Origin of the sequence: Methylobacter sp. (assembly GCF_023227905.1) — a bacterium.
Lineage (GTDB): Bacteria > Pseudomonadota > Gammaproteobacteria > Methylococcales > Methylomonadaceae > Methylobacter_A.
In genome coordinates, this window is record NZ_JALOCF010000032.1 from 1 (window position 1) to 51,081 (window position 51,081).

Consider the following 51,081-nt stretch of genomic DNA (forward strand, 5'->3'; position numbering starts at 1 on the left):
CTGGCCGATGCGGACGATCCGTTACAGGCGATACCGATCAATGCGTTATTGCCGCACAGGCTGGCCAGATTATGTGAATTATCAGGCGCCCGTCTGGTGCATATGAGCACGGATTGCGTGTTCGCCGGAGACAAGGGCGGTTATCGCGAATCCGATCCTTCGGATGCCAAAGATCTTTATGGCAAATCGAAATTTCTGGGTGAAGTGGCTTATCCCCATACCATCACCTTGCGCACGTCCATTATTGGCCACGAGTTGCAAAGCGCGCATGGCCTGGTCGACTGGTTCTTGGCGCAGCAAGGACGCTGTCACGGATTTACACACGCGCTATTTTCCGGATTGCCGACCGTGGCCTTGGCGCAAATCGTCCGCGACCGGGTCATCCCGCGGACTGAGCTATCCGGCGTGTATCATGTCGCCGCACAGCCTATTTCCAAGTACAATCTGTTGGAATTAATTGCCGAGGTGTATGGCAAGACGATTGAGATCATGTCCAGCGACCGGTTGGTGATCGACCGGTCGCTCAATGCCGAGCGATTCCGGGAGGCTACAGGCTACATCGCCCCTGGCTGGCCGGAATTAATCGAATTGATGCGTGCATATAAATAGGTTCAGACACACTTATGTTCAAAGACAAAATATTGATGATAACCGGCGGGACCGGGTCTTTCGGGAATACCGTTCTCAAGCGTTTCCTTTCGACCGATGTCAGTGAAATCCGCATTTTCAGCCGGGATGAAAAAAAACAGGAAGAAATGCGCATCGCCTTAAACGATCCGAAGCTGAAGTTCTACATCGGCGACGTCCGCGACTACGACAGTATCTCTCAGGCGATGAAGAATGTGGATTATGTGTTCCATGCCGCGGCGCTGAAGCAGGTTCCGTCATGCGAATTCTATCCGATGGAAGCCGTGCGCACCAACATCCTGGGCACCGAGAATGTGATGAATGCGGCGGCCGCCAATGGCGTGAAGCGCGTAGTGGTGCTCAGCACGGATAAAGCGGTGTATCCCATCAACGCGATGGGCATCTCCAAAGCGATGGCGGAGAAGCTGATGGTCGCCAAATCGCGCATGCAGCGCGAAGGCGAGACGGTATTCTGCGCGACGCGTTACGGCAATGTGATGGCCTCGAGAGGTTCGGTCATTCCGCTGTTCGTCTCGCAGCTTAAGGAAGGTAAGCCGTTGACGGTGACCGACCCGAACATGACGCGCTTTTTGATGTCGCTGGATGATTCCGTGGACCTGGTGCTCTATGCCTATGAGCATGGTCAGCCGGGGGATATCTTCGTGCAAAAGGCTCCGGCGTCGACCGTGGCGGATTTGGCGCGCGCCCTCATCGAGATATTCGGCAGTCAGGAACCGGCGCGGATCATTGGCACCCGCCACGGCGAAAAACTGTTCGAATCGCTGATCTCGCGCGAAGAGATGGCGCACGCGCAAGACATGGGGGGCTATTACCGCATCCCGGCGGATAACCGCGACCTCAATTACGCCAAGTATTTCAGCGATGGTGAAGAAGTCATTTCGCATTCCGAGGATTACACCTCCCACAACACCCAGCGACTGAATGTGGAGCAAGTCAAATCGATTTTGCTGAAACTGGACTTTATCAAGGAAGCGTTACATGCTTAAGGTGATGACCCTTGTCGGGACGCGTCCCGAACTCATTAAAATGAGCCGCGTGTTTGCCGAGCTCGATCGGCACATGCACCATATTCTGGTGCATACCGGGCAGAATTACGATTATGAATTGAACCAGATTTTTTTCGAGGATTTGGGCATTCGAAAACCCGATCATTTTCTGGAGGCCGCGGGCGAGAACGCCGCCCAGACCATTGCGCGGGTCATCGAGAAAGCCGATGCCGTGATGGCGCAGGAACAGCCGGATGCGGTGTTGTTGTATGGCGACACCAATTCGTGCCTGGCCGTTATTGCGGCAAAACGGCGCAAGATCCCGGTATTCCATATGGAAGCCGGTAATCGCTGCTTCGACCAGCGCGTGCCGGAGGAGCTAAACCGCAAGGTGCTGGATCATTTGTCAGACATCAATCTGGTGCTGACCGAGCATGCGCGCCGTTATCTGATTGCAGAGGGCATTAGGCCCGAGACGATCATCAAGACCGGATCGCATCTGCGTGAAGTGGTGGATTACTACCTGCCGAAGATTGTCGCATCCGATGTTGTTTCCCGACTGGCATTGCAGGAAAAAAAATTCTTCTTGGTCAGCGCGCACCGTGAGGAGAATGTCGATTCACCGGAAGCGCTGCGGGATTTAATGGCTACGCTCAATGCGCTCGCAAACCAGTACCGCTTCCCGGTTCTGGTTTCCACTCATCCGCGAACGCGTAAACGAATCGAAGAGCTTGGCATGACCTCGTTAGATGACCGCATCATTTTTGCGAAACCCTTCGGCTTCTTCGACTACATCAAATTACAGATGGCGGCGTTTTGTGTGCTTTCCGACAGTGGAACCCTTACAGAGGAAGCGTCTTTGCTTAACCTGCGCGCGATCACCCTGCGCAATGCGCATGAGCGGCCGGAGGGAATGGATGTGGGAACGCTGATCATGAGCGGCTTGAAAAAAGAACGTGTGTTGGACGCCGTGGCGATAGTGACGGCTCACTGCCCGGAAACGGCGCGCGCGGTGTTGCCGATTGCCGATTACGAGAATCCTCACGTCTCGACGCAGGTCGTCAGGGTGGTGGCAAGCTATGTGGATTATATAAACAGGGTGGTGTGGTCTAAGTCTCAGTAAATTCAACACCTAATCATTACTAATTAATAAATATTGCAAGCAATTAATTAGAGCAGATCGAAATGCCTAATAAATCGGAGATGAGTATGTCAAAACACTTGGTTGAAAAGCCAGATACCCTTAAACAAAATAAACTTAGAGAATGGATAAAAATAAAGTTTCTGAGCAATCATCTCCGTCTTTTTCCAATTAACGAAAAAACTTTAGATATCGGTTGTGGTTGGGGGTTTTCAAGAAAGATTAGTCCCGATTTTTATTTTGTTGATGCAGATGTGGATTGCATCGAATTTTTAAAATCATTGGGTGCAAAAGCATTTTTAGCTGATGTCTCAGCAGAATTGCCATTTGATGATGGTTTTTTTGATAACGCCTTCAACCATGATGTTCTAGAGCACCTTGATGAGGATGAATGTTTGTCGCTATTTAAAAAGGTTAACCGTGTTCTCAAAAAAGGAGGAACCTTTATGATTGTAGTTCCGAATTATAAGGGTTACTTGACGCCGGGAGTTGGACATAAGCGATTTGTGACAGAGAAAGAAATATTAGACGCGGCACTACCAACTGGTTTTAAGATGGTTAGGAAATGGCACACTCCTTTCCCCGCATGGATAGGTGATATGTTCTCAGACAACAAACTAGTTTGTATCTTAGAAAAATTATAACTCGTTGGGACAGAGGTCAAACAACCTGACGTTCATTGCTATCATGTAATTTATGGTTGCGCTGTTGCACAGAATCCATGCAACACCAATACGAGATATGATTTATTTGTAAGAGTTGGAGTGCTATTTGAAAATCATTATAATTCATGAAGTAAGTTATCTGGATAAACCGGTTTATGAATATCAGGACTTTGCTGAAAGGTTGGCGACGAGAGGGCATGAGGTCACCGTCATCGATTTTTGCGAATATCAGCAAAGCGAATTAGCCTGTCGCAAAGTGAGTCGTACCGGACAGGGTGAGGTGCAGTTGATCAGCCTTCCAAATAATGGGGTACCGATACTCAAGTATCTGATAGCCAGATTTCAATTTCCCCATCTACTCAAGCGTGTTATTCATGAACAAGGCGCTGATGCCGTATTGCTATATTCGGTATTTATTAATGGCACGGGAGCGGTTGCAATGTGCCGCGAACTTGGTATTCCCGTAGTTTATCGGGCGCTTGATGCGTATCACCGCCTGCGAAATAATCGTTTTCAATCCTGGTTGCTGCTTCAAAGTGAGAAGTATATATACCTGAATGTAAATACCCTCTCGGTTACTAATGAGCAAATGGGGCGGTATATCAGGGAGCTGGTACCGGAAGGTAAAATTGCACCTGTGCATGTAACCGACCATGGCGTCGATACGAATCACTTTCGCCGTATTGAATTTGATGCTGAGCTTGCAGCAGAATTAACAATCGATCCCAATGATTTTATTTGTTTGTTTCTAGGCACAACTTACAGTTTTAGCCGTTTGGATAGGCTTGTCCTTCATGTTAATAACTTACGTCAAGCCATACCGAATTTTAAATTACTAATACTGGGTTCTGGAGAACTTGATGAGTCGATACGTCTAGCCGCAGTTGATGCGGGCGTTAGTGATTATGTACTACAGCCCGGGATGATTTCATATAAAGAGTTGCCTTCGTATCTATCTCTCGCCAAAATCGCAATCTGCCCATTCGAAATTAACGATATCACGCGAGACATTATTCCGATCAAAATGCTACAGTATCTTGCTGCTGAGTTGCCTGTCATAGCTACGCCTTTGCCCGACTTGTACCGTAAAATTCCGCATGAGAAAAGCGGTGTGTTTTATTCTGCGACAGATGAGACGGAGAGTTTTGTTGAGATGTTAGTCCACATAGTAACGTCAATCGATGCTGCTGCTATTGGTGTGAGAGCTCGGCGTTATGTTTCAGACCACCATTCCATGGATCGTGTCATTGCCGAACTAGAAAATTTGCTGGAGGGCAAATGGAGTATTTGATGCTTGTGCTCGTTACCTGTATGACATTGGGTAGCCAGCTAGTGCTAAAAAAAGCGATCAATGTAATTGGTCCGTTGATGCAAAGCGACAAGATTGCATTTTTGATTGCTGCAATTACCTCGCCGTACGTGATTATGGCTATTGTGATGCAAGGCTTAGGTTTTATTTTTTGGATGTTTGTATTGAGCAGAATGAAGCTTGGCATCGCTTTTGGATTGTCTGGTTCGTTCTTTTATTTGTTGATGGCACTATCGAGTTGGTATTTATATGGCGAGCGGTTGTCTACACAGCAATGGGCTGGTTTACTGTTGATAAGTTCTGGAGTATTGCTTATGACATGGTCTAAATCGTGATTGTAGGTGTAAATAATTTAAAGTTTTCTATTTGTTTTGCTGCTATGGGTGCTGTGCTGGCATTTATTATGTTCTTTTGGCTTGCATTGAAATCCCCGGGACACTTGTATATTGAAATGTCGAACGACAATGGGGGCGAGGGGCAAGTTTACGTTGATTCCGGAAAAGGATATAGACCGGAAGGCGGCAAGACATTCGCGTTGATGCCGGATGGCAAAATTCATACTTATGGAATAGACATAAGATCTTCCATACCAAACGCCATACGAGTGGATCCGGGAGCAACCGCTGGAAATATTAAAATAGGCAAAGTAACGTTTGAAAACCCTTTATTTGTTCGACAGTTTTCTTGTGATGATATTCGCCTGCTCCATGCTCTTAGGCCTGTTCAGGCTGGCGTCGGCAATTGTGTGTTAACAGCAGATCAGGGAGATCCCTATTTTGATTTTGATGTTGTTGCAAGTAGGTCACTCAACCTTCGTCATATTAAATGGCAAGCAATTGCGGAGGCGTTCGCATATGCAGCGATTACTTTTTTACTGATAGTTGAGGTCAGTAGGAGGCCTAACTGTCAAGCTACAAGCAAGGAGAAATGGCTGACTAATACGCGCTGTATGCGTTTATACGCGATTTTAGCATTTGGATTTATCTCCTTCATTTTTCTGAATTTGCATGTTTCCTCAATTGATGAGTGGAAAAACTACGTATCAACTGATATACGTAGCGGAATTATATTTGGGTTCTCTCGACCAGTTCGTAGTGATGAGTGGCGGGAACAAACCCCTTTTTATGCCTCGCAGACCGCCCATGGATTTGCATTAAATAACCCAAGCCTTGGTGCGAAGAATGTTACTTTAGCTGCCACTGTTCCGGTAAAAGGGATATACGGATACACTCAACCCAGATTCTGGGGATTCTATTTAATGGAATTCGAAAGGGGGTTTTCATGGCTATACGCGTGGCGAGTATTTGGTTTGGTGCTGTCGGGATTTATCCTCTTCTCGATTTTGACCAAGGGTGACTTTTGGCTGTCGCTAACTGGATCGGTCTGGATATCGCTGTCACCATTTATGCAGTGGTGGTTCGGGACAAATCTTCCTGATATGGTGATAGGCTTTGCTGGTGGTGTTTCGTCTCTCTACCTGTTACTGCGTTCCGCATCATTGCGCACCCTAATTCTTGCTTCAGTAGCCCTGTTTTTCGCAGGCATCTCTTTTGTATCAGCTCTTTATCCGGCTTTTTTGCTCCCTCTCTTTTACTTGGCTCTTTTCCTCGTTGGTGGCCTGAGTTTTCGAGATAGGTTGGATCGTTCGTTTATTAATCAATGGCGGCAAAAAACTCCTTTTTTACTGCTGGCCATCGGCGGCATATTATGGATTTTGGCGGTATGGCATCATCAATCAAGCGGAATCATTGATTTGGTGCAAAACAGTGTATACCCAGGGAAAAGAATAGCTTTGGGTGGGGACATGTCCTTTTCTTCACTGCTCTCGGGATTGTTTAGCCCCTTTCTTCGTGTAGATCAATTTCCATTGGAATTAGGAAATGTTTGTAATGCATCTAACTTCCTTTTGTTGTTTCCTTTGGCTTGGATGGTCATGTTGAGACGCTATCAAAAAACGCGGCAATTTGATCCACTGGCTCTAGCAATCTCTTTCTATATTTTGCTCATGCTCGTGTGGATGTTTGTTGGATACCCAGAGTGGATAGCCAAAATCACTAAGATGAGCATGTCCCCTCCTCTTAGATCACTTTTGGGATTGGGATTGGCAAGTATCTTAGTTACAGTGATCGTTTTTGCAGAACACGTTTCTGAATCCAACCCATTAATCGGGAAAACGGAGAATACAGCTAGATTGCTAATGTTTTCGGTATCTTTGGTAGCCAGTATCTGCATCGCATTGTGGCTTCGAAGTTATTACCCAGAGTATGTGACATGGAGAATGTTGGTATTATTACTACCAGTGCTGGCGTTATGGTTCTGCAGCTATTTAATTGGCGCGAGAGAGTGGTTGGTTGTCATTACTATACCTTTGGTTTTGCCTGGCATTGCCGTAAATCCTTTGGCGCATGGCGTGTCTTCATTGAAAAATGCGGAATTGTCAAGCTTTCTAATGGAGGATCAGTTGCTTGGAGAAACAAGATGGCTGGTAATTCCTGATCTTCAATACCCACAGTACTTTAAAGCAAACGGCGCAATGGTTTGGAATGGTACAAGGTTTATTTCTGATCCCGGTGAGATGAGAATACTTGACCCAACTGACCGCTATCGTGATGTCTGGAATCGATACGCACACTTTGGAGTTTCACCATTGCCGCTAGGTTCTCCAGCAGAGTTTGAATTAATATATGCAGATTCAGTAATGTTAAAGGTTGATTTATGCTCGGAAGCAGTTAGCTCGCTTGGGATTAATCGATTTGCTTTCTTAACACAACCGGGATTAGACCAATTTCCATGTCTTGAACTACTTCGACATGGCCCAGTGGCTGGTACTTGGTTGTATAAGAAAAAAGATACAGTCGGAGGGGTGTAATGATTGGACAAGGCAACTTGCAAACAAGGACAGCAGTGATTATTCCCTGCTATAAAGTAAAGGAATCTGTCCTTCGTGTGATTGGTGAAATTGGTTCGGAAGTCGACGCTATTTTTGTAGTAGACGATTGTTGCCCTGAAGGGACAGGCGATTATGTCTCGGAGTTTTGTCTGGATCGACGAGTGGTTGTAATCAGGCATGTTATTAACCAAGGTGTTGGCGGCGCGGTTCTCTCGGGTTACCAGGCTGCTCTGGAGGCAGATTGTGATGTGATGGTCAAACTTGATGGTGATGGTCAAATGGATCCGTCTCTAATTCGTAAGTTTGTCACGCCGATTGCGAGAGGAGACGCTGACTACACCAAGGGAAATCGTTTCTTCGATTTGGAAACAATCAAGTCAATGCCAACCATTAGATTATTTGGCAATGCAGTTTTGTCATTTATTACCAAATTTTCTTCGGGCTATTACCATGTTTTTGATCCAACGAATGGCTATACCGCAATTTCGTCAACAGCGGCACGAATGTTGCCATTTTCCAAGATAAATCGGCGATACTTTTTCGAGTCTGATATGTTGTTCCGCCTAAACACGATCGGTGCCGTAGTTGTCGATGTTCCAATGGCTGCGATATACGGTGATGAAGTTTCAAATTTGCATATACGGAAAATATTGTTGCCCTTTTTGAAAGGACATATATTAAATTGTTCAAAGAGGGTGTTTTACAGCTATTTTTTGCGCGGGTTTTCAATTGCGAGCCTAGAGTTAGTGGTCGGCTCTGCACTACTTGCGTTTGGGGTTGGATATGGCATTTATGCTTGGCATTCTGCTGCAATGGAGGGAGCTTTTGCTAGCAGTGGCAATGTTATGCTCTCGGCTCTGCCAGTCATTTTGGGCGTGCAGCTCATGCTTTCTTTCTTGCATTATGACATTGAAAATGTACCTAAAATATCGCTTACTCGTTTATTCAGACTTGATTAATCTTTTGCGGATTTTATTGGACAGGGCCACGTTCGTGATTGGTTGGAATTTTCTGTGGCTGTATGGCAAGAATAGACTTACACCAAAGCTGGCCAGAATATCCGAGTCGCGGTAACCATCGTCAATTGGAACGGCGGTCAGTTCCTTGAGCGAAGCCACGCTTCATTGATGGTTCAGACGGTAAAGTGGCACAAGATCATTCTGGTTGATAACTCGAATTTGGACAGATCGCTTGAGATCGCTCGGATTAATACCGATATTTTCGTCGAACTGTGCTGGCTGGAAACGCTTTTTTGTTGCGATAGACTCTAATCCTGAATTCGATGTGTTCAGCGGCCTTTAAATTTCGTGTGAATAATGCTAAAAAATAATTATTGTGACAATGTATCGGCAGTGTTGGTCACTTACAATCCCAACATGGAAGCGCTTCATGCGGCAATCCGAGCCGTTTCCGAGCAAGTATCTGATGTTTTTATTGTAGATAATGCCTCGTCGAATTTCTCACTGGGCTGGATCGATCCGTTTAAAGGTCAGGCTAATGCAAAATTGCACTTGCTCCGGCAGGAAGAAAATTTAGGAATCGGCGCAGCTCATAACATTGGCATTCGGCATGCAATTGAGCAGGGTTCAAAATTTGTCTTGTTGCTTGATCAGGACAGTCAAGTAGGGCTGGATATGGTGGTTAGATTGCGCTCGGCTTATGCCTTGCTGGATGAGAAAGGTTTTCAGGTGGCTGCCTTGGGCCCTCAATACCGCGATGCAGATAACGGCATGTTGTCCCGGTTTGTAAAGGTTGGAATGTTTCGTTTTGTTCATTGTGGGTGCGAAGATAATGCATCCCCGATAGATGCGGATTTTCTAGTTTCTTCCGGATCGCTATTTCCTGTTGCAGCGTTGGAAGCAGTCGGGCTAATGGATGAAAGTTTGTTTATTGACCATGTCGATACCGAATGGTGCTTTCGTGCAAAATCCAAAGGGCTGAAAATATTCGGACTGTGCGGCGCGGTGATGACGCATGCACTTGGAGAGCAGCGAAAGGAGATTTGGTTTTTGCGTAAGCGAACTGTGCCTTTTCACAAGCCATTTCGGTATTACTATATGTTCCGCAACAGCGTATTGTTGTATCGTCGGAGGTATATGCCCTGGCGCTGGAAATTTGTCGATATTATACGATGCTTAAAAATGATGATCTTCTTTAGCTGGGCAGCTGAAAATCGTTTAACATGTTTAAAAATGATGTGCCTTGGTGTGATTGATGGTTTGAAGGGCATAAACGGTATACGTAATGGATTGTAAATCACATAAATATTTAAATTCAGTGGATTCATTGCCTGACAGATGAAAAGCCGGTAGCTGAAACCTGCAACCTAGTGAATATCATATGCTAAGAAAGCGCTGATTTAATCAGCACCATTCTAATAGTTACAACAAAACCTGGTAAAAAGAAATATGAGTGCCGTCATCTCAACAATTATCGTCAATTATAATGCGGGTGAGTTGTTGCGTGGTTGTGTCGATTCGATAATTAACTGTCCTCTGGAAAATGAAATTATCGTGGTTGATAATGCATCGACGGATGGCAGTTTGGATACTTTGCTGGGATTGTCTTCTGTACAAATAATCAATAATGCAGCAAATGTTGGGTTCGCTGCGGCTTGTAATACTGGGGCGCAGGTTGCTTCTGCACAGTACCTGTTGTTTCTTAATCCTGATTGCTCTTTCGATCCGGGAGCCTTGGCTGAATTGTTGGCTTCGATGAATGTGAATGATAGAGTTGGCATGGTGGGCGGGCTGCTTACTAATTCGGACGGAACAGAACAGGCAGGCGGACGCCGCACTGTACCCACTCCGTGGCGTTCTTTTGTAAGCGCATTTGGCTTGACACATTTTTCGGACCGCTGGCCGCGCTTGTTTTTTGATTTTCATTTGCATAAACAACCGCTCCCGGATCAAGCCATCGAAGTGGAAGCGATTTCTGGAGCCTGCATGATGGTCAGACGCGAGGCAATGCAGGATGTTGGGGAATGGGACGAAGGATATTTTTTACATTGTGAGGATCTGGATTGGTGTATGCGCTTTCGGCAAAAAGGATGGAAAATTCTGTTCGTCCCATCGGCAAAAATCACTCATGCATTAGGCGTTTGCAGTCGAAGTAGGCCAGTATTTGTCGAGTGGCACAAGCATAAGGGAATGATGCGGTTTTATCGCAAGTTCTTTCGCCACCAGTATCCAGGTATTTTGATGGTGTTGGTTGCGGTAGGAGTGTGGCTGCGGTTTGGCTTTTTGGCTGCGTACTATTCGACTAAATGTTCTGGGCGAATATTGGGGCGAGGACATGGCTGATAGTATGGCGTCTCCTAATTCTCGCCTCTCTCCAGGAGAGCAAGATAGCTTAGTAGGAGTTATCGGTGCGACCAGCTTGGTGGGGACATGCCTGTTGCCACTGTTGTCGGTGCAAGGGAGGCGGGCGATAGCGTTCTCGCGGCAGATGTTTGGTTCGCTCGGCGATGGGGTGGAGTGGAGGCAGTTGTCATTGTCTAGGTGCCACTCACTCCAGACTTCTGATAAAGCTGCTAACCACTCGACAAAGCTATTCGATAGGCAAGTCTTCGATTATCCTCAAAGGGACGAGAGAGAGATAGCGCACTGGATTTGTCTCGCGCCTATTTGGGTGTTGCCAGAGTATTTCGATTTGCTTGAGGCGCAAGGCGCGAAGCGCGTGGTAGTGCTGTCTTCTACCAGTCGCTTTACCAAAAATGAATCTGTCGATCCGGAGGAGCAGGTCCTGGCTCACCGGCTTGCAGATGGGGAAGTGCGGGTGCAGGAATGGGCGGAAAGTCGTGGCGTGGAATGGGTAATTCTTCGGCCTACGTTGATTTATGGCCTGGGGATGGATAAAAATATCACCGAGATTATGCGTTTCATCCGCCGTTTTGGTTTTTTTCCTTTGTTTGGCAGGGCAAACGGATTACGTCAGCCTATCCATGTCGAGGACGTGGCGGTTGCATCTCTCGCTGCGCTGAAATCTACCGTAGCGGCAAATCATGCATATAACATTTCCGGTGGGGAGACACTGCCTTACAGAGAAATGGTGAGCCGGATGTTTGACGTCTTGTGTCGTCGTCCACGGTTCGTGATGATTCCGATGGTTATTTTCAAGTTGGCAGTAGCGTGTTTAAGGATACTCCCAAGATACAAGCACTGGTCATCTGCCATGGCTGAACGAATGAACCATGATCTGGTATTTGATCACTCAGATGCAGCGCGCGATCTTGGATTTTCACCCCGGCCATTTCAGCTTACTCCGGAGGAAATGCCGCGATGAGCTTTGCTATGTTGTTTATGGCGGACTGTGCCTATAGCTTAGGCTAGCATTTATTTGATGCAAAGAAGCGCTCAGTAGTTGGTTGAATTGTCAGTCCGAATGTAACAATTCCGCACATCCGGATTTGTAAGGCAGGAGGTGCAACGATTCTGTCTACTTGGTTGTGGGCCTCGGCTTCAATAGCCATGATATCCATTGGTAAACAGAGAGTGGAATTAAGTTTTAAGCCATGCATGATTTACCGCACATCTTTAGTCAATATATTCACCATTTGGACACTTACACATGCTGAAATCTCATTTCATGATAACGCTGTGTCTATTCTCTTTTGCGGCAAGTTATTTCCTGACAGGGTTGATCAGGCGTTATGCCTTGAAGAATAGTCTGTTGGATGTTCCCAATGCCAGAAGCTCGCATGTTGTTGCTACACCAAGGGGCGGCGGCTTGGCGGTAGTCATTGTATTCTTGTTGATAATTGGCGGAGCGTCGTTAGTGGGATCGCTTGTGATTAATCAAACTTATATTATGGGGTTGGTTTTATCTGGAGCATTGGTGGCAGGAGTCGGTTTCTGGGATGATCGTCAATCGATTCAGGCGAGATGGCGATTTATGGTGCATTTTGGAGCGGCTGCCTGGGGCTTGTATTGGCTCGGAGGTTTGCCGCCGATCATTTTTTTTGGTTATATTGTAAATTTAGGTTGGGCTGGGCAAGTCATAGGCTTGCTTTATCTAGTTTGGCTGCTAAATCTGTATAATTTTATGGATGGCATTGATGGCCTTGCCGGAATTGAAGCGATTACGGTTTGTTGCAGCGGCGCTTTGATGGCGTGGCTTGTGGCACCGGATTCAAGCGCTTGGGTGCCGCCAATTCTTCTGGCTACAGCCGTGCTGGGATTTCTTGTTTGGAATTTTCCGCCTGCCCGTATTTTTATGGGGGACGCCGGTAGCGGTTTTTTGGGCATTGTTCTGGCGCTGTTTTCTGTGCAATCGGCATGGGTTGAACCCCGGTTATTGTGGGTGTGGCTGATCTTGCTAGGTGTGTTCATCGTCGATGCAACCGTTACCTTGTGTCGTCGGGTATTGCGGGGAGAGAGGTTTTATGAGGCGCATTGTAGCCATGCGTATCAATATGCATCTCGCATCTTTGGTGCGCATCGTCCCGTCACATTGGCAATATGTGCTATTAATATTTTTTGGTTGCTACCCGTCGCAAGTCTGGTTGCATTGGAGAATTTAGACGGCATGCTGGGGCTTGTGGTGGCATACTTGCCATTATTGTTATTGGTATATCATTACAAAGCGGGTGATCAGCAGGCTCAAGCCGGGCTGGACAAATGAATTTATTAAGATGGTACGAGAATGGGTTGTTATCGTCAGAGCTGGTGTGTATGCCGCAGGTTTGCCCGGAGCAGGTGCGGCGAATGAAAACGACGATAAATCAACAAATTCTCTCATGAGATTAAATATGCGTACTTGGTTTATCCTCCTTTCCCGCCCCAAAAAAGCTTTTATCCTTATTAGCGCTGATGTGTTTTTTGCCATGTTCGCCCTTTGGGCGGCTTTTTCTCTGCGCTGGGGGGAGTTGTATGTCCCAAAAGACGATGAGTGGTATTTGTTTGCTGCGGCACCTGTTATTGCTGTTCCGATTTTTGTTAAGTTGGGTTTGTACCGTGCGATTATTCGGTATATAGAAGTCAGGGCCTTATGGACCATTATTCAGGCAACCACACTTTATGCTCTGATTTTTTCGTTTGTCCTGTATGAGTCCGGCATCAAAGGCGTTCCCAGGACGGTTTTACCGCTTAACTGGTTGAATATGATGCTGTTGGTAGGTGGTAGCCGTTTTTTTGCGCGGTGGTGGCTGGGCGAGGTCTATTTAAACCTAGGTGGAGCCCGTGAAGCAAAAGGTCAAAGAAAAAGGAATGTGGTGATTTATGGCGCAGGAAACGCCGGTGTACAGTTGGCTTCCGCATTAAGCTATGGACGTGAATTCAGACCGGTTGCTTTCATTGATGATGATGAAAAATTGCATAAGCAAAAGGTCAACGGTCTTCGGATTTATCCTTTAAGTTCGTTAAGGTATTTAATAGAGAGACATCAGGTTTCAGATGTTCTGCTGGCGCTGCCCTCGGCTAATCGGTCACGTAAAAGTGAAATTATTCGTTTGTTAGAGCCTTTTGCTGTACACGTGATGTCTATGCCGGGCTTGTCTGACATTGCTCAAGGCAAAGTCACCGTTGATGCGTTGCAGGAGGTTGATATTGCTGATCTCTTAGGACGTGATGCTGTGGCACCGGATCAATCTCTGTTGTGCGCCAATATTGAAGGCAAGGTGGTGATGGTGACTGGGGCAGGAGGGTCTATTGGCTCCGAGCTTTGTCGGCAAATTATCAGATTGCAGCCGAATTCGCTGATTCTTTTTGAAATGAGTGAATTTGCGCTTTATGCCATCGAAAAAGAGTTGCAGCTTTTGTTATCCAAACGCCGCGCCAGTTCCCGGTTGGTTGGCGGCATAAGCACCATCCCTGGCGATATAAAAAACGGTAAAGAAATAAAGCTCATTCCTGTGTTGGGCTCGGTCACTAACGCTAGTCGATGCGAAAAAATATGTAAGGCGTTCAATGTGCAAACCATCTATCATGCAGCGGCTTACAAGCATGTACCGATGGTTGAAAAAAATCCGGGCGAAGCGATCTGGAACAATATCTTTGGAACGCTCCATACGGCACAAGCGGCAATTAACACAGGCGTTGAAACCTTTGTGCTTATTTCAACGGATAAAGCCGTTAGGCCAACCAATACCATGGGTGCGACCAAGCGCTTTGCTGAATTAATTTTGCAGGCGCTAACCTTAGATGCGGGCCATAATGCCAAAACCCGTTTTACGATGGTGCGGTTTGGTAATGTGCTGGGGTCTTCAGGGTCCGTAGTTCCGTTGTTTAAAGAGCAGATCGCTAGAGGCGGACCGGTGACTGTTACCGACGAAAGGATCATTCGTTATTTTATGACCATACCTGAAGCATCTCAGCTGGTTATTCAGGCGGGAGCAATGGGCTTGGGAGGCGATGTGTTTGTGCTGGATATGGGGGAGCCTGTTCGTATTGTTGATTTAGCGAAGAGAATGATCCATTTGAGTGGCTTGGAAATCAAGGATTCTGAACATCCCGATGGTGATATCGGGATTAGTTTTACGGGATTAAGGCCTGGAGAAAAACTGTATGAGGAACTTTTGATCGGCGACAATGTTTCAGCAACCAGCCATGCACGAATAATGCGTGCGCAGGAGCATGTTATTCCTTGGTCCGAGCTAGAGGGAATGCTGGGAACATTAGAGCAGGCAGCAAAGAATGATGATTTCGAGCGGATTAGAGAGATCTTGACCGATGCTGTTGCCGGTTTCATACCGCAATGTGAAATTGAAGATTTGTTATGGAAAGAAGATAGGCGACTTGTAATGAGTAATACACCAGCATGAAGGTTATCGTGCCGGTGGCAAAGGTCGGAAAGTATGTGATCAGGGACTTTTCGTAACATGGCAATCATTTTATATATCTTAAAGTGACAGTCACTTAGACGATTATTTTTAGGCGAGTTGTAAATGGATAAATTAACCAGCATGAATGTTTTTGTTCGCGTGGCAAAAGCCGGAAGTTTTGCTGGTGGCGCGCGTGATCTGGATATTTCCAGAGCCATGGCAACCAAGCATATTATGCATCTTGAGGGTGTGTTGGGTACGCGATTATTCAACCGGACCACGCGCAGCTTAAGCCTGACAGACGTGGGCGCATCTTATCTGGAACGATGCCAGCAAGTGTTGCTCGAGGTTGAGGAAATGGAGGCTGCGGTAACGCATCTGCAGACTGAACCCAGGGGAATTTTAAGAATCAGCGCGCCCCCGGTCATTGGGTCGACGCATATTGCTCGTGCCGTGTCCGAGTTTTTGAAACTGCATCCCGATTTAACTATCGAGATGATCATTCAAAGTAGCCCCGGCGATTTGATAGATGAGGGGATTGATGTCGCTATTTTTTTAGGGGCATTGGATGATACCAGCATGTTTGCCCGGAAATTAGCCAGTTCATCGTTGCTTGTTTGCGGGTCGCCGGAATATTTTGAGAAATATGGCATTCCCGAGACACCGGAAGATTTGGAAAATCATAGTTGCCTGGTTAATTGGGCTATTGCGCCAAGGAACAAATGGCTTTTCAAAGGCGAAGCCGGTTATACGGGAATTAATGTTTCCGGGAGAATGCAGGCAAATGTTGCGGATCCGATACGGATCGCTGCAATTAATGGCTTGGGACTGGTGATGTTACCCACTTACATTGTGGGTAGGGATATCGAAAAGGGCAAGTTAAAAGTCGTTTTGGAGAATTACACTTCACCGCCTTTAGACGTCCATGCGGTATATCCGCATCGAAAATATTTGTCAGCTAAGGTCAGAAGTTTTATGGACTTTTTGCAGGAATGGCTGGAATATCGGGTTAGTTTGCCGGGAACTGAATAAGCAATGATTGGTAGCGTATTTGGCGATGGCTGCCTGTATGTGGCTTGTGCCGATGGCTCTATAATGATTTATGCAAGTCCGGCAAAGCTTTCGTTTCTGTTCATGTTTTTATCCGCATCCTTGTAGCCGAGGGCTAAACATCAATACTCGTCAAGAAAAAAATTATTCGCTCTGGTTGTGATAAAATTGGTTTTAATAGTATCGGCATGAGTCGATTTCTTGACCGCAGCCTAGGGGATGAGATAATAGGCGTTCATAAACCGGAGGAATTACTGCTTTATCGGAGTTTTACGCGAGAAAAAGCAGGGGCTTAGGATGAGCCGGAGGTAGCGACGCTCATTAGTTCCATCACTGCAATGTGTTTCGTGCCTAAGCACAATAAGTCTGACGCATGAGCGTCAGGAGCAGTTGCCGAGCGGTAAAAACGCACATTGAGATTAAACGATGATAGAAAATTTAGATCCACAACAAGCATGGGATTTGTTACAAAATAATTCTGATGCCGTGTTAGTGGATGTAAGAACAAAAGTTGAACATTCCTTTGTAGGACACCCGCCTGGTGCAATATCAATTCCTTGGAAGGAAGCGCCCGATTGGCAGGTTAACCCGCAGTTTGTCCCCGAAGTTAAAAGAATTGTAGCCAATCGCAATGCGCCGGTTTTATTGCTTTGCCGTAGCGGCCAACGGTCTCTGGATGCGGCAAAAGCGCTGGAAGAAGCCGGGTATCAATTACTCATTAATATTGTTGACGGTTTTGAAGGCGCCTTGGATGAACATAAGCATCGAGGCAATCTTGGCGGCTGGCGTTTTCAGGGCTTGCCTTGGGAGCAGAGTTAATCTTATACCTATAATTGGACCAAGCGGGAGCGTCCAACAAAATCTAAACAGCAGTCATGACGGCAGGTCGTCCTTTCTTCCCCCGCAATTAATCCATTAGGGTGCTACAGCACTCATCATGCTTAAAGAATGCGCACAACGCATTCTACATTTATTTATTTAAACCTTAGAGTACATACAAGTGATCGAAAAATTAAGAAATATTGCAATTATTGCCCACGTTGACCATGGCAAAACCACCCTGGTTGACAAATTATTGCAACAGTCCGGCACGTTCGCCGCTCATACTAAAGTGACTGAGCGGATTATGGACTCTAACGATATTGAAAAAGAACGCGGTATCACTATTCTGGCCAAAAATACGGCGCTGGATTGGAACGGCTACCATATCAATATCGTTGACACCCCGGGCCACGCCGATTTCGGCGGCGAAGTGGAGCGGGTGTTATCGATGGTTGACTCGGTATTGCTGCTGGTCGATGCGGTGGACGGCCCTATGCCGCAAACCCGATTTGTTACCCAAAAAGCGTTTGCTTTGGGTTTGAAGCCGATTGTGGTCATCAATAAAATCGACCGCCCTGGTGCTCGTCCTGACTGGGTTGTCGATCAAACTTTCGATTTATTCGACCGCTTGGGAGCAACCGATGAACAATTGGATTTTCCTATTGTATTTGCCTCGGCAATCAATGGTTATGCCGGTTTGGAACACACTGTCACCGGCGGCGATATGACGCCGCTATTTGAAACGATTGTTTCTAAAGTTAGCCCGCCGCCGGTTGATATCGACGGCCCTTTCCAAATGCAGGTTACCAGCCTGGATTACAACACTTACACCGGCGTTATCGGTATTGGTCGGATTCAACGCGGTACGATAAAGCCCAACATGCCGTTGGTTATTGTTAATCGGGAAGGTGTTGAGCGTAAAGGCCGCATGCTGCAAGTTTACGGCTTCCATGGTTTGGATCGTGTTGAAGTTCAAGAAGCCCGTGCCGGCGATATCATTGCTTTTGCCGGTATTGAAAAGCTGGAAATATCGGATACCATCTGTCATCCCGATGCCGTAGAAGCCATGACCCCCCTATCGGTTGATGAGCCGACGGTAACCATGACTTTCCAGGTCAATAATTCGCCGTTTGCCGGACGCGAAGGTAAATTTGTTACTACGCGCCAAATCCGCGATAGATTAGACAAAGAATTGCAACATAACGTCGCGCTAAAAGTTGAAGACACCGGCGACCCGGATAAATTTAAAGTATCAGGTCGTGGTGAATTGCATCTGTCGGTATTGATCGAAAACATGCGCCGCGAAGGCTTTGAAATGGGCGTATCGCGTCCTGAAGTTATTCTAAAAGAAATTGACGGTAAAAAGTGCGAACCGTTTGAAATGGTCACCATTGAAGTGGAAGAAATCCATCAGGGTACGATCATGGAAAAATTGGGTGAGCGTAAAGGTGACTTAACCAATATGGTTCCTGATGGCAAAGGCCGTATCCGTTTGGAATACATGATGCCGTCACGCGGTTTGATCGGCTTCCAGACCGAGTTTATGACCGCGACTTCAGGCTCCGGTTTGCTTTACCATGTATTCGACCATTACGGTCCGATGAAAGCGGGTGAAGTGGGCAATCGTTCGCGCGGCGTGATGATTTCAATGGTTGCAGGCAAAGCCGTAACCTATTCACTGCATCCGCTACAGGAGCGCGGCGAGTTATTGTTGGTCAATGGCGATGAAGTCTATGAAGGGATGTTGGTTGGTCTGCATTCCCGCACCAATGATTTAACGGTTAACCCGACCAAACCTAAACCGCTGACTAACGTCCGCGCATCGGGTACCGATGAAAGTTTGGTGTTGGCAAGAATCCAAAAAATGACGCTGGAGCAAGCGTTGGAATTTATTGCTGAAGATGAACTGGTTGAAGTTACCCCAAAATCGATACGCTTACGCAAGAAGCTGTTAACTGAAAATGAACGTAAAAGAGCATCGAAAGGATAAGGCAAGGATGTAGTGTCATTGTGTTGGCTTGCCATCAGGCAAGCCAACTCCTTTACAGTAAAAACAGGGCTGTTTAGTGCCCGTTTGTCTTTCATTGCAAAGGGCGTATTTGTACAAGTCAGCCTGGATTCTTAGGCAAATCCACCCCATAAATTCAACAATTCAATTAGGCTTTGTGGCCTAACTGCCCAGCATGAACGTGCAAAGCTTTCGCTTTCGTTCCTATCCCTGCAAGCAAAGTATTTTGATTGCGCTAAGTTCCTAAAAATCCATAAGGTTTTAAAAGTTTGCTGTTACGCTCATGATGAGGCAATCGGCATAGTTGTATAATCGCCTGAAACTATACGCATAAGGTTTTATTTATGAATCGGTACGATGATCGGGTTAAAAGTAAAAAAATTAGCGCAACAACAATCCTGGCGGCGGTGATTTTGATCGCTTTCGGGGCAGGTGGATGGTTTTGCTTTAATCATTTGCAAAACGATGCCTCAACAGAGCCTGAAACGCGAACTTTGGCGCTTCCTTCAGATCCCATAAAGAAAGGCGCTGTTGACCCACTATCGCTCGGTAGAGCGATAGACGGAATGGTAGCTACAGAAGCCGGTCCTGAAGCAACGGCTGGCACAATTGTAGAATTGCAACAGGATACCTCGTTTATTCTGCCTGATCTTGAGCATAGCGATGCGCTGCTGAGAGAGGAAATGGCTGGGGTTTCCCCAGCGCTTGCCGAGTGGCTGAAAGCTGAGCAGCTGATCAGGAAATATGTTGTTATCGCCAACGATTTTTCTCAGGGCTTGCGCCTTGAAAATCATTTGCGTTTTCTTGAGCCGGATCAGCCGTTTGCAGTCGACCAGGATAATGAGAAACTGTTTATAGCCACTAAAAGTTACCAGCGCTATGACCGGCTGGCCGCAGCAATCAATGCGCTCGATTTACAGGCAACACTTGCAGTATATAAAAAGTTTAGGCCGCTGTTGTTACAGGTTTTTAAGGAGTTTAGCTATCCGGATGAGTACAGCCTGGAAGATACTTTCACAAAAGCGGCGGCAGTCATTCTTGCCGCACCTGTCAGAGAGGGGCAAATTGTAGTGGAAAGGCGCGCGGTGCATTATAGATTTGCCGACCAACAGCTTGAGGCGCTCAATCCGGTACATAAACAGATGTTGCGCATGGGGCCGGATAATACTCGGGTTATTCAGAATAAAGTGCGCTTGCTTGTTGAAGGTTTGGTTAATCTAAAAGAATAAGCCTGGGTTGAATGGTTACATCGTAAGGTGGACCGCCGGCACGACAAGGCTACAATTCCTATAAGAAAACAGCAAAGAGTGCAAAAAAGGGTCGTTTTAGATGAGGAGCAATTGTCGATGACTAGCGGTGATGGCGGAGACAGCGCTTCTGATAGAAGATGCTTTCAGGCGTTACCGTGTGCCAAACACCACAATGGTTTTGCCATGTGCGCTAATCAGTTTTTTGTTTTCCAGTTCTTTTAAAACGCGCCCGGCCATTTCTCTTGAGCAGCTGACCATGCGGCCGATTTCTTGTCTGGAGATATGCAGTTGCATGCCGTCAGGATGTGTTATTGCTTCGGGACTTTTGCACAAATCGAGCAAGGTTCGGGCAATTCGCCCCTCAACATCCATAAATGCCAGATCGCGTAAATCACGGCTGGTTTTTAATAGCCGCGCCGACAATTGTTCGCCAATCATAAAAAATATGTCATAGGCATGCGCCATGAGATCTTTTTTCAATACTTGCCGAAGCCGCTCGTAGCTTATTTCGGCCAAATGGCATTCGCCGCGTGTTTTAACGCTGACACTTCGCGCTTCAGTTGCTTTAAAAACGCCAATTTCACCGATAAATTCATTTTTATTTAAGTAAGCGAGAATAAGTTCATGCCCTCCGTCGGAGTCTTCCACGCAAACGCTAACCGATCCGTTTATGATAAAATACAGCCGGTCTCCTATGTCGCCAGGTCGAATGATGGTGGTCTTGGCTGGATATTTTTTAATGTGGCAAAAACGTAAAAAATGCTCCAGTGCTTCTTTATTGTGGTTTTCTTGAACTCTAAGTGTCATAGCAACAATTCATTTGTTATCAGTGCTGTAGTAATAACCGCAAACAATGCAGGATTTTAACAAAAAAATCAATATTGTTACTCTGGCAATAAACGATTTTATGCTACTCTATGCGTCATTTTTAATCGGGAAAAAAAATGCAAGTAACAGTTAAATGGGTCGATGGCGTGATGTTCGTTGGCGAAACCGGCAGCGGACATGCTGTAATTATGGATGGCCCTCCTGACCACGGTGGTCGTAATATGGGTATACGCCCTATGGAAATGCTTTTGCTGGGCGTGGGCGGTTGTTCGTCTTTTGATGTGGTGCAGATTTTACAAAAAGGCAGAAATGACATTGTTAAATGTGTGACGGAGGTCACTGCCGAGCGGGTGGATGCCGTCCCGAGCGTATTTAGCAAAATTCATCTGCATTTTATTGTTACTGGTCATGATTTAAAAGCGTCGGCTGTTGAAAGGGCGGTAAAGTTATCCGCAGAAAAGTATTGCTCTGCATCCATTATGCTAAGCAAAGCGGTGGAAATCACCCATGATTTTGAAGTTATCGAGGTTTAACTATTTTGAATAAATTGCAATTACACGGCTTTAATAATTTAACAAAGTCGCTCAGTTTCAATATATATGATATTTGCTACGCACCGGCTGAACAGCAGCAGGCTTATATCGAGTATATCGATGAAGCTTATAATGCCGATAAACTGACCCAAATTCTTAAGGATGTGGCCGACATTATCGGCGCGCAAGTCCTTAATATCGCCCGCCAGGACTATGAACCGCAAGGCGCCAGCGTCACCATGCTGATCTCCGAGGGCGAAGCGCCGCCACCGCCCAGCATGAACAGTCAATCGCCCGGTCCGTTGCCTGAAACGGTACTGGCGCATCTGGATAAGAGCCATATTACCGTACACACTTATCCTGAAAGCCATCCCGATAACGGCATCAGTACCTTTCGTGCGGATATTGACGTTTCAACCTGCGGCCGGATTTCGCCGTTGAAAGCGCTCAATTACCTGATTCACAGCTTTGAATCCGATATCGTGACGATGGACTATAAAGTGCGCGGCTTTACCCGTGATATTTCAGGCAAGAAGCATTATATCGATCACAAAATCACCTCTATTCAGGACTATATTGCGCTGGATACACAGGAAAGCTACCAGATGATTGATGTGAATGTGTATCAGGAAAATATTTTTCACACCAAGATGATGCTCAAGGAAACTGAGCTGGAAAATTATCTATTCGAGAAGGAATGCGACTTGACTGACGAGCAAAAAGCGGAAATAGAAAGCAAGCTGCATAAGGAAGTGACTGAAATTTTTTATGGGCACAATTACCGCCAGCGTTATGAAGAAGTTAAAGCCTGATTCTTGAGCGCATCAGGGACGGTTTTCCGGTCGCCCTGTTAATCTTTATAAAATTCCTTTCTTAGCATCCCCCGTAGGCTCTTTAACAGAGCCTACGGGGTATTTCATTTTAATTGCCGCGCAATTAATGTAATCGGATGCAGCACTTTAAGCGCCACCCCTCTCTCTCTTAACCCCGCCGAGATATGCAAAGCGCAGCCTATGTTGGAGCTGACCAGATACTCGGGCCGATCTTCTAAAGCTACATTTAATAAATCATTTAACAATGCTTGTGACATTTGCGGATGATCCAGCATATAGCTGCCCGCTGAGCCGCAACATTGAATTGCCGCAGGTAACGGCCTGATTTTGATATCAGTGATTTGTTGCAGAAGCTTTAGCGCTCCTTGCTCCTCGCGCATGACATTTTTCAGCGAGCACGGCGTATGCAGACAGACCGATGCGGCCAATGGCCGCAGTTGATCACTGAGATCGCAGCCCGATTTGACTAAAAACTGGCTAATATCAACCACCTTTTTAGCAAAGTCAGCTTGCCGGTATTCCCGCATCTGGCTGCCGCAACCGCTGGCAATAGTCACTACCGCATCCAGGCTGTTTTCCGCAAAAGCGCTGCAATTAGTTGCGGCCAGCTGTTCGGACGTTTGAGTGTCGCCATCATGCAAGTCCAGCGCGCCGCAACAGGTTTGCTGTTCAGGTATGGATACATTAAATCCCGCTGCTGTTAATACCTTGATTGCCGCATCGACAGTCTCATGATCCAATAAAGACCCCATGCAACCGACAAACAAGCCTACATTGCCTTTCACGTCAGTCGTTGCCGGGTAAAACGGCGCCAAAGGCTTGGGTTCATGATAATCAGGCAATAGTCGATCAATTTTATCCAGTCGTAATAACTCGGGTAATTTGAGCAATCGCGCCGTTTTTTGCAAAGCAGTGGTTTGATAGAACTTTAACCCCGATTGCGCCAAACGACCGGCCGTTTTATTGTGGGATATTCTCTTCATCAATGACACCGACAGCGTAGCATCGCGTTCGCCCTTTATCTGTTCGCGAAAATTATTAATCAACCGGCCATAAGGTACCACGGCAGGGCAAGCCCGCTCACAGGATCGGCACAGCAGACAGTTGTCGATATGCTCAACCAGCTTTTTTGATGTTTCAAGATGCTTTCCGGCCCAGGCCTGAATTAATGCAATGCGGCCGCGAGGCGACTCGTTTTCGTTTTGGGTTTTGTTGTAAGTGGGGCAGTGCGGCAGACATAAGCCGCATTTGACGCAGAGGTCCGCGTCAGCTAATAAATTATTCATGGTTTTGTGCGGATATTGCGTCAATTATTTCAAAGTATTCATCGGCTTTGGGTCGGTATAAAAACAGCCCCAGGGCCGATAGCCCGGTGAATATATATAAGGTATTGAAACCATCGCCCAGCATAAACATGACCAGGCCAAAAGCCCCGACAACTTCAACCAGCGCCATGGAGACAATAACAGTCACCAGATAGCGGCTTTTTGCAACGCTAGCAGCTTCTTGTTTGGCGGAAGACATCGGCATGGTTTGATTCAACCGAAGCTGGATGTGCCGAATCAGATTGGTCAGCGGAAAAGTCGCGATGGCGATGACATAAAAGATCGTTCTAAGCATCACACGGCGGTCTTCCGGCAAAGGCTGTTGCAACTGCTCACCCAAGGTATGGCAGGCAACCAGATAAGCCGCCAGCGTTGCAAGCATTATGCCCACGATGGCCCAAGGCAGGATGAGATCGGATTTTAAAGATTCATGTTCAACCTGGTCGCCCATGTTGTTTCCTGTGAAGTGGATGTAGCGGTCTATGATATCAAACCCTGTTGTTATGGGGATTGAATTTGTTTGGGGATTCTATGAAAGGGGAAAGGTGAAGGGTGAACAGACAGATCCTCAAATTCCGGTGTCTTTAGCCTTTAGCTCTTCGCCTTTCCCCTATTCAAAAACAAAATCTTTTGACAATTTGAGACAACCGGTCGTATTATAAAAACATGGCTGAATCTATAAAAAAACAAATTAACCGAGAGAATCTGTTAAATCAGGGCGTAACCTTGCTTATGGAGCAGGGCTATCACGGCACCGGATTAAAAGAGATTCTGGAGGCGGTGCAGATTCCAAAAGGCTCTTTTTACAATTACTTCGGCAGCAAAGAAAACTTCGGCGCCGAAGTCATCCAGCATTATATCGAGCCGTTCATCAAACAATTGGCCGCGCATTTACAACAGTCTGACGGCGACGCGCTCGGCGCATTGCAGCGCTACTTCGACGAAGGCATTGCGGAGCTGGAAAGAGCCAATTTCAAAGGTGGCTGCTTGCTAGGCAATTTAATGGGCGAGCTCGGTGACACCAGTGATATCTGCCAAAAATCCCTGCAATCCGCTATCAAGCGTTACCGGGATTTATTGCAATCAGGCTTGGCTAAGGCGCAGCAACAAGGCACGGTAAGAACCGACAAATCGGCGGAAGACATGGCCAACCTGCTGGTCAATAGCTGGCAGGGAGCTCTGCTCAGAATGAAAATTGAAAAATCGTCAGCACCGCTTAAGCAGTGCTGTCAGGATTTATTAGGAGATTTTTTTAAAGCACAATCGTGATTGCGCTTTAAAAAACCGATCCACTATTTCCACAATCAACCAGGAGACCAACATGCCAAAATATATTATCGAGCGCGAAATCCCCGGTGCAGGCTCACTCGCTTATCGGGAATTACAAAATATTTCACAGAAATCCTGCGGTGTTCTTAACGACATGGGGCCGAAGATTCAGTGGGTGGAAAGCTATGTGACCGACGATAAGGTGTATTGCGTTTACATAGCGCCGGATGAAGAGACAGTCAGGGAACATGCCGAAAAAGGCGGATTCCCGGCCAACCGTATCTCTCAGGTCAGGTCCGTCATTGATCCCACCACCGCAGAATGAGCCATTGGCAATATCTGCCGCAGCAGAAGACCGGCCGTTTATGTATGCAGCCGGTCGATCAACTAACCAATAAACAGAGGCACTCCGATGAAGCCAAAAATATTACAAGCCGCCCGCTCCCTGCTCGCTTGCACAGCATTGCTTAGTCCTGTACTGGCGCAGGCGGAAATACTGGCAATGGCCAATTACGAAAGCAAGCCAGGTCAAACGCCAAGACGCGAAGGCATCGCAATTATCGATGTCGACCCGGCATCGAAGAATTTTGGCAAAATCCTGAACGATATCCCGTTACCGGACGATTTAGTCGCCCATCATATTTTCTACAACAAGGACCTCAGCAAAGCCTATATCACCTCGTTAGGCAACGGTGCGCTGCATGTAATGGACATGACGCATGTTCCTTACCGTCCTAAAAAAGTCGACGTGCCTGACTGCAAAGTCGCCGAAGACGTGGTCTTTTCCAAAGACAACAAGACCTGGTACATGACCTGCATGGGCTCAAGCAACGTCATCGTCGGCGATGCAAAAACCGACAAGCAAATCAAAGTGATTGCCGCCGATGCGGAAAACGCGTTTATCCGCTATCCGCACGGCATCAGCATCAATGACGATATCGACCGCATTATGGTTACCAGCACAGTGAGTCCGACGGATCTCAGCGATGCCGGCGAAACTGTCACCGTTATCGAAGCGTCCAGCGGTAAAGTCCTATCCAGCCACAAACTGTCCGACAAGCCGTCTCCTTCCGGCGTGTCGCCCGTTGAGGCGGTGTTCCTGCCCGAATCGAATCCGCCAATGGCTTATATCGACACCATGTTTGGCGGCGCACTGTGGACCGGCACCTGGAATGCGGGAAACAAGAACTTTGATTTCCAGCAGGTGTTCGACTTTAACGAGGTTAAACAGGGCGTGCCGTTGGAAATCTACTTCAATGACAAGCGCGACCGCATGTACGTCACCACAGCCAATCCGGGCTACTTCAATATTTTCGACATCAGCCAGTCCCCGGACAAACCGGTGCTGTTAAAGGCGATTCCAACCGCAGGCGGCTCTCACCATGTGGTGCTGACACCCGACGAGCAATATGCCATCGTGCAGAACAGCTTTTTAAATTTGCCGGATATGAGTGACGGTTCAATGACCGTGATCGACCTGAACAAGCAGGAAGTGAAAGCCACTATCGATACATTCAAGAAACAAGGGCTTAACCCCAACTGTATTATCATGATGCCGAAATGGCATCATGATGATGCGCATTAAAAACTACGCTGTTCGGTAGGGTGCGTACAGCGCGCTACCGGCCGTTGTAATGCCGGATGTATAAGGAGGAATGAGTCGGCTTGTCGCGGAAGAACATTGGATTGACCCGGGCGGTTGGCATTCGCGCCAATCGCCCGGGTTTTTATTTGATGACTACTTCTGAAGTGGCGTCAGGGGGTTTAGGTTTTCTGCCCGTTGTTTGCAACGACTATATAGCGCTGCTTAATCGCCTGTGCCAATTGATGCACCGCCATCGCATACTTATCGCTGTTGTTGTATTTCTTAATCACCTTAAAATTGGGATGGACGCGCCAGTACTCACTGCCGTTAATTACGCCCAACTCAATAGTTGACTCACCGCCATAGCCTCGGGTTGGTTCCGCAACCAGCATTTTTTGTTGCCAGCCGTTGCGCGAAAAGTAATGCGCTACGCTGCCGATGGCATCGCATTGATCCCAAAGATTACGATGCCCGTCGTTGTTGAAATCGACCGCCAAGCTGCGGAAACTGCTGGGCATAAATTGGCCCAGGCCCATTGCGCCAGCCCAGGAGCCGACCGGTTGCAGCGGATCGTAGCCTTCTTCCCGGGTCATCAGCAGAAAATTTTCCAGTTCCTGGGTAAAAAATTTGGCGCGCCGGTGGGTATCGAATGCCAGCGTCGTCAGTGCATCAAGAGTACGGGTTTTACCGACATTGCGACCAAAAAAAGTTTCCACGCCGATAATGGCGACGATATATTCGGGATCGACGCCGTAAGTCGCGCTGGCTTTTTGGATGGTATCGGCATTATTGCTCCAAAAGGCTACGCCATCGTTGATATGTGCCTCGGTAAGAAATTGCCGGCGGTAACGCGTCCAGCCTCCCGACTTGGGATGAGTTGGCTTAGGGCCGTGATAGGGCTCCGGATTTTCAAGGCGAATAACGTAATCCAGGCGCTTGGCCTTGGCGAACAGGTCCTTTAAATAGCTTTCTGAAAACTTGTGTTCAAGCACCATGTGCCGGATAAAATTCTGCACGGGCAACGAATTGGCATAAGTTCCGGTAAAGGTTTGCGCTTGAATTTCAGGAGAATGATGGGTAACAGCGGCGGCGGTATTGTGATGCGGTGCGTCGGTTTTAACGGCCGGGTTGCTGGAGCAACCGGCAAGCATGAGTGTCAAAGTCAGTTTAAATAAGCGTTTATAGCTTGTGTAGTTCACGTGCATCTCTTGGTAAATATGTGGGTTGATACGGAACCTATATTATGCACCCGAGAGCACTATTTCATCCTCATCTTTAAGCCCGCACTGCAAAAAAATACCTGGTCGCAATGCCGGCCCATTAATTGAGCGGCTTTGCCGGACAGGTCGACAAATTGCCGGGCCAGACGGTTGTCGGCAATGACGCTCAGCCCGACCTCGTTATGCACCAGTACCATAGACAACGGTAAGCGCAGCACCGCTTCCAGTTCCTGCAAAATGTCCGTTTCGGAGATTTGGTGATAAAGCTGGTTGTTCAGCCACATTGACACGCATTCAACCAATACCGGCCCTCGGCATTTCTGCATCGCCTCAAACAGTTTAACGGGCTCTTCGATAGTGATAAACGCGTCCTGGCGGCGCTGTTGATGAATGCGCACACGTTCCCGCATCTCGTCGTCAAAGAATTCGGTAGTGGCCAGGTAATAAGGTTTTTCCGTTGCCGCCAGCTCTAAGATATAGGCTTCCGCGAGCCGCGATTTGCCGCTTTTGATGCCGCCGGTAAATAATGTTTTCATGACAGCAAGGCTCCGGCTGCCAAAAAGCTCAGAACGATCAGATTGATGCCTGTTTTCATATGCAATGCTTGGGTTAATGTGGATTTATCGACCGGATTGACGGGCAAACCGAGCGTGGGTTTATGTTTGATTTGGCCGTGGTAGCTGGCATCTCCACCCAGGGCAACGCCCAACGCACCGGCCATGGCCGCAATAGGGTGGCCTGCATTCGGGCTTTCCAGTTTATTGCCGTCCCGCCATAGGCAGCGCCAGGCGTGTCGTTTGTCTTTTGCCAATATAACAATCAGCAAGGCCGTCAGCCGTGCAGGAAGGTAATTGGCAATATCATCGGCTATCGCCGCCGTTTTGCCGAAATAAAAATAACGTTCGGTTTTATAGGCAATCATTGAATCCATGGTATTGATGGCTTTATACACGGCAATACCCGGCAAGCCGAACAACAGGAGATAAAACAGCGGTGCGATAACGCCGTCGCTGAGGTTTTCCGCCCAGGTTTCCAGTCCGGCTTTGTAGATGTCGGTTTCGGTCATGTCCTGGGTGTCGCGGCTGACCAGATAGCTTAACGCCTGTTTGGGTTGCTCGGCGGTTAACAGGGCGGCGACGCTTTCGTGCAGCATGTTCATCGCCAAGCCGGTGGAAGCCAATATCGCCAAAATGATCAGTGACAACCAAGCCGGTAAAAAGCTGCATAAATAAACCAGCGTAACGCTGACCAATAAGGCTAATGCAATTACGCTGACTACCAATAGCGCGCCGGGTAAAATCCGGTCGCGGTAAAAGCGCCGTTCGAACCCGGAGATAAAATCGCCCAGCAAGACCACCGGGTGCTTGCACGGGAATTCGCCAAAGACCATATCGACCAGATAAGCCAAAGCCGCTAATTCAAAAAACATCATAACCTCCATTTACCGCCGGCTGTAAACGGCCAAACAAGCTTTGGACTCCAAAAGATACAGGAGTTCAAAGCTTGCTTTGAAGTGTTTGCTCTTCCGAACATTAATCCGCCTGTAACGCTTGCAAAATGGCGGTTATATCCAGATTTTTTTCGACCATATCGGCAAAGCCCTGAATTTCGGCTTCACGGTAATCCGAGTAGACATAGCCCTGATAGTGCGGATTGATGACTTTAAAATAGTCGGTGCGGAACGCATCGTCATCAAAAACGCCATGCACATGGGTACCTGCGACTGCCAGGGATGGCGGCCGAGGCTGCTCCCGACAGCCCTCGGCATTTCCTCCATCCATGGAGGTCAGAAGTGTCGCAAGCGGTAGGGAACCGCTGCGACCAAACAGGCCACCCTGATAATACAGCGGGTATTTGTCCATGCGGCCGCAATGGATCTCATAGCCGCTGATTGCTTTATATGAAAACAGCGGGTACTGGCCGCGCGTCAGTATCTTCGGGCTTTGGTACAGCACCGTATCGTCGATAAGATTCAAGCCTGTTTCGACAATCGCAATATCATGCTCAAGCGCATCAGGATCATGCAGGCTTTCACAGAGCATTTGGTAGCCGCCGCAGATGCCGAACACCGCTTTGTTGAATCGCAAAATCTCCTCAAACAAGCCCTGATTTTTCAGCCAATGCAAATCGCGGATCACGGTTTTACTGCCCGGCAGCAGCACCATATCGAAGCCTTCCAGCGGACGGTAGGCAGGGATCAATTCAACATAAAGCTCGGGATCGCCCATCAGTACATCGAGATCGTTGTAATTGCTCAGGCCCGGATAGGCGATGACTGCAACGCGGATTTTGGCGTTGTCCAGGCGCTGCCGGTAATTACTCAGCGATTGGGAATCTTCCATGTCGATGTTCAGCGGCTGAAACGGCAGCACGCCCAAAACCGGAACGCCGAAGCGCTCAGTAATGATTTTTTCGCCTTCGTCAAAAAAACGCCGGTCGCCGCGAAACTTGTTGACCACCACGCCGATCAGGTTTTCGCGCATGATCGGGTCCATCAATTCCAAGGTGCCGTAAATCGACGCAAACACGCCGCCGCGCTCGATGTCCGCTACCAGGATGTTTTTGGTGTTGAAACTATTCGCAACAAAGGTATTGGACAAATCCTTGTTCAATAAATTCAGCTCGACCGGCGACCCGGCGCCTTCGGCCACGATCAGGTCGTAGTCCTGCTGGAGCTTGGAAAAGGCCTGCTGAACCTCCGTCTTCAGTCTGTCGATTTCGGCGTAATAGGCTGCAATCGACTGGTTTTGATAGACCAGCCCGTTGACGATCACCTGCACCGAACCGTTGCCGTGCGATTTAAGCAGCACCGGATTAAAGAGGTAGCTCGGCTCCACCCGCGCGGCCTCGGCTTGCAGGCATTGCGCTCTGGAGATTTCCCGGCCCTCTTTGGTAACCGCGGAATTGTTGGACACGTTCTGCGCTTTGAATGGCGCAACACTCAGGCCGCGGTCGGCAAAAATCCGGCACAAGGCCATGACCAGTGTGGTTTTTCCGGCATCTGAACTGGTGCCGAATACGGCTAATGGTTTCATAGGTAGTTTCATTTAAAGGGCTTTTCACCACGAAGCCAAAAGTAGGCGCCTCTAGGCGACACGAAGGACACGAAGTTATAATTTGGTATCTATTCTACGTGACGAACAGTTCCTTCTCCCTCAGGGAGAAGATTAGGATGAGGGGATCAAAACAAGTTTTTTCCTTACTTTGATTTCCCCTCACCCAACCCTCTCCCTCTGGAGAGGGCTTTCTCGTATAGTTAGCATATGCTGAGTTTTTTCTTCGCGTCCTTCGTGTCGCCTAGAGGCGCCTACTTTTGGCTTCGTGGTGAGTTTTTTATTTTTTAATGTTCTTAATACTGTTGGCAAGCCGGGCTATGGCCTGCTCATCTTTGACCGCAAAACGCACATGACGTTTATCCAGGTCCTCGAAATTGTCGCAGACGCGGATTAAAATCCGCGAGGATTCCAGTTGCGCCTGCAACTGATAGCCGTCGAGGTTGGTAAGACGAGCCAGCAGGAAATTGGCCTGTCCCGAATAAATCTTATCGAACAAGCCGGAATCTTGCAGCGCCTGATGCAGTAAAGCACGTAGATGCGCAGTCTGTTCGCGGGTTTGTTCGATGAATGCGGTATTTGCCAGCGCCTGCTGCATATAGGCCATGTCCAGGCTGGATAACTTCCATGCTGGTTCAAAGCGTTGCAGTGCTTTGATTGCCGATGCCGCCGTCCAAATAAAGCCGATGCGGATACCGGCGCAGCCGTAAAACTTGCTCAGCGACTTGATCACATAAAGTTTATCGTAATTCGTTATCTGTTCAGTCACCGAACCGGCCGTGCAGAAGTCCAGAAACGACTCATCAATAATAATCGTGCAGTTTGCCGCCTGCCATTTTTGCAGCAAGTCCGGCATGTCGTAAAGTTGGCCGTCCGGCGTGGACGGATTCACAAAAATCACCGTGCTGTGTTCGGGAATATCAGCCAGCAGAAGGTTGAACCGGTTGATGTTATGCACTGTGCAGCCCAATTCCCCGGCAATATGCGCATATTCGCCGTACAAAGGCGTATACAAGACCAAATCTTTCGGCTGCAAGCGGCGCAACAGGGCGAAGATGGCCGCACTGGCGCCGTTGAACAGCTCGATATCGACACCATCGGGAACCGGGTAGCGCCGGTTGATCGCCTGTTTTAGCAAGCTGTAATCGGGGTCGGCGTACGGCGTAAGCTGAACGTCTTGCAAACAACTTAAATCGACCGCTTGCTTCGGGTTGATGTTGGCCGAAAAGTCCAGCACCTGTTCCGGCAGGCAACCGAGACGCTTGGCGAATTGGTAAATATTGCCGCCGTGGTTCATTGATAACTTAAGTTTCGGCCAAAGCAAGCTTTGGACTCCAGCATCTGGAGTTCAAAGCTTGCTTTGTAACGTATGCGAACGTGGTTCATTATAAATTGATGTATTCAACGTAAAGGTAATCATCAGTTCGGCGCAGTTTATGCACGGAGCCTGAATCGATCCGCAATTGAAACGAATTGGCCAGCGGCAGGTTCAACGCGCGCGCCAGCAAAGCGCGAATAACGCCGGCATGAGTGACCACTAAAACTTGTTTGGCCTCAGTCGCCAGCAAATCCTGCCAGAAGCTGCCTGAACGCTGGTACAAGTCCTCAAAGTTTTCGCCTTGGGGTGGAGCCGCAGTCACGAAGTTGCTGGTCCAATGCTGCAAAACATCGGCATCGATGTCGTCAAAACGCTGGCCTTCCCAATCGCCGAAATTAAGCTCTTGCAAGCGTTCATCGGCGGTCACCGTGTTCGAAAAGGTTTCGGCCAGTTGCAGGCAGCGCGTTAACGGGCTGCTGAAAACCTTACAGTCGCCGTCAAACTCGGGCAGCTTGTCGTGCAGGCTTGCCATCTCGTCGGGAAAACTGTCGGCCAGGGCAATATCGCTTTGTCCGTAACACAGGCCCGGATCGGTCGCGGTTTGGGTGTGGCGAATCAAATAAATTTCCATAGGGCACTCATGCTTAAATAAAAAACAGTTTCGGCAACTTGCTGGCTTGCGCCCAGGCAGTCGCCGGTATAGCCGCCGATACGGCGATAAAAATAATGCCCCAAGAGCACGGTCGCAAGCAGGGCCGGAATAAGGGTCAGCGCAGATGATACCGGCAGCAACATCAGTGGCAACAAGGCTATGGCGGTAGCAAAAACCAGTTCCCGGAAATTGGGCCGGTAAACAGCGCTTGAGGCTTTGCTGTGATGCTCACGCGCATAACTATAACGCTGCATCAGCAACAACGGCGGCAGACGGCTGACGCTGTGCCCGGCCAGCAGCAGCCAAGGCACGGCGGCGGCAGGCATTTCGATCAGTACACTGGCCTTTAACGGCAGCAACAACAACAGCCCAATAACGCCGTAAACTCCAATATGGGAATCTTTCATGATTTCCAGAATGCGCACTTTGTTCATGCCGCCGCCGAAACCGTCGCAGACATCGGCAAAGCCGTCCTCATGCAGTGCTCCGGTCAGTAAGATGCCGGCAATTAACGCCAAAATCACCGCAGTCGTCTGCGGCCAAAGCCAGTCAGCCAGGTAAAAGACCAAGCCGCAGATGCCGCCGACCAGCCAGCCGACCAGCGGCAGGTAAACAACTGCCTGAGGCAGCTGCTTGTAATCCAGCGTTTGAAGATGAGGCAGTCGGGTGTAGAAGCTGAGGGCTAACAGGAATAGCTGCCTATCGTTCCCACGCTCCAGCGTGGGAACGCATTTGGCAACGCTCCAGCGTTGCCAAATGCGACGCCGGAGCACCGCTAACTGCATTCTCACGCTGGAGCGCTCGTCGTTATACACAAGTTTGTTCAAGGTATGGACGTTGACTTGGACGTAGGCCGGAATAAGACCGCCCGGCGTCAGCCAAGGTGGGCGTTTCCGGCAATTGGTGCGCCGGAAACGCCAGTCCTGCGCTTAACGCGCGGACAGGCTTATTCCGGCCTAAGTCGAGATGTGTATAACGACGAGCGCTGGAGCATGGGAACGATGGTATTTTCATTGGTATTTTTTCATGACCGCTTCGTAACTCAGCGTTTTTTGTTCGCCCGCTTTATAGGCTTGCCATCTTTTTTGTGCTTCTTCACGCCAGATAGCATCAATTTCCGGATTAGGCGTATCCAAATCGGCCAGCAATAACTCCGCTAAGCGTAATTTTTCTAATGGCGGCAAATGGCTAACCTGCTGGTAAAGCTCTTGGCTGCTGAGCATGATGGTGTCTCCGAGAGTTTTGAAGAGTTTTTCTCGCTCCTAAATGCGTATGGAAACAAGATAAGTGATTTTAAAGCAAGCGAAAGGTTCAAGGTAAAAAACCTTGGGCCTTTCGTCTTGAACCTTTCACCTGTCTTTTAATGATCAACCCCAGCCTCAGCAAACGTAGCCATCTCGTTTAAAAACACGACCGCCGATTGCACCAGCGGGTAGGCCAAGGCAATGCCGGAACCTTCGCCCAGGCGCAATTCCAGGTTCAGCAAGGGTTTGGCATTGAAATGATTTAACAAAGCCTGATGCCCCTGTTCGCTGGAGACATGGCTGAATACGCAGTAATCCAGCACGTGAGGGTACAGTTTGCCGGCGACTAACAGCGCGGTGCCGGCAATAAAGCCGTCGACTAGTATGAGCATACCCAGCTCGGCGGCTTTAAGGTAAGCCCCAACCATCATCGCGATTTCAAAGCCGCCGAAAGTAGCCAGTACATCCAAGGGTTCGATGACATCTCTATGTTTATTCAACGCCCGCTGCAACACCACTAACTTGTGTTGCAACTGCCCATCATTCAAACCGGTGCCGCGGCCTACGCACCGTACCAGCGACAGGCCGGTCAAACGGTGCATCAGCACGGCTGCGGATGAGGTATTGCCGATGCCCATTTCGCCAAAGCCGATACAATTACAGCCGCTTTGATGTTGCCGCAAAACCTGGTCTGCTCCCGCTTGCAGGGCTTTGGCGCATTCATCAACAGTCATTGCAGGTTGGCTTAGAAAGTTCTGCGTGCCTTTGCCGATGCTTGCATCAATCAGCTTGGGATGACTATTCAAGTCGGCGTTAACGCCCGCATCGACAATCAATAATTCGATGTCGTGCTGTTTGGCAAAAACACTGATCGCTGCGCCGCCAGCCAGAAAATTGGCAATCATTTGTGCGGTAACGGTTTGCGGATAAGCGCTGACTCCGGTTTCGACGATGCCGTGGTCTCCGGCAAAAATCAGCATGCACGGTTTGTTTAAACGGGGGGTCAGGCTGTTTTGGCATAATCCGATTTGTAAGGCCAGGGATTCCAATTGCCCCAAAGAACCTCGCGGCTTGGTTTTCTGGTCGATTTTGGCTTGTAAAGCGGTTTTAAGTGTTGAAGCGAGCGGGGGAATGGCAAAATTTAGCGGCACGGTGTATTCCAAACATTTTCAAATAATAAATCTTTCAGGTCCTTACGATCCGCCCATTGCTCTTGTTCCAGCATCGGTTTGTCGTAGAATTTATCGACATGGCCGAGGCACAAAACCGCGAACGGCTGGCTATCTTCAGGCATGTTTAACAGGGTTTTCAAGGCTTCCGGTTCAAACATCGACACCCAGCCCAGGCCGATGCCTTCCGCCCGCGCCGCCAGCCACATGTTTTGTATGGCGCAGGCCAAGGATGCCAGATCCATTTCCGGCAAGGTGCGGCGGCCGAATATATACTGCTCCCGCTGTTCGCACAAGGCGGCAATCAGCACTTCCGGGCATTCCAGTATGCCTTCCACTTTCAGTCTCATAAATTCGTCTTCGCGCTCGTTTAACGCTTTGGCGGTGCGTATGCGTTCCTGCTCGACCAGCGCGTGTATGGCTTTACGAAGCTCGGGACAGCTGATGCGCATAAATCGCCACGGCTGCATAAAGCCGACGCTGGGCGCATGGTGCGCGGCATTCAGCAGGCGGAGCAGCAATTCGGGAGCGATAGGGTCGGGCAAGAAGTGGCGCATATCGCGGCGCTCAAAAATCGTGCGATAGACGGCGGCGCATTCCGCGTCAGAGTAGCGGTTTTGGGTCATGGACGGCTGGCGCAATTCTTAATTAATATCAGACATTATAAGGATGAGCGGCCTCAAAACCATGCACTTTGGCTTTGGGGGTAAAAACCGGCGGCGTCCAATCGCCCTGTTTTTGTCCGGCCAGAAATTCCGCCAGCCATAAGGCCTGATTGCGTATCGGCAAAATAAAGGCGTACAGCTTTCCGTTCGGCAGCTCGGCGACATCGCCCAGCGCATAAATGGACTCGTCGCTGGTTTGCAACTGCTGGTTAACCTTGATACCGCGGCCGGTTTCAAGGCCCGCACGTTCGGCCAACTCGGTTCTCGGCTTGAATCCGCAAGCGACCAGCAAGCCGTCAAACTCGACGGTTACATCGGTTTTGACGCCAACCTTGTCATTTTCCTTGGTGAATTCTTTTACCGCCTGATTCAGCAATACCTTGACGCCGGAATCCTGCAACACCTTTTGCAATAATGCCGAATCCTCGGCCACCAACTGACGTTCCATTAGCCGATCCGATGCATGAAACAGGGTGACGTCATCTCCTGCTACCGCCAAATCGGATGCCACCTCGCAGCCGATTAAACCGCCGCCGACAATCGCCCAGTTGGGCCGCTGATTTTGGTTTAAAAAATCTTGCCGAAATTGTCGCAACGCCTTCAAATCAACCAAGCTGTTCAAGCAAAAAAACAGCTTCTCATACGGCCTGTATGGCGGCGGAATGAATGCGGAAGAGCCTTGAGCGAGTATCAGTTTATCGTAGTGCAAGGTTTGTTCTTGGGAAGCGCCTGTGATGTCGATCGATTTATCGCTACGATTAATAGCCGTTACATCCACGCCGCAGAGTACATTGATGTTGCTTTCGCGCAGTTTGTCAAAGGGCTTCAGGATAATGGCTTGTTCGATATCGGCCATGGTGAAACCGCGGGACAGCAGCGGCCGTGAATAATAGCCGTCACGTTCACGGGTTACCAGGGTAACGTCATCATCGGGCGATAATGCGCGGTATTTTTCGGCAAAGCTGACGCCGGCCACGCCAGAGCCGATGATGACAATCTGCATTGTGTTTCCTGACAAGAATTAATTAGACCAATAAATTGTATGCGCTTTTTTCCGCGCCGCACTCCGGGCAACGCCAATCGTCAGGGATGTCTTCCCATAAGGTGCCTGGCGCAATGCCGGTATCCGGGTCGCCTTCCGCTTCATCATAGATATGGCCGCAAACGCTGCATTGGTATTTTTTGAAATCAGGCATAGTTATTCCTCTTTGATGTTTAAAGCTCGATTGACTTTAACAGGTCTAGGTTAATTTTCAATCCGAATCTCAGTCTTTAATCGATACAGCGCTGAAATATCTTCCTCCCCGTAATTTTCCGCCATTAGCCGCTCATAATCGGCAATCGTCATATCGATCAACGTAGTCGATGCGCCGGTTTGTTTTGCCATGCTTTGGCAGATAAGCAGGTCTTTATGGTGCAGCGCCAGTTTAAAGCCCGGCGCGAAGGTGCCTCGGGTCATGGTCGGGCCGCGGTGCTGCAAAAACCAGTTGCCTGCGGCGCCGCCGGAAATGACTTCGATCACCTTATCCATGGGCAGGTCTTGAGCCTGAGCAAAAGCCAGCGCTTCAGTCACCGCCTGATTGATGCCCGCGGCCATGATTTGGTTGACTGCCTTGGCGGCCTGGCCGGAACCGGTTGGCCCCATGTGCATGATGCGTCCGGTCATGGCTTCCAGGATCGGGCGGGCTTGTTCCAGCACATTCGCATAACCGCCGACCATCATCGCCAGTGTGCCGTTTTTGGCGCCTTCGACGCCGCCCGAAACCGGCGCGTCGAGGAAAGCCGCCTGTTTTTCGGCCAGCATCGCGGCGGCTTGCTTTGCGGTATCGCTGCTGACTGTGGACATATCGACGACGATAGTGCCGGGCTTGATGGTAAGGGCTATCGCCTCAATCATTGCCAGCACATCCTGATCGGCGGAGACGCAAATCAGCACGACATCGACGATTGCAGCCAGTTCTTCCGGCTGGTCGAAGGCGATGAGATCCAATTCTTCGGCCAGATTTTGCGCCTTTGCCGTGGTGCGGTTATAAACGCCGGTCAGATATCCGGCTTTGGCGATATTTTTAGCCATGCCGATGCCCATTGCACCGAGGCCGATCATGCCTGCTTTCATGCTATTTCTCCACGCTTGCTTGAATGTAACCGGTTTGCGTTATTTAGGGCATCCTTCCATTTTGTAAATAGCGTATCCTTGTTTGTCGATGTCGGCTCTCATGGCTGCCGGAGCTTCGACGCTGTGATAGAAGTAACAGTTTTCGGGAGTTACGACTGCATCTTCCAGATTAATGCTGGTCAGCCAGTGTTTGGCATAATTAATCGCTTTTTGCTGATCTTCTTCGTCCAATACCACATTAAAATGCAGTTTTCTGCCTTCTGCGGTTTTTGCGTAAGTGTCGAATACATACGAAATAGTCATCGGTTTTCTCCCTGGTTGAATCCGTAGGGTTGAGTAACTTTTATTTGGCTAAATAAGTGTAAGACGTCAGCCCGGCAAGCAACTCCTGTTCATATTCCTGCCGCTGCTGTTCGCTCAGATCGCTACCAGCCAGTTTTTCCCTATAGGCGGTTTTCAAGTCTTCGCAATTGATGTGCACATAATCGAGCAAGTCGGAGACATACTCGCCTTCATGCAGGTCGTAAAAATGATAACCCTGGTCGTCGAGTTCGATGTTGATGGAATGGGTATCGCCAAACAGGTTGTGCATGTCGCCCAATATTTCCTGGTAGGCACCGAGCATGAAAAAGCCGATCAGGTACGGTTCGTTGCTGTCGATTTCATGCACCGGCAGGGTTTTTTCGATATTCTGCCCGTCGATATACTGGTCGATACGGCCGTCGGAATCGCAGGTTAAATCCTGGATCACGGCGCGGCGCGTGGGCTGTTCGTTCAGCCGGTGGATCGGCATGATCGGAAAGATTTGCTCGATGCCCCAGATGTCGGGCATGGACTGGAACAGCGAGAAATTGCAGAACACCTTATCGGCCAGTTTCTCGTTCAATTCCTGCAATATCGCGGCTTCGCTTTGATTATTGGGATTCAGCTTGGCCTGGAGTTGGCGGCACAGCAGAGCATAGTTGTTCTCCGCCTCGGCCAGTCCGGTAATGCTCAGTTTGTCCTGGGTAAATTGGGCGCGGGCTTCCGATAAGTCGAACTGCGCATCATGATAATGCTCGACCAGGTTGTCCGGCTCCGGCAGGGCTTGCAGTTCGGCGTGGTTGGCGTAAACCGATTCGATATCGGTCACGTTGGTGATCAATACCGCATGATGGGCGGTCAGCGCGCGGCCCGATTCGGTGATGATGTCCGGCTGCGGCACCTGCTTTTCCGCGCAAATATCGGCAAAACTGCGCACGATATTCTGGGCGTATTCATCCAGGCTGTAGTTGATCGACGATTCGCGCCGCGAATGGCTGCCGTCGTAATCCACGCCCAGCCCGCCGCCCGCATCGACGATTTTCACATTAGCGCCCAGACGATGCAGCTCAACGTAAAACTGCCCGGCTTCTTTCAGCGCCACTTTGATGTCGTGAATATTGGCGATTTGCGAGCCCATGTGAAAGTGCATCAGCTTCAAGGTGTCCAGCAAACCGGTTTGTCTCAGGCGCTCGACCAGCAGCAGCAATTCATGGGCATGCAGACCGAATTTGGATTTTTCGCCGCCGCTGTTTTGCCATTTCCCGGCGCTGATGCTGGACAGCCTGATCCTGACGCCCAGTTGCGGCTTGATATTCAGGCGCGCCGCCTCCTCGATAATCAATTCCAGCTCCAGCGGCTTTTCAATGACCAGATACAGGTTCAGCCCCATTTTTAGGCCGATCAGCGCCAGGCGGATGTAAGCGCGGTCTTTGTAACCGTTGCAGACCACCACGCCTTTGTTGGACAGCGCCATAATCGCCAGTAATTCCGGCTTGCTGCCCGCTTCGAGGCCGATATTGTCGGCCGCCAAAATGCCTTCAACTACTTTGCGTTGCTGGTTGACTTTGATCGGATAAACCGGCGTATAGCGGCCCTGATAATCGTTATTGACGCAGGCTTTTTGGAAAGCGCGGGACAGCTGGCTAACGCGGTCTTTTAGAATATCGGTAAAGCGCACCAGCACCGGCAAGGACAGCTTTTTGTCATTCAGCGATTGGGCGATTTCGTACAAATCCAGTTCCACGTCTTTATCGGAACTGGGCTTTACGCTGACATGCCCTTCGGCATTGATCGAAAAATAGCCTTGTCCCCAGCTATCTATCGCGTAGGTTTGTGCAGATTGGCGGGTCGTCCAGGTTTTGCTTTGACTTAAATTCAACTTTATTAACTCCGTTGTGCCGTGAGATGCCGAATTCTAATATAATGGTTAAATCTTTATGCGTTTATTTTTCCAGGAATCCACACTATGAACCCATCCGAATGGTTTACCGAGCAACACGCAGACGCCGGCTCGGCCTTTTCGTTAAAAATTAAAAAGAAGCTGCACGAGGAGCAATCCGAGTTTCAACACCTTGAAATCTATGAGACCGAAACTTTCGGCAATTTGATGATTATCGACGGTTGCACGATGGTATCAACCCGCGACAACTTTTTTTACCATGAAATGATGAGCCATCCGGCCCTGTTTACTCATCCCGATCCAAAAAGAGTATGGATTATCGGCGGCGGCGACTGCGGCACATTAAGAGAGGTGTTGAAGCACCCTTCGGTGGAGCAGGCCGTGCAGATCGATATCGATGAGCGGGTGACGCGTCTGGCGGAAATTTATTTCCCTGAATTATGCGAATCCAACAACGATCCCAGAGCCGACCTGAAATTCATCGACGGTATTAAATGGGTCAAAGATGCGGCGCCGAATTCGGTGGATATTATCATCGTCGACAGCACCGACCCGGTTGGTCCGGCTTTAGGCTTGTTCAGCGAAGAGTTTTACCGCGACTGCTTTGCCTGCCTGTCGGAAAACGGCATGGTCGTGCAACAAAGCGAGTCAGCGCTGTACCACATGAAACTGATCGGTGAAATGCGTAATGCAATGAGCAATGCCGGTTTAAAGCATTTGCAGACTTTGTTTTTCCCGCAGTGCCTGTATCCGTCCGGCTGGTGGAGCGCGACGATTGCCAGCAAAGGCGATCTGAGCAAGTTCAGGGAAGCGGATAGCGCGAACAAGCCGTTTGACACGACTTACTACAACGTCGATATACACAAAGCAGCTTTGGCGCAGCCTGAGTTCGTTAAAAAAGCGTTTAATTTATAAGTGATTTTTGCCACGAAGGACACAGAGAACACGAAGGTTTGTACTTTGCTTTTCTCCGTGTTCTTCGTGCCTTCGTGGTGATGCTTTTATTAGGTTACCCGACCAACCATAATATGAGATTGCGATAATGTTTGATCCTAAATCCTTTGATGATATTGCCAGCCGTTTGGCTGGCGCCATACCTCCGGGCTTAAGCGGCCTGAAAGACGATCTTGAAAAAAGCTTCCATGCCATTTTACAAGGCGCGTTAGGCAAGCTGGACTTGGTGACCCGCGAAGAGTTTGAGGTGCAAAAGCTGGTGTTGGCAAAAACCCGCTCGAAGCTCGAAGACCTGGAAAAACGCGTCGCCGAAATGGAGCAGCAGTTGTTGAACAAGGAAGAAGTGTTTTCTCCAAGCAAAGAAGAGCCGATTGACGACTGATCACGCTGTCGATAAGTCGCCATGTCGTTAGCAGTTATCTACAGCCGCGGCCGCTCCGGCATAGAAGCGCCGCTGGTGACCGTCGAGGTCCACATTTCCAACGGCCTGCCGGCGCTTAATATCGTCGGCCTGCCGGAAGCTGCGGTTAAGGAAAGCAAGGATCGCGTCCGGGGCGCGATATTAAACTCCAAGTTTGAGTTTCCGATGCAGCGCATCACCGTCAACCTGGCTCCCGCCGACCTGCCCAAGGAAGGCGGGCGTTTCGATCTGGCTATCGCATTGGGCATACTGGCGGCGTCCGGCCAGATTCCGGTGGCTCATCTGCATCATTACGAATGCGTCGGCGAGCTGTCATTGGGCGGCGAGCTGCGGGCTATCAGCGGCGTGCTGCCGATTGCGATACAAGCCCGAAACAATGACCGGAAACTGATCCTGCCCAAGGAAAACACCGCCGAAGCGGCGCTGGTCAAGGATATTGAAATCATTCCGGCCATGCATTTGCTGGAAGTATGCTCCCATCTGACCGGGCAACGCTTGATACAGGCCGAGTTTCAGCAGGAACAGCAGGCCGTAAAGGCAATCGACATAGACTTTGCCGATGTGCACGGTCAATATCACGTCAAGCGAGCCTTCGAGATTGCCGCCGCCGGCGCGCATAACCTGATTATGCTGGGCCCGCCCGGCACCGGAAAGTCGATGATCGCATCGCGCTTGCCGACCATCTTGCCGCAGCTGACGGAGCATCAGGCGCAAGAAACTGCCGCGATCGCATCAATCAGCGATCAGGGCCTGGACGTTGCGAATTGGTTAAAGCCGCCGTACCGCGCTCCGCATCATACCGCCTCGGCGGCGGCCCTGGTTGGAGGCGGCGGAAATCCGAGGCCCGGAGAAATATCGCTGGCACATAATGGAACGTTATTTTTGGACGAATTACCGGAATTCGACCGCAAGGTTCTGGAAGTGTTAAGGGAGCCGCTGGAGACTGGTCACATCACCATTTCCCGCGCTGCGAGGCAGGTCGATTTTCCGGCGCGCTTCCAACTGATTGCGGCGATGAATCCATGCCCTTGCGGCTTTTTGGGCGATGCGTCGGGCCGTTGTCATTGCACGTCCGAGCAAGTCATGCGCTACCGGGCTAGAGTATCCGGCCCGTTGCTCGACCGTATCGACATGCATTTGGAAGTGCCCAGAATTTCGCATGAAGTATTGCGCAAAGGTTCGCCGGACGGCGAGGAAACCAGCGAGCAAATCAGGGCGCGGGTAGTTGCGGCCCGCAACTTGGCCGTTGCGCGCAGCGGCAAAGCCAATTCGGCATTGACGGCCAAGGAAGTGAAACAGCTATGCGTGCTGTCCGAACCGAGCCACCAGATTTTAGAGCAGGCGATGGACAAATTCGGCCTGTCGCATCGAGCCTATCACCGGATTTTGAAACTGGCACGAACTATTGCCGACCTAGCGCAGTCGGAAAATATAGAAACCGCGCATTTAAGCGAAGCGATCAGCTATCGCAAGCTGGATCGTAAAATTTAATGCGTTTTGTTGTATAGAATGTATATATTACGCCGGTTCACAACCTCAACTTGGGAGCCAGCTATACTGGGGACAAACAAGATATTTTTAAGTAACACAATCGGAGTCCTAATCATGAGTTTCACTATTGAACAAATAGCCGAAGAGGCGCTTGCTCTTCCCAGCGATGCACGCGCATTGCTTGCCGATCGTTTGGTTGAGAGTCTTGATCCTTTGGAGGATGTTTATATCCGACAGCTTTGGGCGGCTGAAGCCCGAACTCGCCGTGATGATGTCAGAAGTGGTGCGGTGGCTACTATCCCAGGACAGAATGCTTTGGAGCGTGTACGGAAATCTGTTGCAAAGTGAGGTTTGAGTTTCATCCAGAGGCGCTTTCCGAATATGAAGATGCCGCTCGATATTATGCAAATTGCCAGCCTGGATTAGAACTACGCTTCATGTCAGCGGTCGAGCATGTCATCCAACAAATAGTTGAAGCGCCTGAAAGCTGGCCGATAATTGAAGATGATATTCACCGATGTTTAACCCGTGTTTTTCCTTATGCCGTTCTTTACTCAATTGAAAAGGATTGCGTGCTTATTCTTGCCGTCATGCATTGCCACTGTGAACCAGGATATTGGCGCAATAGGTCTGCAAATAATCAGTAACGTAAGTCACAGAAAAAACACCACGAAAGCACGAAAGACACGAAGAAAAAATATAAAACTTCGTGCTCTTCGTGTCTTCGTGGTGAGCTTTTTAAGGTATCAATGTCCAAACTAAACCCCCAACAACAAGCCGCTGTTAAAGCGATAGATCATCCCTTATTGGTGCTGGCCGGAGCGGGCAGCGGCAAGACGCGGGTGATTACCGAAAAAATCGCTTACCTGGTCAAGCAAGGCCTGCCTGCGCGGCATATTGCGGCGGTGACCTTCACCAACAAAGCCGCGCGGGAAATGAAAAGCCGGGTGTCCAAACTGCTGGACGATAAGCAACAACGCGGCCTGCGGGTGTCGACTTTCCATTCGTTGGGCCTGGATATATTGCGGGCGGAATCCAAGACGCTGGGCTATAAAGCCGGTATTACGCTGTTTGACGAGCAAGATAAATATACGTTGCTGCGCAACTTGATCAGCCACGGCGCAAAAGATTGCGATATCGACAACATCGATAGCTATTCGCGGCAAATCGGCCAATGGAAAAACGCCTTTGTTACGCCGGAACAGTCCGTAACCATTGCAAAAGCCAATGAATACCCGGCGGCCAATCTGTACATCGACTACACCCGCAGCCTAAAAGCCTATAATGCAGTCGATTTCGACGACCTGATCCTGTTGCCGGTGCTGCTGTTTCAACAACACCCGGCTATCCTGGAAAAGTGGCAAAACAAAATCCGCTACTTGCTGGTTGATGAATACCAGGATACCAATATCACCCAATACCAGCTGGTGCGCCTGATCGCCGGTAACCTGGGCCGGTTTACCGTGGTCGGCGATGATGATCAGTCCATTTATGCCTGGCGGGGCGCGCAGCCGGAAAACCTGGCGCAATTGCAAAAAGACTATGCCCGCCTGCAAGTTATCAAACTGGAGCAAAATTACCGCTCCACTGGGCGTATCCTGAAAGTCGCCAACCAGCTGATCGCCAACAATCCCCATGCCTTTGAAAAACGCCTGTGGAGCGAGCTGGGTTACGGCGATCCGCTACGGGTTTTGAGCCATAAAGACGAGCAGATCGAAGCTCAGCAGATTGTGTCCGAGATTATCCATCATAAGTTCAAGACCGGCAGCAATTACCAGGATTATGCGATTTTATATCGCGGCAACCATCAGTCCCGCTTGTTCGAGAAGGGCCTGCGGGAAAACAACATCCCGTATTTTATCAGCGGCAGTACCTCGTTTTTCGCCTATTCGGAAATCAAGGATATCCTCGGCTACCTGCGCTTGTTTGTTAATCAAGATGACGACGCGGCATTTTTGCGCGTCATCAACACGCCCAAACGCGAAATCGGCCCGAACACCTTGGAAAAGCTTGGTGCGTATGCCAACGAGAGGCACATCAGCCTGTTTGCGGCCAGCACCGAGTTCGGCCTGAGCCAAAGGCTGTCCGAAAAAGCCATACATCGGCTGAAAAAATTCCGCGACTGGGTCATCGATACCGCCGACCGTATAGAACAGGGTGATACGTTTGCAGTCATCGAGCAGTTCATCGATCAAATCGGCTATCCGCAGCATTTGCAGGAAGAGAGCAAGACCAAGGAATCCGCCGACCGTAAAATGAAAAATGTCTACGAACTGATCGAATGGCTAAGACGCATCGCCGATAAGGAAACCGACGGCCAAAAACCGCTGGCGGAAATTGTCTCCAAAATCATGCTGATGGACATCATGGAGCGCAACCAGGAAGACGAGGCCAGCGATCAGGTTAGCCTGATGACCTTGCATGCTGCAAAAGGCTTGGAATTTCCGCATGTGTTTTTGATCGGCATCGAAGAAAACATCCTGCCCCATCAAAACAGCATCGAAACCGACAACATAGAAGAGGAACGCCGCTTGGCTTACGTCGGCATCACTCGCGCCCAGCGCACCTGCACGTTCAGCTACTGCACCCATCGCAAGCGTTACGGCGAAATTGCCGAATGCGAGCCCAGCCGGTTTTTAAGCGAATTGCCCGAAGACGACCTGGAATGGGTCAACAAAAAACAGCTGGACCCGGAAGTTATCAAAGAGCGCGGCAAGGCGAGTCTGGCGCACTTGAAAACAATGTTGTCGTAATTGCAGCGCCGATCGGTTAGAATATACGCTACGCGCCCGTAGCTCAGCTGGATAGAGTACAGCCCTCCGAAGGCTGTGGTCGGACGTTCGAATCGTCTCGGGCGCGCCATTTAAGTTAATGAAAATAAATGGATTATTTTCATACGTCATCGGTTAAAACGCTAGAAAAACACGGCTAGGGCACTAATTTGGGCACTACGCCGATTCGCAATCCGACGCGAGGAGTTTTTTTATGGCGTATATCATTCGTAAAATCCAAGGCAAAACTGGCATTACCTATAAAGCCATCATCCGTGATAAAAACGGCAAACATCTAAAGAGCAAAAATTTCACCCGGCGCGGCGACGCAGAAGCTTGGGCCAAACCCATCGACGCTGATCATGAAAAAATGGAAGCGTTAGGTTTACGTGGCGCATCAATGACGTTCGCAAACCTCGCTGATGAATATGCGCGGCAATGGAACAAGCGCGACCAAAATCAGGTTTATCGGCTCACTTATTGGTCTAAGGAATTGGGCCACTACAAACTGACCGACATCACCGGTCTATTACTTCGCCAAAAGCTCAAGGACTTCCAAAATGGGCATTGCCTGCGCGGCGATGGCACCAACAGAACCAAAGCGCTCCAGAAAACGCGTTCACCAGCTACTGTAAACCGCCACCGCGGAACACTAGGCGGCTTATTCAAATACGCACTTCAAGAAAGTTATATCAATTCCAATCCGCTGCAAAAAACCAATTGCCTGGAGGTGGACAACAGCCGTGTTCGCTATCTCTCCGATACCGAACGCGAGCGCTTGTTCGATGTCTGTAAGCAGTCCTCCTGGCCACGGCTTTATACTCTCGTTTTATTGGCGACCTGCACTGGCATGCGCAAATCCGAAATGCTCAATTTGAAATGGCGAGATATCGATTTCGATAAAGGGTTAGCGTTCCTGGCAACGACTAAGAACGGAGATCCTCGAGTCTGTCCTGTTCCGACACCGGCGCTCAACGAGCTCAAGAAAATTAGGGGCGTCGGCACGGCGCTGGTGTTTCCCTCCGAAATCAAACCGAATCAACCTATGGAGTTTAAAAAGCATTGGCATAAAGCTCTTCAACAAGCAGCGATCGAGAATTTTCGGTTTCACGATCTGCGTCATACCGCTGCAAGCTATTTAGTCATGAATGGAGCGACTCTCCATGATGCTAAAGAAATCTTGGGACATAGAGATATATCGACCACTCTTCGCTACGCTCATCTTTCTACCGAGCATAAAAGCAAGGTAAGCGAGCGTGTAATGAGCAAAATCATGGATTACTGAAATATGAAAAAGAACCCCTCCCATCGTCCCGAAAACACCGACCGTATCGCTTCCATGCTGCGCTGGTATGAAACGGCTTTAACGGATGCACGCGACATAGATGCTGGAGACGTTGATTACCTGATTTCAGAAGCGGAACCCAAGCCTGACATGACTCTAGATCGTCAATTTTCTCTGATCATGCGCTGGGTCAAGGCTGGCTGTATTGATGACATAGAAGGTTTGGCTCAGGACGAAAGGGAGGCGCTAGAATGGATGGATGAGCTTATGAATGCGCGCAAAACCCTTAAAAAAATGAGAGCCTATGAGGTTGCTGCTGCATTGTTTAATAATCAGTTAAAAGTATCTCAATCCATGGGTTACCGTTTGGATGAAGAAACGGCCACTCCAGGAGCAATTCAGCGTGCGGTCAGCCGTTATAAAAGGAAAAAATAAGATATTTAAGTCCTCTTGCTTGCGAAGGGTACTTCTGTCTAATTCATCAAAATACGCTGTGTTAATTTAATCTTCGTTGTAACTCAAAAGGTTTTATATGAACACAGAAAGCATGACTTCCACTCCAGACACCCTGTCTGACTTTACGCTGTTGGACGATTTCGCCCAGCAGCATTCCAATAAGCTTACTCAATCCCAGTTGCGCTGGCTTGCACGACACCGGGACAGCAATGGACTCTCCGATTGCGGCGCGATCGTGTGCGTGAGCCGCAAACTCTATATCCATACTGTTCGGTTTTCGGAATGGTTTGCTAAACAACGCAGCTAAGTCATAACTGAGCTGAACCGTCCAGTCCATATCCGGCTGATAGCGGCGCCTTCGGATTGGGGCGTAGCCGGAGACCGATGACGACCGCAGACTGGACGGTTACAGCGCAAAAATTAAATCTGGGTATTAAAAATGGCTAAAAACCGGCTGAAGGTCAAGGGTAGACGATCTGAACATACCTTTGCGGCCAAGCCCCATCATATTTTTCGTGCTGATACAAAAAACGGAAGGCCGTCACCCGCTTCCGTACTGACTCATAAAGCAGCACATTTACTCGACAATCTTGTAGCGCAGTTAAATGGTAAAAACAATGGGGATCTGTCCGTCGCACCTTCAATTACGAAACTGTATGGATGGACATCGCAGGGCTCTGTTCAAAGTGCTTTAACCGAATTACTTGCCTACGGATTTATCGAGTTGACGCGGCAAGGTGGCAGAAATAAATGCTCATTGTATGCCGTAACGTGGTTGGCTATTGAGGAATGCGGCGGCAAGCTCGATGTCTCCCCCACAAGGCAGCCTTCCAACCTATGGAAGCCAGAAAATCAGTGCAAGGTTGATCCGCGTTATAGAAGGAAATATTTTACTAATGCAGAAAAAAGCGACTGCGAAACAGGGGCAAATGTTAAAAAATCTGGCTCTGATTTGACATAACGAAACTAAGTTCAAATTTGTTCTAACATTATTTTTTAAATAAAAAATGAAGAACCGCTTCCGGCCACTAGCCGTCTATCGGTATCTTTCTATTAATAGCAGGTAAGCACCCAAAAGCTGCCGCATAACGTTGGACGTAACCGGTCTGTGCGAGCGACGCGAAGCGCCGATTTCAAAGGCAAGTGGTTAGCCATTGCGCATCCCAGGTTGGCGAAGCATAAGGTTCTTGGTCCAGCGACCATCAAGTTGTATGGCTATCCCGTCAGGAAATGTTGTAAACGCCCCATCTTTTAGGACAGCTGGTTCATCAGCCGTTCTCAGCTCACCGACGATATCACAGATACTGGAATCGTCGAATGATGACTGAATGCTGCGGTCAAGGCCTATTGTCAGGCCAACGTCTTCGACGCGGTAAAATGCATATTGACGTCCGAGAACCGTACGGACGTCGTTGCTACCTCTAGTGACCGAGTGTGCGAATGAATAGTAGCCTCGCAGAAGGTCGGCCTGCTCAGCAACGACGTCCACGGCATCGTCATCGAATTCCTCTGGTTCTGGATCATCAAGCATAAGTTCGAGACAAGGAGAAAAGTAAGCCTGGATCCCGACGCGGAGAGCGGGACACTGTCCATTGATTTGTCGGAGTTTGCGAGTCTGAGCCTTCGCTTTCAAAAGTGCATCAGAACTGAAACCATTCGTCCGCCCTTTAGCTTCAATTATGATCCAGTCGCGACGTCCATTTAGTCCAATGAGGTCAGGTTGCGAGTTTCCTTTGAGGGTTAACATCCCACCATCCTGTTTGAAACGGGACAAATGGAATAACCATGGAGTATTCAAGAGCCGTGCTGCCACGAGCTTTGCAGCCATCATTCCGACAAAGTAAGAGGTAGCACCCTTCTCAGTTGGATCAAGCGAGTCATAGAGAGTTGATTTTTCGAAGCGCGACAGAGTCTGGCGTAGATTCGCATAGATCATATGTGAGCGAACAATGACGTCACTAAGCGAGTACCAACCGTGTGAAAACAACTCAGCTATGCCTGGCTTTCCGACAGTAATGGCGGACCAGACCAATTCCTCCCATGTGACTGATAGTGGGTGATAACCCTTCAGCAAAGCGCCCCAATGCGAGTTGAAGTTCTGTGCGGTGTAAGGAATGGTTGGCATAAAAAGAAGGCTAACTTGACGGTGAAAGCGTAGCGATGTTGGCACCAAAATGGTGCTCCATGATCGCGACGATATCCGCAGGGCGAAGCGTGAGTAGGTGCAGGGTTGCGTTCTTGAAGAGCTCCTCCCAATCCCAATACCAACGCTCCTCGAAGCGTTCGATCAGCTCGAGCGACCAAGGCAGGCTTTTGTTTTTGGAAAGCCCAACCCCAAAACCACCCCAATTCCAGCGCTCCTCGAAGCGCTCGATCAGCTCAAGCGACCAAGGCAAGCCTTCGTTCTCGGAGAGCCCCCCCCAATTCCAGCGCTTCTCAAAGCGCTCGATCAGCTCAAGCGACCAAGGCAAGCCTTCGTTCTTGGAGAGCAACCCCCAATCCCAGCGCTTCTCAAAGCGCTCGATCAGCTCGATCGACCAAGGCAGGCTTTCGTTCTCGGAAATCCCCTCCCAATCCCAGCGCTCCTCGAAGCGCTCGATCAGCTCGAGCGACCAAGGCAGGCTTTTGTTTTTGGAAAGCCAACCCCCAAAACCACCCAAAAACCAGCGCTCCTCGAAGCGCTCGATCAGCTCAAGCGACCAAGGCAGGCTTTCGTTCTTCGAAAGCATATACCAATCCCATTGCAGGTCTTCTTTATTCTCGAAAAAATCACATTCTTCTTCGAAGCTTTCGATCTCGGAAAGCATCTCCAAATTCCGCTGTTCCCCGAAGCGCTCAATCAGCTCAAGCGACCAAGGCAAGCCTTCATTCTCGGAGAACCCCCCCCAATACCAGCGCTTCTCAAAGCGCTCGATCAGCTCGAGCGACCAAGGCAGGCTTTTGTTCCTGGAGAGCCGCCACCAATCCCAGCGCTCCTCGAAGCGCTCAATCAGCTCAAGCGACCAAGGCAGGCCTTCATTCTCGGAGAGCCCCCGCCAATTCCAGCGCTCCTCGAAGCGCTCGATCAGCTCAAGCGACCAAGGCAAGCCTTCGTTCTCGGAGAGCCCCCCCCAATCCCAGCGCTCCTTGAAGCGCTCGATCAGCTCGAGCGACCAAGGCAGG

The 51,081-nt window shown here is 49.1% G+C and carries 52 protein-coding genes and 1 tRNA gene; 33 read left to right on the top strand and 20 right to left on the bottom strand.

Annotation, left to right across the window (positions count from 1 at the left end; genetic code table 11):
• The 17 genes from M0R47_RS13195 to M0R47_RS13275 all read left to right on the top strand — a co-directional run.
• A partial coding sequence (locus M0R47_RS13195; protein ID WP_292555624.1) for an SDR family oxidoreductase occupies window positions 1–609 on the top strand: 609 nt, incomplete at its 5' end.
• A gap of 14 nt (window positions 610–623) precedes the next feature.
• Entirely contained in the window at window positions 624–1,634 is a 1,011-nt protein-coding gene (locus tag M0R47_RS13200; RefSeq protein ID WP_292555626.1) for a nucleoside-diphosphate sugar epimerase/dehydratase, read from the top strand.
• Window positions 1,627–2,757, top strand: coding sequence for a UDP-N-acetylglucosamine 2-epimerase (non-hydrolyzing) (gene wecB, locus M0R47_RS13205; protein ID WP_292555627.1), 1,131 nt, complete (start codon window positions 1,627–1,629; stop codon window positions 2,755–2,757). The genes M0R47_RS13200 and wecB overlap by 8 nt, the downstream gene beginning before the upstream one ends.
• Window positions 2,758–2,819: 62 nt before the next feature.
• The gene (locus M0R47_RS13210) at window positions 2,820–3,419 is read left to right on the top strand and encodes a class I SAM-dependent methyltransferase (RefSeq protein ID WP_292555629.1); all 600 of its coding nucleotides are present in this window, start codon (window positions 2,820–2,822) and stop codon (window positions 3,417–3,419) included.
• Between the two features lie 127 nt (window positions 3,420–3,546).
• Window positions 3,547–4,731 (top strand): glycosyltransferase, encoded by a 1,185-nt coding sequence (locus M0R47_RS13215; RefSeq protein ID WP_292555631.1) that lies wholly within the window; start codon window positions 3,547–3,549, stop codon window positions 4,729–4,731.
• Window positions 4,719–5,084: a hypothetical protein gene (locus tag M0R47_RS13220; RefSeq protein WP_292555633.1), complete on the top strand. Its 366-nt coding sequence runs from the start codon at window positions 4,719–4,721 to the stop codon at window positions 5,082–5,084. Before M0R47_RS13215 ends, M0R47_RS13220 begins: the two co-directional genes overlap by 13 nt.
• Window positions 5,081–7,618 (top strand): hypothetical protein, encoded by a 2,538-nt coding sequence (locus M0R47_RS13225; RefSeq protein ID WP_292555635.1) that lies wholly within the window; start codon window positions 5,081–5,083, stop codon window positions 7,616–7,618. The genes M0R47_RS13220 and M0R47_RS13225 overlap by 4 nt, the downstream gene beginning before the upstream one ends.
• Window positions 7,618–8,598 (top strand): glycosyltransferase family 2 protein, encoded by a 981-nt coding sequence (locus tag M0R47_RS13230; protein WP_292555637.1) that lies wholly within the window; start codon window positions 7,618–7,620, stop codon window positions 8,596–8,598. Before M0R47_RS13225 ends, M0R47_RS13230 begins: the two co-directional genes overlap by 1 nt.
• Before the next feature lie 357 nt (window positions 8,599–8,955).
• The gene (locus M0R47_RS13235) at window positions 8,956–9,894 is read left to right on the top strand and encodes a glycosyltransferase family 2 protein (protein ID WP_292555639.1); all 939 of its coding nucleotides are present in this window, start codon (window positions 8,956–8,958) and stop codon (window positions 9,892–9,894) included.
• A 153-nt stretch (window positions 9,895–10,047) separates the two neighbouring features.
• Window positions 10,048–10,941 (top strand): glycosyltransferase family 2 protein, encoded by an 894-nt coding sequence (locus M0R47_RS13240; RefSeq protein WP_292555641.1) that lies wholly within the window; start codon window positions 10,048–10,050, stop codon window positions 10,939–10,941.
• On the top strand, window positions 10,934–11,923 hold the full coding sequence (locus tag M0R47_RS13245) for an NAD(P)-dependent oxidoreductase (protein WP_292555642.1): 990 nt from the start codon (window positions 10,934–10,936) through the stop codon (window positions 11,921–11,923). The genes M0R47_RS13240 and M0R47_RS13245 overlap by 8 nt, the downstream gene beginning before the upstream one ends.
• Window positions 11,924–12,208: 285 nt before the next feature.
• Window positions 12,209–13,261 (top strand): glycosyltransferase family 4 protein, encoded by a 1,053-nt coding sequence (locus M0R47_RS13250; RefSeq protein WP_292555643.1) that lies wholly within the window; start codon window positions 12,209–12,211, stop codon window positions 13,259–13,261.
• Between the two features lie 10 nt (window positions 13,262–13,271).
• The gene (locus M0R47_RS13255) at window positions 13,272–15,398 is read left to right on the top strand and encodes a nucleoside-diphosphate sugar epimerase/dehydratase (protein ID WP_292555644.1); all 2,127 of its coding nucleotides are present in this window, start codon (window positions 13,272–13,274) and stop codon (window positions 15,396–15,398) included.
• A gap of 123 nt (window positions 15,399–15,521) precedes the next feature.
• On the top strand, window positions 15,522–16,430 hold the full coding sequence (locus tag M0R47_RS13260) for a LysR family transcriptional regulator (RefSeq protein WP_292555645.1): 909 nt from the start codon (window positions 15,522–15,524) through the stop codon (window positions 16,428–16,430).
• A 444-nt stretch (window positions 16,431–16,874) separates the two neighbouring features.
• Entirely contained in the window at window positions 16,875–17,267 is a 393-nt protein-coding gene (locus M0R47_RS13265; protein WP_292555646.1) for a rhodanese-like domain-containing protein, read from the top strand.
• 181 nt (window positions 17,268–17,448) lie between these two features.
• Complete coding sequence (gene typA / locus M0R47_RS13270) at window positions 17,449–19,260, top strand: translational GTPase TypA (protein ID WP_292555647.1); 1,812 nt, start codon at window positions 17,449–17,451, stop codon at window positions 19,258–19,260.
• Between the two features lie 362 nt (window positions 19,261–19,622).
• Window positions 19,623–20,507: a DUF3014 domain-containing protein gene (locus M0R47_RS13275; RefSeq protein ID WP_292555648.1), complete on the top strand. Its 885-nt coding sequence runs from the start codon at window positions 19,623–19,625 to the stop codon at window positions 20,505–20,507.
• A gap of 171 nt (window positions 20,508–20,678) precedes the next feature.
• Here the strand turns inward: M0R47_RS13275 and crp are convergent, their stop codons facing one another.
• The gene (gene crp, locus M0R47_RS13280; protein WP_292555649.1) at window positions 20,679–21,335 is read right to left on the bottom strand and encodes a cAMP-activated global transcriptional regulator CRP; all 657 of its coding nucleotides are present in this window, start codon (window positions 21,333–21,335) and stop codon (window positions 20,679–20,681) included.
• 137 nt (window positions 21,336–21,472) lie between these two features.
• Here crp and M0R47_RS13285 point away from each other — a divergent pair, with 137 nt between their 5' ends.
• Both M0R47_RS13285 and speD read left to right on the top strand, forming a co-directional pair.
• A complete protein-coding gene (locus M0R47_RS13285) occupies window positions 21,473–21,889 on the top strand; it encodes an OsmC family protein (protein ID WP_292555650.1) in 417 nt (138 codons plus the stop codon).
• Between the two features lie 5 nt (window positions 21,890–21,894).
• Window positions 21,895–22,701 (top strand): adenosylmethionine decarboxylase, encoded by an 807-nt coding sequence (speD, locus tag M0R47_RS13290; RefSeq protein WP_292555651.1) that lies wholly within the window; start codon window positions 21,895–21,897, stop codon window positions 22,699–22,701.
• A gap of 104 nt (window positions 22,702–22,805) precedes the next feature.
• Here speD and M0R47_RS13295 read toward each other — a convergent pair whose 3' ends face one another.
• The gene (locus M0R47_RS13295) at window positions 22,806–24,008 is read right to left on the bottom strand and encodes a (Fe-S)-binding protein (protein ID WP_292555652.1); all 1,203 of its coding nucleotides are present in this window, start codon (window positions 24,006–24,008) and stop codon (window positions 22,806–22,808) included.
• On the bottom strand, window positions 24,001–24,498 hold the full coding sequence (locus M0R47_RS13300) for a hypothetical protein (protein ID WP_292555653.1): 498 nt from the start codon (window positions 24,496–24,498) through the stop codon (window positions 24,001–24,003). Before M0R47_RS13300 ends, M0R47_RS13295 begins: the two co-directional genes overlap by 8 nt.
• A gap of 215 nt (window positions 24,499–24,713) precedes the next feature.
• Here M0R47_RS13300 and M0R47_RS13305 point away from each other — a divergent pair, with 215 nt between their 5' ends.
• The 3 genes from M0R47_RS13305 (at window position 24,714) to M0R47_RS13315 (ending at window position 26,901) form a co-directional block, all read left to right on the top strand.
• Entirely contained in the window at window positions 24,714–25,316 is a 603-nt protein-coding gene (locus M0R47_RS13305; RefSeq protein WP_292555654.1) for a TetR/AcrR family transcriptional regulator, read from the top strand.
• A gap of 52 nt (window positions 25,317–25,368) precedes the next feature.
• On the top strand, window positions 25,369–25,641 hold the full coding sequence (locus tag M0R47_RS13310) for a DUF4242 domain-containing protein (RefSeq protein ID WP_292555655.1): 273 nt from the start codon (window positions 25,369–25,371) through the stop codon (window positions 25,639–25,641).
• An 87-nt stretch (window positions 25,642–25,728) separates the two neighbouring features.
• Window positions 25,729–26,901: a YncE family protein gene (locus M0R47_RS13315; RefSeq protein ID WP_292555656.1), complete on the top strand. Its 1,173-nt coding sequence runs from the start codon at window positions 25,729–25,731 to the stop codon at window positions 26,899–26,901.
• Between the two features lie 179 nt (window positions 26,902–27,080).
• On the opposite strand, the gene M0R47_RS13320 is transcribed toward M0R47_RS13315, so the two are convergent.
• The 15 genes from M0R47_RS13320 to speA form a co-directional block, all read right to left on the bottom strand.
• Window positions 27,081–28,106 carry a lytic murein transglycosylase gene (locus M0R47_RS13320; RefSeq protein WP_366513221.1) on the bottom strand — a complete coding sequence of 342 codons (1,026 nt, stop codon included), beginning with the start codon at window positions 28,104–28,106 and terminating at the stop codon, window positions 27,081–27,083.
• 53 nt (window positions 28,107–28,159) lie between these two features.
• The gene (locus tag M0R47_RS13325) at window positions 28,160–28,657 is read right to left on the bottom strand and encodes a bifunctional adenosylcobinamide kinase/adenosylcobinamide-phosphate guanylyltransferase (RefSeq protein ID WP_292555658.1); all 498 of its coding nucleotides are present in this window, start codon (window positions 28,655–28,657) and stop codon (window positions 28,160–28,162) included.
• A complete protein-coding gene (gene cbiB / locus M0R47_RS13330) occupies window positions 28,654–29,550 on the bottom strand; it encodes an adenosylcobinamide-phosphate synthase CbiB (protein WP_292555659.1) in 897 nt (298 codons plus the stop codon). Before cbiB ends, M0R47_RS13325 begins: the two co-directional genes overlap by 4 nt.
• A 103-nt stretch (window positions 29,551–29,653) precedes the next feature.
• Window positions 29,654–31,156, bottom strand: a complete 1,503-nt coding sequence (locus tag M0R47_RS13335) for a cobyric acid synthase (RefSeq protein WP_292555660.1) — start codon at window positions 31,154–31,156, stop codon at window positions 29,654–29,656.
• A gap of 298 nt (window positions 31,157–31,454) precedes the next feature.
• On the bottom strand, window positions 31,455–32,498 hold the full coding sequence (locus tag M0R47_RS13340) for an aminotransferase class I/II-fold pyridoxal phosphate-dependent enzyme (RefSeq protein ID WP_292555661.1): 1,044 nt from the start codon (window positions 32,496–32,498) through the stop codon (window positions 31,455–31,457).
• 61 nt (window positions 32,499–32,559) lie between these two features.
• Entirely contained in the window at window positions 32,560–33,123 is a 564-nt protein-coding gene (cobC, locus tag M0R47_RS13345; RefSeq protein ID WP_292555663.1) for an alpha-ribazole phosphatase, read from the bottom strand.
• Window positions 33,108–33,929: an adenosylcobinamide-GDP ribazoletransferase gene (cobS, locus tag M0R47_RS13350; RefSeq protein WP_292555700.1), complete on the bottom strand. Its 822-nt coding sequence runs from the start codon at window positions 33,927–33,929 to the stop codon at window positions 33,108–33,110. Before cobS ends, cobC begins: the two co-directional genes overlap by 16 nt.
• Before the next feature lie 225 nt (window positions 33,930–34,154).
• Window positions 34,155–34,367 (bottom strand): addiction module protein, encoded by a 213-nt coding sequence (locus tag M0R47_RS13355; protein WP_292555665.1) that lies wholly within the window; start codon window positions 34,365–34,367, stop codon window positions 34,155–34,157.
• Between the two features lie 137 nt (window positions 34,368–34,504).
• Entirely contained in the window at window positions 34,505–35,539 is a 1,035-nt protein-coding gene (gene cobT / locus M0R47_RS13360) for a nicotinate-nucleotide--dimethylbenzimidazole phosphoribosyltransferase (RefSeq protein WP_292555667.1), read from the bottom strand.
• Complete coding sequence (gene bluB, locus M0R47_RS13365) at window positions 35,530–36,183, bottom strand: 5,6-dimethylbenzimidazole synthase (RefSeq protein ID WP_292555669.1); 654 nt, start codon at window positions 36,181–36,183, stop codon at window positions 35,530–35,532. Before bluB ends, cobT begins: the two co-directional genes overlap by 10 nt.
• 28 nt (window positions 36,184–36,211) lie before the next feature.
• Entirely contained in the window at window positions 36,212–37,225 is a 1,014-nt protein-coding gene (locus M0R47_RS13370; RefSeq protein ID WP_292555671.1) for an FAD-dependent oxidoreductase, read from the bottom strand.
• Window positions 37,226–37,247: 22 nt separating this feature from the next.
• Window positions 37,248–37,418, bottom strand: coding sequence for a rubredoxin (locus M0R47_RS13375; protein ID WP_292555673.1), 171 nt, complete (start codon window positions 37,416–37,418; stop codon window positions 37,248–37,250).
• Between the two features lie 50 nt (window positions 37,419–37,468).
• Window positions 37,469–38,338 carry an NAD(P)-dependent oxidoreductase gene (locus M0R47_RS13380; protein WP_292555675.1) on the bottom strand — a complete coding sequence of 290 codons (870 nt, stop codon included), beginning with the start codon at window positions 38,336–38,338 and terminating at the stop codon, window positions 37,469–37,471.
• Between the two features lie 39 nt (window positions 38,339–38,377).
• On the bottom strand, window positions 38,378–38,641 hold the full coding sequence (locus M0R47_RS13385) for a DUF2024 family protein (protein ID WP_292555677.1): 264 nt from the start codon (window positions 38,639–38,641) through the stop codon (window positions 38,378–38,380).
• A gap of 40 nt (window positions 38,642–38,681) precedes the next feature.
• Complete coding sequence (gene speA, locus M0R47_RS13390) at window positions 38,682–40,520, bottom strand: biosynthetic arginine decarboxylase (protein ID WP_292555679.1); 1,839 nt, start codon at window positions 40,518–40,520, stop codon at window positions 38,682–38,684.
• An 87-nt stretch (window positions 40,521–40,607) separates the two neighbouring features.
• On the opposite strand from speA, the gene speE reads away from it, so the two are divergent.
• From speE to M0R47_RS13445, 11 genes are all read left to right on the top strand, one after another.
• Window positions 40,608–41,456 (top strand): polyamine aminopropyltransferase, encoded by an 849-nt coding sequence (speE, locus tag M0R47_RS13395; protein WP_292555681.1) that lies wholly within the window; start codon window positions 40,608–40,610, stop codon window positions 41,454–41,456.
• Between the two features lie 127 nt (window positions 41,457–41,583).
• Window positions 41,584–41,877: an accessory factor UbiK family protein gene (locus M0R47_RS13400; protein ID WP_292555683.1), complete on the top strand. Its 294-nt coding sequence runs from the start codon at window positions 41,584–41,586 to the stop codon at window positions 41,875–41,877.
• A 21-nt stretch (window positions 41,878–41,898) separates the two neighbouring features.
• Window positions 41,899–43,407: a YifB family Mg chelatase-like AAA ATPase gene (locus tag M0R47_RS13405; RefSeq protein ID WP_292555684.1), complete on the top strand. Its 1,509-nt coding sequence runs from the start codon at window positions 41,899–41,901 to the stop codon at window positions 43,405–43,407.
• Between the two features lie 114 nt (window positions 43,408–43,521).
• The gene (locus tag M0R47_RS13410; protein ID WP_292555686.1) at window positions 43,522–43,755 is read left to right on the top strand and encodes an addiction module protein; all 234 of its coding nucleotides are present in this window, start codon (window positions 43,522–43,524) and stop codon (window positions 43,753–43,755) included.
• A complete protein-coding gene (locus M0R47_RS13415) occupies window positions 43,752–44,054 on the top strand; it encodes a type II toxin-antitoxin system RelE/ParE family toxin (RefSeq protein WP_292555687.1) in 303 nt (100 codons plus the stop codon). Before M0R47_RS13410 ends, M0R47_RS13415 begins: the two co-directional genes overlap by 4 nt.
• A gap of 102 nt (window positions 44,055–44,156) precedes the next feature.
• Window positions 44,157–46,160, top strand: coding sequence for a DNA helicase Rep (gene rep / locus M0R47_RS13420; RefSeq protein ID WP_292555688.1), 2,004 nt, complete (start codon window positions 44,157–44,159; stop codon window positions 46,158–46,160).
• A 32-nt stretch (window positions 46,161–46,192) separates the two neighbouring features.
• Window positions 46,193–46,269: transfer RNA gene (locus tag M0R47_RS13425), tRNA-Arg, on the top strand.
• A gap of 123 nt (window positions 46,270–46,392) precedes the next feature.
• Complete coding sequence (locus M0R47_RS13430; RefSeq protein WP_292555689.1) at window positions 46,393–47,463, top strand: site-specific integrase; 1,071 nt, start codon at window positions 46,393–46,395, stop codon at window positions 47,461–47,463.
• Window positions 47,464–47,466: 3 nt separating this feature from the next.
• Window positions 47,467–47,898 carry a hypothetical protein gene (locus M0R47_RS13435; protein ID WP_292555690.1) on the top strand — a complete coding sequence of 144 codons (432 nt, stop codon included), beginning with the start codon at window positions 47,467–47,469 and terminating at the stop codon, window positions 47,896–47,898.
• A gap of 97 nt (window positions 47,899–47,995) precedes the next feature.
• Entirely contained in the window at window positions 47,996–48,226 is a 231-nt protein-coding gene (locus tag M0R47_RS13440) for a hypothetical protein (RefSeq protein WP_292555692.1), read from the top strand.
• 132 nt (window positions 48,227–48,358) lie between these two features.
• The gene (locus M0R47_RS13445) at window positions 48,359–48,880 is read left to right on the top strand and encodes a hypothetical protein (protein WP_292555694.1); all 522 of its coding nucleotides are present in this window, start codon (window positions 48,359–48,361) and stop codon (window positions 48,878–48,880) included.
• A gap of 186 nt (window positions 48,881–49,066) precedes the next feature.
• Here the strand turns inward: M0R47_RS13445 and M0R47_RS13450 are convergent, their stop codons facing one another.
• Together M0R47_RS13450 and M0R47_RS13455 are read right to left on the bottom strand one after the other, a co-directional pair.
• Window positions 49,067–50,044: a hypothetical protein gene (locus M0R47_RS13450; protein WP_292555696.1), complete on the bottom strand. Its 978-nt coding sequence runs from the start codon at window positions 50,042–50,044 to the stop codon at window positions 49,067–49,069.
• Between the two features lie 10 nt (window positions 50,045–50,054).
• Window positions 50,055–51,081 (bottom strand): hypothetical protein (locus M0R47_RS13455; protein ID WP_292555698.1); only part of this gene is annotated, 1,027 nt, incomplete at its 5' end.

Excerpts from the sequence above, each read along its gene's own strand:
- M0R47_RS13310 (WP_292555655.1), top strand. The coding sequence starts at position 25,369 with ATGCCAAAATATATTATCGAGCGCGAAATCCCCGGTGCAGGCTCACTC.
- bluB (WP_292555669.1), bottom strand. The coding sequence starts at position 36,183 with ATGACCCAAAACCGCTACTCTGACGCGGAATGCGCCGCCGTCTATCGC.
- wecB (WP_292555627.1), top strand. The coding sequence starts at position 1,627 with ATGCTTAAGGTGATGACCCTTGTCGGGACGCGTCCCGAACTCATTAAA.
- M0R47_RS13210 (WP_292555629.1), top strand. The coding sequence starts at position 2,820 with ATGCCTAATAAATCGGAGATGAGTATGTCAAAACACTTGGTTGAAAAG.
- M0R47_RS13295 (WP_292555652.1), bottom strand. The coding sequence starts at position 24,008 with ATGAATAATTTATTAGCTGACGCGGACCTCTGCGTCAAATGCGGCTTA.
- M0R47_RS13200 (WP_292555626.1), top strand. The coding sequence starts at position 624 with ATGTTCAAAGACAAAATATTGATGATAACCGGCGGGACCGGGTCTTTC.
- M0R47_RS13410 (WP_292555686.1), top strand. The coding sequence starts at position 43,522 with ATGAGTTTCACTATTGAACAAATAGCCGAAGAGGCGCTTGCTCTTCCC.
- M0R47_RS13385 (WP_292555677.1), bottom strand. The coding sequence starts at position 38,641 with ATGACTATTTCGTATGTATTCGACACTTACGCAAAAACCGCAGAAGGC.
- M0R47_RS13355 (WP_292555665.1), bottom strand. The coding sequence starts at position 34,367 with ATGCTCAGCAGCCAAGAGCTTTACCAGCAGGTTAGCCATTTGCCGCCA.
- M0R47_RS13275 (WP_292555648.1), top strand. The coding sequence starts at position 19,623 with ATGAATCGGTACGATGATCGGGTTAAAAGTAAAAAAATTAGCGCAACA.
- M0R47_RS13440 (WP_292555692.1), top strand. The coding sequence starts at position 47,996 with ATGAACACAGAAAGCATGACTTCCACTCCAGACACCCTGTCTGACTTT.
- M0R47_RS13245 (WP_292555642.1), top strand. The coding sequence starts at position 10,934 with ATGGCTGATAGTATGGCGTCTCCTAATTCTCGCCTCTCTCCAGGAGAG.
- M0R47_RS13450 (WP_292555696.1), bottom strand. The coding sequence starts at position 50,044 with ATGCCAACCATTCCTTACACCGCACAGAACTTCAACTCGCATTGGGGC.
- crp (WP_292555649.1), bottom strand. The coding sequence starts at position 21,335 with ATGACACTTAGAGTTCAAGAAAACCACAATAAAGAAGCACTGGAGCAT.
- M0R47_RS13405 (WP_292555684.1), top strand. The coding sequence starts at position 41,899 with ATGTCGTTAGCAGTTATCTACAGCCGCGGCCGCTCCGGCATAGAAGCG.
- M0R47_RS13400 (WP_292555683.1), top strand. The coding sequence starts at position 41,584 with ATGTTTGATCCTAAATCCTTTGATGATATTGCCAGCCGTTTGGCTGGC.
- M0R47_RS13220 (WP_292555633.1), top strand. The coding sequence starts at position 4,719 with ATGGAGTATTTGATGCTTGTGCTCGTTACCTGTATGACATTGGGTAGC.
- M0R47_RS13315 (WP_292555656.1), top strand. The coding sequence starts at position 25,729 with ATGAAGCCAAAAATATTACAAGCCGCCCGCTCCCTGCTCGCTTGCACA.
- M0R47_RS13250 (WP_292555643.1), top strand. The coding sequence starts at position 12,209 with ATGCTGAAATCTCATTTCATGATAACGCTGTGTCTATTCTCTTTTGCG.
- M0R47_RS13445 (WP_292555694.1), top strand. The coding sequence starts at position 48,359 with ATGGCTAAAAACCGGCTGAAGGTCAAGGGTAGACGATCTGAACATACC.
- M0R47_RS13435 (WP_292555690.1), top strand. The coding sequence starts at position 47,467 with ATGAAAAAGAACCCCTCCCATCGTCCCGAAAACACCGACCGTATCGCT.
- M0R47_RS13255 (WP_292555644.1), top strand. The coding sequence starts at position 13,272 with ATGGTACGAGAATGGGTTGTTATCGTCAGAGCTGGTGTGTATGCCGCA.
- M0R47_RS13265 (WP_292555646.1), top strand. The coding sequence starts at position 16,875 with ATGATAGAAAATTTAGATCCACAACAAGCATGGGATTTGTTACAAAAT.
- M0R47_RS13305 (WP_292555654.1), top strand. The coding sequence starts at position 24,714 with ATGGCTGAATCTATAAAAAAACAAATTAACCGAGAGAATCTGTTAAAT.
- M0R47_RS13235 (WP_292555639.1), top strand. The coding sequence starts at position 8,956 with ATGCTAAAAAATAATTATTGTGACAATGTATCGGCAGTGTTGGTCACT.
- M0R47_RS13285 (WP_292555650.1), top strand. The coding sequence starts at position 21,473 with ATGCAAGTAACAGTTAAATGGGTCGATGGCGTGATGTTCGTTGGCGAA.
- M0R47_RS13300 (WP_292555653.1), bottom strand. The coding sequence starts at position 24,498 with ATGGGCGACCAGGTTGAACATGAATCTTTAAAATCCGATCTCATCCTG.
- cobS (WP_292555700.1), bottom strand. The coding sequence starts at position 33,929 with ATGCAGTTAGCGGTGCTCCGGCGTCGCATTTGGCAACGCTGGAGCGTT.
- rep (WP_292555688.1), top strand. The coding sequence starts at position 44,157 with ATGTCCAAACTAAACCCCCAACAACAAGCCGCTGTTAAAGCGATAGAT.
- cobC (WP_292555663.1), bottom strand. The coding sequence starts at position 33,123 with ATGGAAATTTATTTGATTCGCCACACCCAAACCGCGACCGATCCGGGC.
- M0R47_RS13320 (WP_366513221.1), bottom strand. The coding sequence starts at position 28,106 with ATGCACGTGAACTACACAAGCTATAAACGCTTATTTAAACTGACTTTG.
- M0R47_RS13375 (WP_292555673.1), bottom strand. The coding sequence starts at position 37,418 with ATGCCTGATTTCAAAAAATACCAATGCAGCGTTTGCGGCCATATCTAT.
- cbiB (WP_292555659.1), bottom strand. The coding sequence starts at position 29,550 with ATGTTTTTTGAATTAGCGGCTTTGGCTTATCTGGTCGATATGGTCTTT.
- M0R47_RS13430 (WP_292555689.1), top strand. The coding sequence starts at position 46,393 with ATGGCGTATATCATTCGTAAAATCCAAGGCAAAACTGGCATTACCTAT.
- M0R47_RS13370 (WP_292555671.1), bottom strand. The coding sequence starts at position 37,225 with ATGCAGATTGTCATCATCGGCTCTGGCGTGGCCGGCGTCAGCTTTGCC.
- M0R47_RS13335 (WP_292555660.1), bottom strand. The coding sequence starts at position 31,156 with ATGAAACCATTAGCCGTATTCGGCACCAGTTCAGATGCCGGAAAAACC.
- speE (WP_292555681.1), top strand. The coding sequence starts at position 40,608 with ATGAACCCATCCGAATGGTTTACCGAGCAACACGCAGACGCCGGCTCG.
- M0R47_RS13230 (WP_292555637.1), top strand. The coding sequence starts at position 7,618 with ATGATTGGACAAGGCAACTTGCAAACAAGGACAGCAGTGATTATTCCC.
- M0R47_RS13260 (WP_292555645.1), top strand. The coding sequence starts at position 15,522 with ATGGATAAATTAACCAGCATGAATGTTTTTGTTCGCGTGGCAAAAGCC.
- M0R47_RS13325 (WP_292555658.1), bottom strand. The coding sequence starts at position 28,657 with ATGAAAACATTATTTACCGGCGGCATCAAAAGCGGCAAATCGCGGCTC.
- M0R47_RS13240 (WP_292555641.1), top strand. The coding sequence starts at position 10,048 with ATGAGTGCCGTCATCTCAACAATTATCGTCAATTATAATGCGGGTGAG.
- M0R47_RS13380 (WP_292555675.1), bottom strand. The coding sequence starts at position 38,338 with ATGAAAGCAGGCATGATCGGCCTCGGTGCAATGGGCATCGGCATGGCT.